40 protein-coding genes are annotated in these 41,371 nt (G+C 64.3%); 18 read left to right on the top strand and 22 right to left on the bottom strand.

All coding sequences use genetic code 11. From position 1 onward, the window contains the following. Positions 1-54 precede the first annotated feature (54 nt). Genes DNX69_RS04825 through cysG form a run of 4 tightly spaced genes read right to left on the bottom strand, consistent with a single transcriptional unit; the run spans position 55 to position 3,964 of the window. Positions 55-564, bottom strand: a complete 510-nt coding sequence (locus tag DNX69_RS04825) for a DUF934 domain-containing protein (RefSeq protein ID WP_110784892.1) — start codon at positions 562-564, stop codon at positions 55-57. Further along, positions 551-2,206, bottom strand: coding sequence for a nitrite/sulfite reductase (locus DNX69_RS04820; RefSeq protein ID WP_110784891.1), 1,656 nt, complete (start codon positions 2,204-2,206; stop codon positions 551-553). Before DNX69_RS04820 ends, DNX69_RS04825 begins: the two co-directional genes overlap by 14 nt. Positions 2,207-2,216: 10 nt before the next feature. Then, entirely contained in the window at positions 2,217-2,531 is a 315-nt protein-coding gene (locus DNX69_RS04815; RefSeq protein WP_110784890.1) for a DUF2849 domain-containing protein, read from the bottom strand. Then, on the bottom strand, positions 2,528-3,964 hold the full coding sequence (gene cysG / locus DNX69_RS04810; protein ID WP_110784889.1) for a siroheme synthase CysG: 1,437 nt from the start codon (positions 3,962-3,964) through the stop codon (positions 2,528-2,530). Before cysG ends, DNX69_RS04815 begins: the two co-directional genes overlap by 4 nt. Positions 3,965-4,364: 400 nt before the next feature. Here cysG and DNX69_RS04805 point away from each other — a divergent pair, with 400 nt between their 5' ends. Both DNX69_RS04805 and DNX69_RS04800 read left to right on the top strand, forming a co-directional pair. Continuing rightward, entirely contained in the window at positions 4,365-6,539 is a 2,175-nt protein-coding gene (locus DNX69_RS04805) for a malate synthase G (protein WP_110784888.1), read from the top strand. Between the two features lie 191 nt (positions 6,540-6,730). Further along, positions 6,731-6,931, top strand: a complete 201-nt coding sequence (locus DNX69_RS04800) for a CsbD family protein (protein WP_013504091.1) — start codon at positions 6,731-6,733, stop codon at positions 6,929-6,931. Between the two features lie 139 nt (positions 6,932-7,070). Here DNX69_RS04800 and DNX69_RS04795 read toward each other — a convergent pair whose 3' ends face one another. The 3 genes from DNX69_RS04795 to DNX69_RS04785 form a co-directional block, all read right to left on the bottom strand. Continuing rightward, positions 7,071-7,232 (bottom strand): Thivi_2564 family membrane protein, encoded by a 162-nt coding sequence (locus DNX69_RS04795; protein WP_110784887.1) that lies wholly within the window; start codon positions 7,230-7,232, stop codon positions 7,071-7,073. 159 nt (positions 7,233-7,391) lie between these two features. After that, complete coding sequence (locus tag DNX69_RS04790) at positions 7,392-8,054, bottom strand: DUF2865 domain-containing protein (RefSeq protein ID WP_110784886.1); 663 nt, start codon at positions 8,052-8,054, stop codon at positions 7,392-7,394. 24 nt (positions 8,055-8,078) lie between these two features. Beyond that, the gene (locus DNX69_RS04785; protein WP_110784885.1) at positions 8,079-8,852 is read right to left on the bottom strand and encodes a L,D-transpeptidase; all 774 of its coding nucleotides are present in this window, start codon (positions 8,850-8,852) and stop codon (positions 8,079-8,081) included. Between the two features lie 208 nt (positions 8,853-9,060). Between DNX69_RS04785 and DNX69_RS04780 the strand changes: the two genes are divergently transcribed. After that, on the top strand, positions 9,061-10,164 hold the full coding sequence (locus DNX69_RS04780; protein WP_110784884.1) for an AI-2E family transporter: 1,104 nt from the start codon (positions 9,061-9,063) through the stop codon (positions 10,162-10,164). 342 nt (positions 10,165-10,506) lie between these two features. Here the strand turns inward: DNX69_RS04780 and DNX69_RS04775 are convergent, their stop codons facing one another. Both DNX69_RS04775 and DNX69_RS04770 read right to left on the bottom strand, forming a co-directional pair. Then, the gene (locus DNX69_RS04775; RefSeq protein WP_425327292.1) at positions 10,507-10,980 is read right to left on the bottom strand and encodes a hypothetical protein; all 474 of its coding nucleotides are present in this window, start codon (positions 10,978-10,980) and stop codon (positions 10,507-10,509) included. A gap of 301 nt (positions 10,981-11,281) precedes the next feature. Further along, positions 11,282-12,088, bottom strand: a complete 807-nt coding sequence (locus DNX69_RS04770; protein WP_110784882.1) for a response regulator — start codon at positions 12,086-12,088, stop codon at positions 11,282-11,284. A gap of 203 nt (positions 12,089-12,291) precedes the next feature. Here DNX69_RS04770 and DNX69_RS04765 point away from each other — a divergent pair, with 203 nt between their 5' ends. After that, on the top strand, positions 12,292-12,519 hold the full coding sequence (locus tag DNX69_RS04765; protein WP_165825187.1) for a NepR family anti-sigma factor: 228 nt from the start codon (positions 12,292-12,294) through the stop codon (positions 12,517-12,519). Further along, complete coding sequence (locus tag DNX69_RS04760; RefSeq protein ID WP_013504099.1) at positions 12,519-13,064, top strand: sigma-70 family RNA polymerase sigma factor; 546 nt, start codon at positions 12,519-12,521, stop codon at positions 13,062-13,064. Before DNX69_RS04765 ends, DNX69_RS04760 begins: the two co-directional genes overlap by 1 nt. A gap of 204 nt (positions 13,065-13,268) precedes the next feature. On the opposite strand, the gene DNX69_RS04755 is transcribed toward DNX69_RS04760, so the two are convergent. Together DNX69_RS04755 and ureG are read right to left on the bottom strand one after the other, a co-directional pair. Continuing rightward, positions 13,269-14,939, bottom strand: a complete 1,671-nt coding sequence (locus DNX69_RS04755; RefSeq protein ID WP_110784975.1) for a CHASE domain-containing protein — start codon at positions 14,937-14,939, stop codon at positions 13,269-13,271. Between the two features lie 284 nt (positions 14,940-15,223). Continuing rightward, on the bottom strand, positions 15,224-15,850 hold the full coding sequence (ureG, locus tag DNX69_RS04750; protein ID WP_110784880.1) for an urease accessory protein UreG: 627 nt from the start codon (positions 15,848-15,850) through the stop codon (positions 15,224-15,226). A gap of 348 nt (positions 15,851-16,198) precedes the next feature. Here ureG and DNX69_RS04745 point away from each other — a divergent pair, with 348 nt between their 5' ends. Beyond that, positions 16,199-16,549, top strand: a complete 351-nt coding sequence (locus DNX69_RS04745) for a hypothetical protein (RefSeq protein ID WP_110784879.1) — start codon at positions 16,199-16,201, stop codon at positions 16,547-16,549. 474 nt (positions 16,550-17,023) lie between these two features. Beyond that, entirely contained in the window at positions 17,024-17,308 is a 285-nt protein-coding gene (locus DNX69_RS04740) for a hypothetical protein (protein ID WP_011159765.1), read from the top strand. Between the two features lie 69 nt (positions 17,309-17,377). Here DNX69_RS04740 and DNX69_RS04735 read toward each other — a convergent pair whose 3' ends face one another. Continuing rightward, positions 17,378-19,489 carry a molybdopterin-containing oxidoreductase family protein gene (locus DNX69_RS04735; protein WP_110784878.1) on the bottom strand — a complete coding sequence of 704 codons (2,112 nt, stop codon included), beginning with the start codon at positions 19,487-19,489 and terminating at the stop codon, positions 17,378-17,380. Positions 19,490-19,537: 48 nt separating this feature from the next. Here DNX69_RS04735 and DNX69_RS04730 point away from each other — a divergent pair, with 48 nt between their 5' ends. Next, on the top strand, positions 19,538-19,951 hold the full coding sequence (locus tag DNX69_RS04730; RefSeq protein ID WP_234826854.1) for a hypothetical protein: 414 nt from the start codon (positions 19,538-19,540) through the stop codon (positions 19,949-19,951). 13 nt (positions 19,952-19,964) lie between these two features. On the opposite strand, the gene DNX69_RS04725 is transcribed toward DNX69_RS04730, so the two are convergent. Together DNX69_RS04725 and aadR are read right to left on the bottom strand one after the other, a co-directional pair. Further along, a complete protein-coding gene (locus DNX69_RS04725; protein ID WP_110784876.1) occupies positions 19,965-21,203 on the bottom strand; it encodes a cyclic nucleotide-gated ion channel in 1,239 nt (412 codons plus the stop codon). Between the two features lie 54 nt (positions 21,204-21,257). Then, positions 21,258-21,977: a transcriptional activatory protein AadR gene (gene aadR, locus DNX69_RS04720; RefSeq protein ID WP_110784875.1), complete on the bottom strand. Its 720-nt coding sequence runs from the start codon at positions 21,975-21,977 to the stop codon at positions 21,258-21,260. Positions 21,978-22,206: 229 nt separating this feature from the next. Here aadR and DNX69_RS04715 point away from each other — a divergent pair, with 229 nt between their 5' ends. Further along, positions 22,207-22,506, top strand: coding sequence for a c-type cytochrome (locus tag DNX69_RS04715; RefSeq protein ID WP_234826853.1), 300 nt, complete (start codon positions 22,207-22,209; stop codon positions 22,504-22,506). Here DNX69_RS04715 and DNX69_RS04710 read toward each other — a convergent pair. From DNX69_RS04710 to DNX69_RS26240, 4 genes are read right to left on the bottom strand one after another with little or no spacing between them, the layout of a single operon-like run. Continuing rightward, positions 22,466-23,662 (bottom strand): ABC-type transport auxiliary lipoprotein family protein, encoded by a 1,197-nt coding sequence (locus tag DNX69_RS04710; RefSeq protein WP_110784873.1) that lies wholly within the window; start codon positions 23,660-23,662, stop codon positions 22,466-22,468. The two genes, DNX69_RS04715 and DNX69_RS04710, sit on opposite strands and share 41 nt — an antisense overlap. 12 nt (positions 23,663-23,674) lie before the next feature. Beyond that, positions 23,675-24,454: an ABC transporter ATP-binding protein gene (locus DNX69_RS04705; protein ID WP_110784872.1), complete on the bottom strand. Its 780-nt coding sequence runs from the start codon at positions 24,452-24,454 to the stop codon at positions 23,675-23,677. A 2-nt stretch (positions 24,455-24,456) separates the two neighbouring features. Next, positions 24,457-25,593 (bottom strand): ABC transporter permease, encoded by a 1,137-nt coding sequence (locus tag DNX69_RS04700; protein ID WP_165825186.1) that lies wholly within the window; start codon positions 25,591-25,593, stop codon positions 24,457-24,459. Continuing rightward, positions 25,590-25,760 (bottom strand): hypothetical protein, encoded by a 171-nt coding sequence (locus DNX69_RS26240; RefSeq protein ID WP_165825185.1) that lies wholly within the window; start codon positions 25,758-25,760, stop codon positions 25,590-25,592. The genes DNX69_RS04700 and DNX69_RS26240 overlap by 4 nt, the downstream gene beginning before the upstream one ends. Here DNX69_RS26240 and DNX69_RS04695 point away from each other — a divergent pair. Further along, entirely contained in the window at positions 25,753-26,163 is a 411-nt protein-coding gene (locus DNX69_RS04695) for a hypothetical protein (protein WP_110784974.1), read from the top strand. The two genes, DNX69_RS26240 and DNX69_RS04695, sit on opposite strands and share 8 nt — an antisense overlap. A gap of 42 nt (positions 26,164-26,205) precedes the next feature. On the opposite strand, the gene DNX69_RS04690 is transcribed toward DNX69_RS04695, so the two are convergent. Together DNX69_RS04690 and DNX69_RS04685 are read right to left on the bottom strand one after the other, a co-directional pair. Then, positions 26,206-28,929, bottom strand: a complete 2,724-nt coding sequence (locus DNX69_RS04690; protein WP_110784870.1) for a bifunctional acetate--CoA ligase family protein/GNAT family N-acetyltransferase — start codon at positions 28,927-28,929, stop codon at positions 26,206-26,208. A gap of 139 nt (positions 28,930-29,068) precedes the next feature. Beyond that, entirely contained in the window at positions 29,069-29,497 is a 429-nt protein-coding gene (locus DNX69_RS04685; RefSeq protein WP_207803115.1) for a CBS domain-containing protein, read from the bottom strand. Positions 29,498-29,750: 253 nt separating this feature from the next. On the opposite strand from DNX69_RS04685, the gene DNX69_RS04680 reads away from it, so the two are divergent. After that, entirely contained in the window at positions 29,751-31,313 is a 1,563-nt protein-coding gene (locus DNX69_RS04680; RefSeq protein ID WP_110784868.1) for an AAA family ATPase, read from the top strand. Here the strand turns inward: DNX69_RS04680 and DNX69_RS04675 are convergent. Together DNX69_RS04675 and DNX69_RS04670 are read right to left on the bottom strand one after the other, a co-directional pair. Then, positions 31,295-33,058 carry a PHA/PHB synthase family protein gene (locus DNX69_RS04675; protein WP_110784867.1) on the bottom strand — a complete coding sequence of 588 codons (1,764 nt, stop codon included), beginning with the start codon at positions 33,056-33,058 and terminating at the stop codon, positions 31,295-31,297. The genes DNX69_RS04680 and DNX69_RS04675 overlap by 19 nt on opposite strands. A 268-nt stretch (positions 33,059-33,326) precedes the next feature. Further along, a complete protein-coding gene (locus tag DNX69_RS04670) occupies positions 33,327-34,163 on the bottom strand; it encodes a universal stress protein (RefSeq protein WP_110784866.1) in 837 nt (278 codons plus the stop codon). Positions 34,164-34,357: 194 nt separating this feature from the next. Between DNX69_RS04670 and DNX69_RS04665 the strand changes: the two genes are divergently transcribed. From DNX69_RS04665 to DNX69_RS04635, 7 genes are all read left to right on the top strand, one after another. After that, entirely contained in the window at positions 34,358-35,191 is an 834-nt protein-coding gene (locus tag DNX69_RS04665) for a universal stress protein (protein WP_110784865.1), read from the top strand. An 85-nt stretch (positions 35,192-35,276) separates the two neighbouring features. Then, positions 35,277-36,008, top strand: a complete 732-nt coding sequence (locus DNX69_RS04660) for a CBS domain-containing protein (protein WP_110784864.1) — start codon at positions 35,277-35,279, stop codon at positions 36,006-36,008. 131 nt (positions 36,009-36,139) lie between these two features. Continuing rightward, positions 36,140-37,681, top strand: a complete 1,542-nt coding sequence (gene fixL / locus DNX69_RS04655; RefSeq protein WP_425327293.1) for a sensor protein FixL — start codon at positions 36,140-36,142, stop codon at positions 37,679-37,681. Continuing rightward, positions 37,674-38,285 (top strand): response regulator FixJ, encoded by a 612-nt coding sequence (gene fixJ / locus DNX69_RS04650; RefSeq protein ID WP_110784862.1) that lies wholly within the window; start codon positions 37,674-37,676, stop codon positions 38,283-38,285. Before fixL ends, fixJ begins: the two co-directional genes overlap by 8 nt. Positions 38,286-38,367: 82 nt before the next feature. Further along, positions 38,368-38,760, top strand: coding sequence for a response regulator (locus DNX69_RS04645; RefSeq protein ID WP_110784861.1), 393 nt, complete (start codon positions 38,368-38,370; stop codon positions 38,758-38,760). A gap of 188 nt (positions 38,761-38,948) precedes the next feature. Next, the gene (locus DNX69_RS04640; protein WP_110784860.1) at positions 38,949-39,635 is read left to right on the top strand and encodes a helix-turn-helix domain-containing protein; all 687 of its coding nucleotides are present in this window, start codon (positions 38,949-38,951) and stop codon (positions 39,633-39,635) included. Positions 39,636-39,961: 326 nt separating this feature from the next. Continuing rightward, on the top strand, positions 39,962-41,269 hold the full coding sequence (locus tag DNX69_RS04635; protein ID WP_110784973.1) for an O-acetylhomoserine aminocarboxypropyltransferase/cysteine synthase family protein: 1,308 nt from the start codon (positions 39,962-39,964) through the stop codon (positions 41,267-41,269). The last annotated feature ends 102 nt before the right edge of the window (positions 41,270-41,371 follow it).

The following is a 41,371-nucleotide window of genomic DNA, read 5'->3' as shown; positions in this document are numbered from 1 at the left end:
TCGACCTCTCCCCGCACGCGGGGAGAGGTTAGGCCACACCCGTTTCAAGGGGTACTAACTCGCCGACGTCAGATGCCGCCGCCGGCGGAGCTGCAGCGCGCTGCGGTGGCCGTCGCCGGTCGGCTGATAGAATTCGGTGTAGCGATGCGTCGCTTCGCCGAAGGCGTGCGCGTCCGCATCTTTCTTGACGTCGAGCGCGTCGAAGCCGTTGCGGACCAGGAAGGTGAACTGATCGCGCAGCACTTGCCCGGTGGCGCGCAGCTCGCCGCGATAGCCATAGACCTCGCGCAGCCGCCGCGCCTGGCTGTGGGCACGGCCGTCCTTGTAAGTCGGGAACACCAGCGCGATCAGCGCCAGCCGGTCGAGCCACGGCTTCAGCTCGGCGACGTCGCGGCTGTTCGGCCAGATCACGCCGAGCGGGCTGTTGCGCGCCACCAGCCGCTCAGGATCTACCAGAAAGCGAGCAGCCGAGATCAGCACCGCGCCCTCGGCCGGCAGCTCGGCATCGTCGACGACGGCGACGAATGCGTCGGACGCAATCTGTCCGTTCTTAACGAGTGGCATAGACCCGCTCCTTGAAGGGCTCGACGCCGAGTCGCTTGACGGTGTCGACGAACAATTCGTCCGGCCGCTGCCGCAGGCTGAGATAGGCCTCGACGATATCCTCGATCACGTCGGCGACTTCGCCGTAGGGCACCGCGGGGCCGATCAGCACGCCGAGCTCGGCGCCCTCGTCGGCGCGGCCGCCGATGGTGATCTGATAGAACTCCTCGCCGTTCTTCTCGACGCCGAGAATCCCGATGTGGCCGACATGGTGATGGCCGCAGGCATTGATGCAGCCGGAGATGTTGATGTGCAGCCGGCCGATCAGCGCCGCGGTGTCGGGATTGGCAAAGCGGCGCGACAGTTCCTGGGCGATCGGGATCGAGCGCGCATTCGCCAGCGAGCAGTAATCGAGCCCCGGGCAGGCGATGATGTCGCTGACGAGACCAACGTTCGGGGTGGCGAGGCCGAGCTTGTCGAGCGCCGCCCACAGCGCCGGCAGGTCGCGCCGGGCGACATGCGGCAGCACCAGATTCTGTTCGTGGCCGACGCGGATCTCACCGAACGAGTATGTGTCGGCAAGGTCGGCAACAGCATCCATCTGTTCGGCGGTGGCGTCGCCGGGCGGTCCGCCCGCGGGCTTCAGCGACAGCGTAACGATGGCGTAGCCGTCCTGGCGATGCGGGGCGACCGAGTTGGCGCGCCACGCTTCGAACCGCGCATCGCCGGCGGCGGCGCGCAACTCGTCGGGTTCGGCCGGCAGCTTCTCGTAGGCCGGATAGACGAAGCGCGAGCGGATGTCCTCGATCATCTCATCGTCGAGCGTCAGCGGCCCGTCGCCGATCTCACGCCACGCCTGCTCAACCTCGGCGGCGAATTTGTCGATGCCGAGCTCGTGCACCAGGATCTTGATGCGGGCCTTGTAGATATTGTCGCGGCGTCCGTACTGATTGTAGACGCGCAGGATCGCCTCGATATAGCTGAGGATGTCGCGGCCTGCGACGAACGGCTTGATGGTCCGGCCGATGAACGGGCTGCGGCCGAGCCCGCCGCCGACCAGCACTTCGAAGCCGGTCTCGCCGGCGTCGTTCCTGACCAGCTTCAGACCGATGTCGTGGATCTTGATCGCGGCGCGGTCGTGATCGGATGCGGTGATGGCGAATTTGAACTTGCGCGGCAGGAACGAGAATTCCGGATGCAGCGCGGTGTGCTGGCGCAGAATCTCGGCCCAGACCCGCGGGTCCTCGATCTCGCCCGGCGCGACGCCAGCCCACTGATCAGCGGTGACGTTGCGGGTGCAGTTGCCCGAGGTCTGCATCGCATGAATACCGACTTCGGCGAGGTCGGCGAGCGCGTCGGGCAAATCCTTCAGCGCGATCCAGTTGAACTGGATGTTCTGCCGAGTGGTGAAATGGCCGTAGCCGCGATCGTAGGTGCGCGCCACATGCGCGAGCTTGCGGAGCTGCGCCGACGACAGCGTGCCGTAGGGAATCGCCACACGAAACATGTAGGCGTGAAGCTGCAGATACACGCCGTTCATCAAGCGTAACGGCTTGAACTCGTCCTCGGTCAGTTCGCCCGAGAGGCGTCGGCGCACCTGATCGCGGAATTCGTCGACGCGTTCGTGGACGATGGCGTGGTCGATCTCGTCGTAAGCATACATAGAGCAGTCCTCAAGCCCGAACGGGCAGCGCGATGGTGACGCCGTTGCGCCGGATTTTTTCGCGCAGGTTTCCGGGGCGGATCGCGCCATCCGCGGCGATCTCGACCGGCGCGATGTAGGCGCCGACCGCGCCGACATCGTCGGCCGTCGCGGCGGCGAGCAGCGCGCGCGCCGGCTCGGCCTCGCGCACGATCGCGGCGTCGGCCAGATCGGTCGACCAGCCGCCCTGCGCGGTCCGGTAGATCACCACGCCATCAATGGTGCGGTTCGCAGTGATCACCGAAGGACCGGTGATCTTGATCTTCTGTTGCAGCGGCGAGGTCATTCGGCAGCCATCTGATAGGTCGAGACGAGTTGCAGGAGGTGTTGCTGGCGCCACGGCGCCGAATGCGCGACGACGTCGCCGATCACCAGCAGCGCCGGACCGCCGTCGACCTGATCGACCAGCGCCGGCAGATCGTCGAGCGTGCCGACTGCGGAGGCGGCGTCCGGCCGCGTTACCCGCGCGAACACGCCGACCGGCGTATCGGCGGCGCGGCCGGCGGCGAGCAGCCCTGCGCGGATCGTCGGCGCGGCGCTCATGCCCATATAGACCACGACGGTCATGTTCCGATCGGTCAGCGCCGACCAGTCCACGGTCTCGGCATCCTTGGCCTTGTGCGCGGTGAGGAAGGTGATGCGTAGCGCCTCGTGGCGATAGGTCAGCGGCACCTCGAACTGCGCCGCCGCGCCGAGCGCGGCGCTGATGCCGGGCACCACCGAATAAGAGACCCCGGCTTCGCGCAGCGCTTCGACCTCTTCACCGCCGCGGCCGAACACGAACGGATCGCCGCCCTTCAGCCGCACCGCGCGCTGACCGGAACGCGCCGCTTCGATCAGCAGCTGGTTGATCGCGTCCTGGCCGATGCCCGGCTGGCCGGCGCGGCGGCCGACCGGTACGCGCTTGGCGTCGCGGCGGATGCGGTCGAGAATGTCGGGCGACACCAGTTCGTCGTAGAACACCACGTCGGCGTCCGACAGCGCCCGCAGCGCCTTCAGCGTCAGCAGATCGGGATCCCCCGGACCAGCACCGACGATGCTGACATGACCGTCCGCACGGCGGCCGAGCGAATGCCGCGCGTAGTCGGTGGCGTCGTCGATCTTTTTCAGCTCGGTCTCGGCGTCCGCCAGACGCCCGTCGAGCACGGCACGGCCGATCGGGCCGTCGACCACGCGCTCCCAGAACCGGCGGCGCAACGGGAATTCAGGAATTCGCGCCTTGATCGGCGTGCGCCAGCGGCCGATCAAAGCCGCCAACTCGCCGATCCGCGCCGGCACCACGGTCTCGATCAATTCGCGAAGGCGGCGCGCCACCACCGGCGAAGACCCGCCGGTACCGATCGCCACCACCACGTCGCCGCGATCGACGATCGCCGGAAAGATGAAGGTCGAATGTGACAGCTCGTCCATGACGTTGACCGGCACGCCAAGCGCCCGAGCCTTCGCGGCCAGCGGAGCCGCGATCTCGCCGGCCCCGGCGCACAGCAGCGCAATCGTGCCGGTGAGATCGGCGTTCCGCGGATCGCCGTCCGGGAAACTCACCTGCGCCCGCTCCGCCTCGGACAAGCCGGCCAGATCGCGATCGCCATCGGTGACGTACCAGCGGACCGACGCACCGGCGCCGAGCAACAGCCGCAGCTTGGCGCGCGCCATTTCACCGGCACCGACCAGCACCACGGGTCCCGTCGCCAGATCCAGAAATACCGGAAGAAATCGCATGTCCGCTCCATCGCCACTCGGGCTGTTTAGAATTATTTTCTCCCAGGCCTCGACGCAAGCTGGGCAGGAAGAAAATCATTCCATTCCACCTCGGACGATCCGTAGAGAAGTTTCGTCCCTCGCCTCCGCTTCCCGGAGACGGTCTTTCTCGGCCGCGCCGGGAGCTGATCGGAGCAAGCACCGTGCCGCTATTCCGGCCCCCTACGATTCCCGTCGGCCGCGGCGATCGCAGCGGTAATCGGGAGGTTCCCGAGCTAACCCGCCGTTGTGAAACAGGGCGGGCCTTCTCTTTTGGCGACCTTTGACGCTAAAAGGAGCACCCGGCGCCGCCACGCGGCGATCGGTCATTTTGACCCCTGAAAAGGCGCCAGCGCGCCGTTTTCTCGCGAGACATCCAAAAATGAATCGTATTGACGCCCACGGACTGAAAATCGCGCCTGTGCTGTTCGACTTCATCGCCAAGGAGGCCGCACCGAAAACCGGCATCGCTCCGGACGTATTCTGGGCCGGGCTCGCTGCGATCGTTCGTGATCTGGCGCCGAAAACCCGCGCGCTGCTGAAGACCCGCGACGATCTGCAGGCCAAGATCGACGCTTGGCATCTGGCCAACAAGGGCAAGAAGCAGGACATGGCGGCCTACACCGCATTCCTGAAGGAGATCGGCTACCTCCTGCCGGAGCCCGCCACCGCGCCGGTGGAGACCGCCAATGTCGACGAAGAAATCGGAAAGCTGTGCGGCCCGCAGCTGGTGGTGCCGCTGTCGAATGCGCGCTACGCCCTGAACGCCGCCAATGCACGCTGGGGCTCGCTGTATGATGCGTTCTACGGCACCGACGCGATCCCGCAGGAAGCCACCCAGGCCAAGGGCTACGACAAGGCGCGCGGCGACAAGGTGATCGCCAAGGCCAAGGCGTTCCTCGACCAGTCCGCGCCGCTCGCCACCGGTAGCCACAGCGATGTCACCGGCTACAGCGTGATCTCCGGCCAGCTCTCGGCCAAGCTGAAAAGCGGCAATGCCACCGGCCTGAAGCAGCCTGAACAGTTCGCCGGCTTCCGCGGCGATGCCGCCAATCCGAGCGCGGTGCTGCTGGTCAACAACGGCCTGCACATCGAGATCAAGATCGACCGCGCCAACACCATCGGCAAGGACGATCCGGCCGGCGTCGCCGACCTGATCATCGAGTCCGCGGTCTCGACCATTCTCGACATGGAAGACTCGGTCGCCGCCGTCGACGCCGACGACAAGGTGCTGATCTATCGCAACACCCTCGGCCTGATGGACGGCACGCTGTCGGAGAGCTTCGAGAAGGGCGGCAAGACCGTTACCCGCGCGCTGAACGGCGACCGCACTTACACCGCACCGGACGGCAAGGAGATCTCGCTGCACGGACGCAGTCTTCTTCTGATGCGCAATGTCGGTCATCACATGTGGACCGACGCGGTGCTCGACAGCGAAGGCCAGGAAATTCCGGAAGGCTTCCTCGACGCCGCGGTGTCGGGACTGATCGCGATCCACGACCTCAAGCAACTCGGCAAGACGCGCAACAGCCGCACCGGCTCGGTCTACATCGTCAAGCCGAAGATGCACGGCCCGGATGAAGTCGCCCTCACCGTCGAGCTGTTCGGCCGCGTCGAGAAGATGCTCGGCCTGACGGAGAACACCCTGAAGGTCGGCATCATGGACGAGGAGCGCCGCACCACGGTGAACCTCAAGGCCTGCATCCAGAATGCGTCGAAGCGGATCTGCTTCATCAACACCGGCTTCCTCGACCGCACCGGCGACGAGATCCACACCTCGATGGAAGCGGGTCCGATGATCCGCAAGAACGAGATGAAGGCGCAGCCCTGGATCAAGGCCTATGAGGACTGGAACGTCGACACCGGTCTGGTCGACGGCCTGCCCGGCCATGCCCAGATCGGCAAGGGCATGTGGGCGGCCCCCGACAAGATGGCCGACATGCTGACGCAGAAGATCGGCCACCCGCAGGCCGGCGCCACCACCGCCTGGGTGCCGTCGCCGACCGCCGCGACGCTGCACGCCCTGCACTATCACCAGGTCGACGTGATCGCGCGCCAGCATGAGCTGGCCAAGGGCGGCCCGCGCGCCAAGCTCGAAGACATCCTCACCATCCCGGTATCGAATTCGAACTGGGCGCCGGACGACGTCCGCCAGGAGATCGACAACAACTGCCAGGGCATCCTCGGCTACGTGGTGCGCTGGATCGACCAGGGCGTCGGCTGTTCCAAGGTGCCGGACATCCACGATGTCGGCCTGATGGAAGACCGCGCGACGCTGCGCATCTCCAGCCAGCACCTCGCCAACTGGCTGCATCACGGCGTCGTCACCAAGGAGCAGGTGCTCGACTCCCTGAAGCGGATGGCGGTGGTGGTCGACAAGCAGAACGAAGGCGATGCGCTGTACCGGCCGATGGCGCCGGATTTCGACGGCGTCGCGTTCGAAGCGGCCTGCGACCTGATCTTCAAGGGCCGCAGCCAGCCGAACGGCTACACCGAGTACATCCTGCACGAACGCCGCCGCGAGGCAAAGGCAGCGCATCTGGAAACGGTGCGCTAACCGCCGACTTACTACGTCGCCGTCACGAGGCCTCCCCCGCAAGGGGGAGGCCTTTTGCTTTTGGTAGCTCATCACCGGCCACTGATTTCAAGCGCTTCGAGAACCTATTCCAGGTGACGGCTTGCCGCAGCAGAGCGCGGAACCAAGCCTCGCGCCGTCCGTTGACGGGCTACAAAACACTGGAGGACGAGATGGATTGGAATCGCGTTGAAGGTAACTGGAAGCAGTTCAAGGGTAACGTCAAAGAGAAGTGGGGCAAGCTCACCGACGACGATCTCGACGTGATCGAAGGCCGCCGCGACCAGCTCGAAGGCAAGCTGCAGGAGCGTTATGGCTACGCCAAGGATCAGGTCCGCAAGGACGTCGACGACTGGTTCTCGACCTTGAAGTAATCAATTTCGCTGATCGACGTACAAAGCCCCGGCGCGAGCCGGGGCTTTTGTTTTGAGCGGCCTACCCAGCCGCCGAAAATACTGCCGAAGGATGCGGTAAAAAGAACGGCCGGGCAATCTGCCCGGCCGGATTGCTGGCTTAGAACACCGCCAGATATTTCAGCAGCGAAACGACGCCGATGATAATGACGACAATCCGCGCGATCTGTTTGGCGCGACCATCCAATGGCAGCATGTTGATCAGATACAGCACCAAAATGATGACGAGAAACGTAATTAGAATTCCGATTAGAAGGCTCATCTCTTAGCTCCAACCCACAATGATTCCGCGTGGTTCAATCGCTGAGAAGCCGATCGGTTCCAACTCCGGAACTGGAGGTTTCGGCTCTGAGCTTTCCGGAACGGCCGACCGCGAGCGCAGCACGCGCTGCGCTCGCGGTCCACGCCAAGGATTGGTGGATCAGTCCTGGGCCAGCACCGGCACCTTGGAATAGCCGGCGCGGACATGATCGGCACCGGCCGCCGGCGCGAGCGCGAGCTTGCCGTCGCTGGCGGACGCATTGCGGGCCGCAACCATCAGGCCGTCCTTGCCGGCGATGAGATCGCCCTTGCGGACGGTGGGATCGTCCTCGATCGGGATCTTGGCCAGCCCGAACTGATCCTTGCCGTTGCAAGTGCAGCCGGCGACAATCTCCGTGCGATACTTGAAGGCGTTAGGCAGCTCGGAATACGCCTTGCCACCGGAGGTGCGGGCATTGTCGATCGACGAGCCGTACACGACTTTAGTGTCGCTCGACGGACAGAAGCTGTTGCAGGTTTCTGCCTTCGATTCGCCGCCGGTCGCCGAAATCGGGAAGTAGCGGCCGTCGCAGGTGCGGACGCAGTAAGCCTGACCGCCGCTCGAATAGGTCCGCGCCGTGGGGCGCGACATGCGCTGCTGCGCCCGCTGATCGTAGCCGTCATCGGCGAACGGCAGCGCCGGCAGACGCGGCTGATAGCGCGGCGCGTGGAAGCCGCCGAACAGCGCCTGGAAGAAGTCCTGCGCATGGGCCGGCGTCGCGGCGGCCGCGGCCAATACGACGACGGCACCGAGTCCGATCCGGCCCGAATTGATCTTGCGCATGACCTGTCTCCGGTCTGTCTAGCGTTAGTCGATCGACGAGATCGAAATGTTCATCGCCTGCCGGCTCGGCCGCGCGGTCGATCGTGCCTCGATCGGATGCGCGGCGGACTTCGGCAGCACCACCACGCGGGTACCGACCCCCACCCGGCTGAACAGGTCTTCAACGTCTTCGTTGGTCAGACGGATGCAGCCCGACGAAACGAACTTGCCGATCGTCGACGGGTCGTTGGTGCCGTGAATGCGGTAAGCGGTCGCGCCGAGATACATCGCCCTCGCGCCGAGCGGGTTGCCCGGGCCGCCGGCCATGAAGCGCGGCAGATAAGGCTGGCGCGCGATCATTTCCGCCGGAGGCCGCCAGTCCGGCCACTCCGCCTTGCGGGTGACGGTCTGCACGCCGGACCAGGTGAATCCTTCTCGGCCGACGCCGACGCCGTAACGGATCGCGCGGCCGCCGCCGAGCACGTAGTACAAATAGGTGTTGCCGGTATCGATCACGACAGTGCCGGCCGGCTCCCTGGTGGGAAAGCTGACGACGGTGCGGCGCAGCCGGTCGGGAAGCTGAGCGTCCTCATCACCGACGTTGGCATCGTAGGCCTGGTCGGTCGGCGTGACCATCGTCTCGTCGCCGGCGGTGAACGGGCCGGCCTGCGGCGTCGCCGCATAGCCAAGCGTCTGCGCCGACGCGGCCCCGGCCGGCATCAAGCCCGCAAGCGCGATGGCCGCGATGCCGAGCAGCCACGGCCGCGCCCTGCGCGACGGGGACGGGCCGAATATCGATGTCTTGAAAAGATCAGTCATGATCGCATCCCCGCCAGTTAGTTGCGTCGTCTCGACACGAGCAGCTAACAAACGTCGCCCTGTCCCAAACCGTTCCCGTGCGCTGCGCCGAAGTCATCCCCGATGACTCCGGAACTTTGTGCGACAGCGCGTGTTTAAGGCGATCGGCTGTCGTGAACGGCAGCCAGAACTCTGTTCGATTTTGTCGATTTTGCCGCTGGGGGGTCTCTTGCGCGTTCTTCCAGCCGAGCTTCCAGGCGCACCACTACCCGACAGTCCCGACGATCGGCCGCCGCTGATCAGACGCACCGAGGTCGTGGCGTTCGCGCTGGTATCGCTGCTGCTGATCTTTCTGATCGGCCTGCTCTATGTCGGCAAGCCATTCTTCCTTCCGATCGTCACCGCCTTCGTGGTCGGCACCATGCTTTCGCCGGTAGCCAGCCTGCTGGAGCGCTGGCACGTGCCGCGCGGCGTCAGCGCGGTGCTGATCGTGTTGGCCGGCCTGACCGGCGTCTCGTTCATGATCGGACTGATTTCAGTGCCGCTGATCGAATGGAGCAACCGGCTTCCCGAGCTCGGCTTGCTGCTGCGGGAGAAGCTGCACTTGCTGGACAAGCCTGTGGCGATGTGGCGGCAGTTGCAGTCTGCGCTCGGCGGAGCCGAAACGCTGCCCGCCGCTGCAATCCAGATGCCGAAGATCGGTTGGATGCAGCCGACATTCGAATTTCTGTCGCCGACGCTCACCGAGATCATGCTGTTTCTGGTGACTTTGGTGCTGTTCGTGGCGAGCTGGCGCGGACTTCGAAGGGCGCTGGTGATGCTGTTCGCCGACCGCGTCTCCCGGCTGCGGACCCTGCGGATCCTGAACGAGCTCGAAGAGAGCCTCGGCGCCTATCTGCTGACCGTCACGGTGATCAATCTGTGCTATGGCGCCGCGACCGGCCTGATCTGTGCCGTAGCCGGTATGCCGAACCCCGCCGGCCTGGGCGCCCTCGCGGCGATCCTCAATTTCATTCCAATCCTCGGCCCGTTCGTGATGTTCGTGATCCTGTGCGTGGTCGGGATCGTCAGCATGCCCACACTTGGTGCCGGCCTCCTCGGCGCATTGGGGTTCGCCTGCCTGACTTTCATCGAAGGTCACTTCATCACGCCGACCATCATCGGACGCCGGCTCGCGCTCAATGCGTTGGCGGTGTTCATCGCGATCGCGTTTTGGACCTGGCTGTGGGGCCCAATGGGCGCCTTCCTGGCATCGCCGCTGCTGATCGTCGGACTTGTGCTGAAGGAGCACCTAATGCCCGACGATTCGCCGCAGCTCCCTGGCAGCAATTAAAGCGGTTCATCGTTTGATTGAAACGATCCGACCTTTCCGAAGGTACTGAGTCCTCATCCTGAGGAGCCCGGCGAAGCCGGGCGTCTCGAAGGATGGCGCAACGCATTCCCTGCGTCACATGGTTCGACACGGCGCTACGCGCCTGCTCACCATGAGGTTGTGCTTGTGGCAGGCAGTGCGCTCAGCCCCGATTCTATGGAGAACAGTACTGCTCTAGGCTGGCCGTCAGCCCCTCTCTCTACAATCTTGGCTCGCTCGCAAACGCAAACATCCGCCCAATGCAGGGCGGATGTGATCGAACGACAGACAGGCAGTGAGACGGATGAAGTCAGCCAGATCGTATCAGGCGACGCACCGGCCGGGCTGAAGCTGCTTGGCGACTTCGGTGAGCACGCTCACCACCGGCTCGCAAGCAACAATCCGCTTCGGAGCCATCGCTGGCTTTTTCACGGCAGACCCGCGAAGCGCGCCGCTGACCTGCTCCTGCGGAATTCGAACGAGTACCGACTGCCCGATCAGCGTCACCGCAAAGGTATGACCCGGCTGCGACGCGAGCGGCATCACCGCCCGGTCGGCTTTGCCGGACCGGTTGACGTCCTGCACTGCCGTCGTAATCGATGCCTGTCGGATCAGGTTCGCGCGGCCGAGATCCTCGCCGACCGCCAGTTGCGCCGCGCCGAGCGTCCCGGTGATAGCAAGGGCGCCCAGAATTCCCCGCACGATCTGTGACATGGTTTCTTGCCGCTTTGTTGTAGCAGGCGTTGTGCCGCTTTCCCTATTGCGGCCGCCGCCAGATGTGTTCGACGACGCCCGCAATGATTAATCGCGTGAGTGTCAAGGCGGTTCGATAACCATCGATCAACTGAGCGTGTTAACGATTTTAGCGATCGACCGGAACGGTCCGGGCCGACAGGCGTTCATCGCAAGCCGGCGCAGTCCCCCCTGCCCCAATTCCAAAGCCGGCAAGACAGAGCGCGGTTGTGTGATGCCAACCGCGCTCTGTTCTTTTTTTGAGCCTATTCGATCTTGAGCCGGTTCGATTCAATCGGCCGGGCGCGCACATGCAAACGCCGCCCGGGACAGCCGGGCGGCGTGCTGATTGTGCAGCTGCGAAACGTCAGGAAACGGCGGCGCTCGGCTTTCGATTGCGCGAATTGCGCTGGAAGAACAGCGCCTGGCTCGCGACCGCGGACACCATCGCGGGCTGGAACGGCTTGGAGATCAGGAACGCCGGCTCCGGCCGCTCGCCGGTGAGGAAGCGTTCGGGGTACGCGGTAATGAAAACCACGGGCACTTCGAAGGTGCGCAGCAACTCGTTGACCGCATCGAGGCCGGAGCTGCCGTCGGCAAGCTGAATATCGGCCAGAATCAGACCCGGCTTCTTGGTCTTTGCCAGCGCGATGGCATCTGAATGGGTGCGGGCGACGCCGATGACGTTGTGGCCCAGCCCCTTGACCAGGCTTTCGAGGTCCATCGCGATGAACGTCTCGTCTTCAATGATCAGGACGTCGGTGGCGATGTCTTCGGCCATCTCGCGCCCCGCGGCGTCGACCAACTGCCGGATCTCACCGACCTCGGACTGAAGCACGAAGGCGACTTCTTCCTCAGAGAAGCCTTCCAGCGACAGCAATAAGAATGCTTGTCGCGGCAACGGGGTGATGGCCGACAGCCGACGCTCAGACGGCATCGGCAGGGTCGTCACATCCGCATCGTCGTTGAGCGCGACCGAATTCCAAATCTGGGTAAACAAACGGAAAAGACCGGCCCGCGGGCCGTGCCGTTCGTCGAGCAAGGCTGGATCCTGGAGCAATGCTTCCAGCATCGCGCCCACATAGGCGTCGCCGGAGGTCTGGCTTCCGGTCAGGGCGCGCGCATAGCGGCGCAGCAAGGGCAAATGCTCGGCAACAACCTGTGATCTCGACATCCCCACTCCATCAGTCATCTGGGCCGACGCCTGCGGCGTCCGGGCACCTTTGCGAGGGCAACTACGCCTGAGTCGAGCGAAAGTTCCATTCCCGCGGGGAACTTTCGTGCTGGGACCGCATTAGGCTCCGGTAAAAGGCGGCAGATCAAGGAAAACCCTCGAAGTTCAGGGGACTTGACCATGGGGAAAACATTGGATCAGTCATGCAAGAATTCAAGGCTCAAACCATGAAGAAGTCGGCTCCAGGCACCAAGGGAGGTCTCAACGCCGAGATTCAGGCTCGGATTGGACATCAATTGCGTGCGATGTACGACGACGTCGTACGCCAGGGCGTTCCTGATCGGTTCGCGGAGCTGATCAAGAAGCTGGATGATCCCGAGCAGGCGGCGGAAGCTGCGAAAGCCACGGACACGACCGAGGGGAGGGACTAATGCCTCTCACCGATTCCCTCAGAGACGACATTCTCGCCGCCGTGCCGAGCTTGCGCGCGTTCGCGATCTCGTTGAGCGGCAATGCCGATCGTGCCGATGACTTGGTTCAAGAGACGTTGTTGCGCGCTCTCGCCAACATCGACTCGTTCCAGCCGGGCTCCAACCTGCCCGCTTGGTTGTTCACCATTCTGCGCAACCTGTTTCGCTCGGACTATCGTAAGCGGCGCCGGGAGGTGGAGGATGCTGACGGCAGCTACGCGAAAACGCTGAAGTCACAGCCGGGACAAACCGCGCATTTGGAGTTCGAGGAATTCCGCACCGCGCTGGACAAGCTGCCGCAGGACCAACGTGAAGCACTAATCCTGGTCGGCGCCTCGGGGTTCTCCTACGAAGATGCCGCGGCGATCTGCGGCTGCGCAGTGGGCACGATCAAGAGCCGCGTCAACCGCGCGCGGTCGAAGCTCAGCGCGCTCCTCTACGTCGACGGGGCCGAGGATTTCGGACCGGACGACACGGTGCGCGCGGTGATCGGCGGCAACGGCTAGTCGTTGCTACCCGCCCGGTTGCGCGATCCAAGCTAGCCAATCGAGCGAAAGCCCCACGACCAACCTGCCAGACCTGGGTGCGAGGAGGCCTTTACAAAGAAAGGGCTCCTCGCACCCACGAGTCGGTTTCGCGATCTTGTGGTGCGAATCGCGTGAAACGGCTGGGGCGTCTTGATTCCTACGAACTTTGTTCGACGTGGGATCTTACTTGCGATGACGCGGCCTGGAAGCTGGGCGCACCGGCGCGACGATCTGCCCGGTGCGATCGCGCTCATTGACATCCACCACTGTTTCCAGCGGTGCGTTCAGCTCGTAGACGTAGCTGACCTCGGTGAAGTAACGCTTCGACGTGCCGCCGAGCGCTTCCGGCGCGACGCGATCGAGCAGGATGATCCCGAACTCGCTGTCCGGACGCCGGGTCGCCGCGCTGGTGTTGAACTCCTCCCAGCGGAAATGGAAGGTCGCGTCATTGCCCTCGCCGGCCACCGACCAGCTTGCCACCACGCTCGGATGCTTGCCGACGACGGCCAGGCCTTCGTCGGAATGCGATGCCAATTCGAAGAACAGCAGCGACAGGCTCTGCGCGGCGCGGGCGCTGACCGCGATGTCGGGCCCCTCGACCTTGATCCGGTCGGCATGCGGGATCGCGCGGCCCTCGAATAGTCCCCTCAGCATCACGCCCTGCCATTGGCTGTCGCTGAGCAGCGAAACCACGTTGGACATCGCATGAATCCGGCCGATCAGCAGCTCACGGGCGACATCGAGGTCCGAGCCGTGGCGCAGCGTCCGGGTCACGATCGACTGAATCACCGCCAGGATGTTCTTCACCCGGTGATTGAGCTCGTCGATCACCGCGGTCAAACGCCGCTCGAAGCCGATCCGCATTTGGATTTCGCGCCGCAGCCGGATGTTGCTGTAGCTGACGTAGCCGAACAGGCCGCAGACGATCAGGGTCAGCGCCAGACCGGCAAGGCCGGTGAGCAACGCGATTCGCTGGGCGCGGTCGTAGGGATCGATCTTGGGGTAATAAGCAAGTGACCAGTCGCGGTTACCGAACGTCACGGTGCGCGTGATCATCGGCGCGGTGCCCTCCGGAGCCGCGCGCATCGTCACATCGCCGTTTTCGTCGGCGACCAGCTCGTAACCGTTCCGGCCGGGATCCTTCAGCACTACCGAGAACAACGACAGATCGTCGTTGGTCAGCATCAGCGTCGCAAGATTGTAGGAGAAGGTAACGAAGCCGACGGTGTCGGAGCTGTCCGGATTCCTCACGGGCGCCGCCAGCACGACCCCGACAGGGCCCTTCTGCGTCAATGGCAAGGGATCGGAAACGTGAGGCTGCCCCTCAGCTAGCGCCTGCGCGAAGGTGCGGCCGAGCACCGGATCGTGATCGAGCATTCGTCCAGTGAGGACCATCGTCTCCGGATTTCGCGGCTCGACGTCCATCACCACGTCGAGTGGAACTGCACCGTCGTTCAGCTGCAGCGGCCTGCCGTCGTACTCCCGGACGGTGGGATCGGGGAAACCGGCCTTGGCCAGCTCCGCTTCGGCTGCCCCGACCTCGTCGGGCTTCAACCGCGCCACCCAGGTCGCGAGCACGAAATCGGTCTTAAAAGTGTAGATCGAGGAGCGCAGCGGCTGCAGCATGTCGGCCTTAATCACCGACGGCTTGCGAAACAGACCGGAGGCGACACGGCCGAGCAGTTCCCGCTCGGTGAGGCGGTCCTGAACCTGGCTGGCATGGACGTCGATCGCGCGACCGAGCGCGATCCGCTGGATCGCCGTTTCCTGCTCGTAAACACGGGATGCGGAAAAGCCCGACAGCACCACCCCGACAACTGCGATCAAGCCGATGATGAAGCCAAGCCTAACCACGCTCTTACTCGTCATTCGGGGCGGAGCGCCCCGCCGCTCTTAATTCAAGGTATCGATGTCCGCCTCACCATGAAGAGGCAGGGGCGGCAACGCAACCGGATCATTCCTCAGAATTGGAAGTCAGGCTTTATTCCAAGAGCGGTTCAACACGCCGACCGGAGGGTTGGTTCCTCGCCGATCGATCACGAATACGGTACTCTTACGTACAAACACCGTACTCTGAGTTGCTTCAAAGTGAAATTGCCTCGGATCAGCCATGGTGGGCTCGACCGATTTGAACCCAACTACTGGCCGCGAGGTATCAATCCGCCCTTCTGCTCGATGAAGCCAATAATGCGATCCAGTCCGTCGCTCTTCTTCAGATTAGTCATGACGAACGGGCGGGCGCCGCGCATCCGCCGCGCGTCGGTATCCATCTTGTCGAGGGAAGCGCCGACATAGGGCGCCAGATCGATTTTATTGATCACCAGAAGGTCGGATCGAGTGATGCCGGGTCCTCCTTTCGACGGAATCTTGTCGCCGGCCGCAACATCGATCACGTAGATCGTGATGTCGGCGAGCTCCGGCGAAAATGTCGCAGCGAGATTGTCGCCGCCGGATTCGATCAGCACCAGATCGAGGCCCGGAAATCTGCCGCGCATCTCTGCGACGGCGGCGAGGTTCATCGACGCATCTTCGCGAATTGCGGTGTGCGGGCAGCCGCCGGTCTCGACCCCGGCGATCCGATCCGGAGTCAGTGAACCGGAGCGCACCAGGAACTCGGCGTCCCATTTGGTGTAGATGTCGTTGGTGATCGCCGCGATGTCGTAGCGCTCGCGCATGGACTTGCAGAGCAGGTCCATCAGCGCGGTCTTGCCGGAGCCAACCGGGCCGCCGATACCGACGCGAAGGGGGCCGTGATGATCAGTCATGGAGGATGTCCGCTGAAGCCTCGAGGCGAGGGAGCCAAAAGGCCCTTCGAGGGCTCGTCATTCGTCGTAATGAGACTAAGAACGATGCTGCTCGATATTGCAAGCCGGCAAAAGCCGAGATAAGCACCACGCTTCTCGGTCGTTTCAACCGTGGTGCGGCGAGTTGTTCGAGACGCGAGGAATGCCGATCACTCTCCGCCACGCCCTCCTAGCGTTTGTTGCCAGCTTCCGAGTACCGCCCGCTTCCCGCAACATGGCGCGCAATTTATCCACTGCCCCAGGCCAGACCGGGCGCATTTCGATTGACGCGCCTGATCAGCACTTCAATGATGCCCGCTAGGGACCGGAATGACGTCATCGCAACCAGACAACGGGATCTCGACGAGCGTCGATACCAGTTCGGAGCAAGCCACTGCAGCGGCTGCGGCCCCGGCCGACAGCAACGCGCAACGTGAGGCGCGTTCGGAGTCCACAGACGATCCGGGCCAGCGAATTGCTCGGACGCCGCCTCAGTCCGGCGATCCGGTAAAGCTCCAAGACGCGGCCAGAGCCCTCGACGAGCGCGATCAGATCGCAAAACGCATTGCAGCCTTCCGAAATCTGCAGATCAGCCTGAAGCAGGAGCGTGAGGACTATTACGAGCGCACCCTGGCCCGTACGCGCGCCGCACTCGCGTCTGACGCGAAAACGACCCGCTAAGCAATCCTGATTCGCACTTCCATCCGCTGACTACCGGGCCAGAGACTATCCGCTGCGCCTTTGGTCGCGCCGCCGCGTCGCCCACGCCGCACTAAGCGAACCCGTGCCCGGGCTCAATATTCGCGACAAATCGTCTCCATCAGCAGCGCGAAATTCCGGAAATACACAGCGAACAGCCCACAGTTTGCACTCTTCAGTGGCAAGTTTCCACTTTGCGAGAAAACACGGCAGCGACAGAGCGAACGCGATTTGCAGTCGTGGAGGCTGATCTTTGAGGCGGATCAAAGGCTGGCGAATTCCACCGAACGACGATTGTCACTACGCGGCGAGTACCTATTTCCGCTGGATTGGCAACTACACATCCTTAAACTAACGCTAACCGAAGCGGCTTCGATCAGTTCGAAATTCTCAAATTCCGAATTGTCGGCACGAATTGAGTGTAGTAGAAGGGCGCTTCACTAAAGGAGCCTACGCGTGGCAAAGAAAGCGAAAGCAAAGACTGCGAAGACCGCAGCGAAGTCGAAGAAGGCCAAGAAGGTGGTGACCAAGGCTGCGGCGAAGACCGCTACCAAGGCCAAGGCCGCCAAGAAGGGCAAGATCACTCGCCGCGAGTACACCAAGGAAGACATCAAGGAGCTGAAGGCGCATTCCAAGGCGCGCACTCCGGTGGCGGAAATCGCCCGTCTGACCAATCGGACCGTCGGCTCGCTGCGCCAGAAGGCGCTGAAGCTCGGTATCGGCCTCGGCCACCAGCGCTGAGCCTGCACGCGCGGCTCGCGAAGCAGATACGACGACCGCTCGCCGGTCAGGGCCGTCTATTCGGCCCTATCAGTCGTGCTTCGCGAGCGGCGCGGCCGCCTTTTTGATCCAAACTTTGTTGTCGTGGAACGCTGCACCGCCGTGCGGCGGGATTGCTTCTGCGCTCGTCAGGACGTTGATTCCGCGTCCGCCACGATGAGCCCGGTTCGCAAACACCGATTCGGCGATCAGAACGCCGCGCCGAAGCCCGCTGTTCAGCCGGACGGTGAGCACCGTCTCCCCCCGAGTATTCCCCAGCAGCACCCATTCGCCGTCACCGACACCGACCTCCGCAGCGTCGGCCGGATGCATCAGCACGTTCGGCTCGCCCTCGCGCGCTCGCGACGACGGCGTCTCGTTGAAGGTCGAGTTGAGGAAACTGCGGGCCGGACTGGTGGCGAGCCGGAATGGATGCTCGGCGTCGGCCTCTTCAGTCACCGCCCAGTGGTCCGGCAGGCTCGGCATCGCCTGCCACGGCCCGAGTGTCAGCTTGCGCGCAAGCTTGACGTTGCCCCAATCGACCCGGAAATGAAACTTGCCGTCCGGCTGCCCAAAGCCGTCGAGAAAGTGCGACGCGCGAAAATCCGGCTGCAGATCGCGCCAGAGATCGGCCTCAAGCTGCTCGATACCGCCATAGCCGCTGACTTTCAGCGTGCTATCGATCACCTCGCGCGGCGTCATGGCGAAGGCCGGATGGTCGATGCCGAGCCGCTGGGCCAGCCCTTGCAGCACCTCGTGATTGGAGCGGCACTCGCCCGGAGGCGCGACCAGCCGGGCACCGATCGAAATGTGCTGATGTCCGCCGCCGTAGTACAGATCGTCGTGCTCCAGGAACATTGTCGCCGGCAGCACGATATCGGCCATCAGCGCGGTCTCGGTCATGAACTGCTCGTGTACCGCAACGAACAAGTCTTCACGGGCGAAGCCGGCGCGAACCAGCCCCTGCTCCGGCGCCACCGTCATCGGATTGGTGTTCTGGATCAGCATCGCCTTGACCGGCGCGCCGCCGTCCAGCGCCTCGGTGTCTCCAGTGAGGATGCGGCCGATCTTGGACTGATCCAGCACCCGGGTCGCCGGATCGAGCTGATCCAGCCCCTCGATCAGTGATTTGTCGAAGCCGTAGATCGAGCCGTTGTTGAAGAACGCGCCGCCACCCTCGTGCTGCCACGCCCCAGTGACCGCCGGAATACACAACGCGGCGTGCATCTGTGCCGCGCCATTGCGGCTGCGGGTGAAACCATAGCCGAGCCGAAAGAAGCTGCGCTTGGTGCCGCCGACCGCATGCGCAAACGCTTTGATTTCCGCCTCCGGCACGCCGCAGATCGCCGACGCCCAGGCCGGCGTCCGCGTGGCCAGATGCGCTTCGAGCTCGTCCGGACAATCGGTGTAGCGCGCCAGATAGGCCCGGTCGGCAAGACCATCGCGAAACAGCACATGCATCACGCCGCAGGCGAAGGCGCCGTCGGTCCCCGGACGCAGGATGATCCGGATATCGGCCTGCTGCATGGTTTCGTTGTCGTAGATATCGACCGCAGCGATCTTGGCACCACGCTCTTTGCGGGCGCGGGCCGCGTGGGTCATCACGTTGACCTGGGTCGAGACCGGATTGGTACCCCAGATCACGATCAGATCCGACTTCGCCATTTCGCGCGGATCGACGCCGGCGACCTTGCCGACGCCCGCCGCATAGCCCGCCCAGGCGACGTTGGCGCATATTGTCGAGTAGAACCGCGAGTATTTCTTGACGTTGGCGAGCCGGTTGATGCCGTCGCGCATCACCAGCCCCATGGTGCCCGCATAGTAATAGGGCCACACCGACTCCACGCCGAACTCCGCCTCGGCGGCATCGAACCGCGCTGCGATTTCGTCCAAGGCCTCGTCCCAGCCGATCCGCGCAAACGCGCCGGAGCCCTTCGGCCCGATGCGACGCATCGGATAGGTCAGCCGGTCTGGATGGTGGATGCGCTCGGCGTAGCGGGCGACTTTGGCGCAGACCACGCCGGCCGTGTAGGTCTGGCGCTTCGAGCCGCGCAGCCGACCGATGGCCGAGCCATCGATCACTTCGACGTCGAGCGCACAGGCCGACGGGCAATCATGCGGACAGGTCGAGTGGCGAATGTCGATCGCGGCGCGCTGGTTCATATGAGAACCGTTATCACGAGTTTTTCCGGCTGAGAACGGTAGCTGACTATGGCGTCGCAGGAGTCCGTTCGTGCCGGTCGAACTGCAACCTTTTACGGTCCCGTTCGTTATGCCGGCGCAACAGGGACGACGCGCATCATGCAACCGGCACCAGAGATCGATTTCAACCGTTTGGCTCAGGAAATGGCTGCTTGGCGAGCAGTTCCGGCGGGTGATCGCGCTCCCGCTCCCGGGTGGTGGTGGGGGCCGGCGATGGCGCTGCGCCACGCCAGACAGACGCTGTCAGCCGAAGACTGCCGCAAGTTTGGCCTGCCCCTCGGCGCTTCGTTCGCCGATGCGAGCAACAAGGTGATGGCATTTCTCGCGGCGCAGCGGTCGCTGGCGCAGCCGAGCGAGTTTCCGAGAAAGCGGCTCCGCGACAGCGGACGGCGACATACCTCGCTCGCGATGGCGGCAGAGTGAGGCTCGCTTTCGATCAAGCGCTTTCTTCGACCGTAACGTCCGCCTGACCTTCCAGATCGGCGATCTCGAGGTTGAGGTTGCGACCGGTGCGGCCTTCGACGATCTCGTTGATCTTGCGCGCAATGCTCGGTTCGCGTGCGATCAGCGCGCGGAGGTCGGCGCCATCCAGCACCAATAGCCGGGTGCGCGACACCGCTTTGACGGTGGCAGAGCGCTCGACTCTGTTCAGCACCGCGATCTCACCGAAGAAATGCCCTGTCCCGAGCCGGATTCGGCGGCCTTTGTCCTCCGGACCGAGCTCGATTTCGATCTCACCCTCGGCAATGAAGTACATCGCTGTGGCGGGCTCGCCGCGACGGAAGACGACTTCGCCGCGGTCGATCTGGCGAGCCTGAAGCAGCTGCATGATGTGGGCGATATCGCCGGCGGTGAGGTGCGAGAACAGCGGCACCCGCGCCACCATGCTCCAATTGACGATGAAATCGCGGCGGTGGATCACTTCGGAAAACGCATTGGCGACGATACCGACCGGCAATGCGATCATGATCAGGCCGCAGATGATCGTCGCCGCCGCGATCAACCGGCCGACACCCGTCGCCGGCACGACGTCACCGTAACCGATCGTGCTCAGCGTCACGATCGCCCACCACATCGCATCCGGAATGGTGCCGAACTTTTCGGGCTGCACATGGCCCTCGACAATGTGCATCGCGGTCGCCGAAACCAGGGTGGCGCAGGCGAGGATCACCAAGCACGCCAACAGCGCGCGGCGCTCGCTTTCGAGCACTTCGAGCAGTGAGCGCATGCCCGACGAGTAGCGGGCGAATTTCAGCAGCCGCAGCATGCGCAGGATGATCAGGACCCGCAGGTCGTCCGGGCCGAACAGCGCGATCCAAAGCGGCATCACCGAGATGCAGTCGACCACGCCTTGCGGGCTGATCATGTAGGCCCACGCTGCCCGCAGCGGGCTCATATGACGGTAAGGCAGGTGCTCGGGCGCGATCCAGATCCGGATGTAGTATTCGATCGAGAACACGACCAGACAGAGCAGCTCCAGCGCCGCAAACAGGCGGCCATAGCCGTTACGCAGCTCCGGCACCGACTCCATCACCGTCACACCGACGCTGAGCACGATGAAGAAGACGATGAACCGATTGACGATCACGCCCGCGCGCGAGCTCTGCGCTTGGGATTCGAGGATTTCATAGAAATAATGCCGGGCTCGGAGATAGCCCGGCTGCTCGTCGCGCATTGGTGGGGCCTCGGGTGGGTCCGGGCAGAACGCGCGACCGCGGGGGGAAGCGCTTCAGGCCGCGGCGAGCGCGTCGAAGCGTTTCGGGTCCAGCACGCGCACACCGTCCGGAACGATCACGATCAGTTTTTCCCGTTCCAGCTTGGTGAAGGTGCGGCTTACCGTCTCGATGGTCAAGCCGAGGAAGTCGGCGATGTCCTGCCGGCCCATCGGCAGGCTGACGGTTTTGGTGACGCCCTCCAGGCGCGCGAGCCGCTCCCGCCAACCAACCAGGAAGGCCGCGACCTTCTCTTCAGCCGAGCGGCGGCCGAGCAACAGCATCTGATCCTGCGCCAGGCTGAGTTCACGGGTGGCGAAATCGTTCATGCGGAGCAGCATCTGAGGGCGATTTTCGATGAAGCGCAGGAACGGACCGCGGAAGAACTTGCACACGGTCACGCCGCCGATGGAATCGGCTGAGAACGAGTAGCGGTTACCCGGCGCCATGCCGAGAAAATCGCCCGGAAGCGCAAAACCGATGATCTGACGGCGGCCATCGGGAAGCAGCTTGTACAGCCGGGCAATGCCCTCGATCAGGCTGTAGACCGAATCAGCGACTTCGTCCTCGGAGAACAGCGCTTCCTTCGGCCCATAGCGGACATGCTGGGCGAGCCGCTCGAACTCCTCGTGTTCGGCGGGGCCGAGTTCGCCGCAAATGGCCAACCCACGCACCGCGCAATGCGTCTCACACCGAAATCCCTCACAGGTCGTCGTCGGGTAAGCGAGATGCGGCATCCATCACTCCATGCGGTCGCGAGACTGAACTCTCCTGGTGCGCGTCGTCGTTGACCGACCGCCTTACTGCGCCAGGGGGCCCAATATGTCGGCAAATCGTCAAGACAACTTGACACAGATCAAGGTAATGGCACGCCCTGCATGCATCGTGCAAGTTGTTGTGTTTGACCTGTTCTAGCGACCGGGCGACTTGATGCGACGTCTTTTCGCCGGTGCGGCGATCCTATTGATGCTGGCGGGCCTATTGGCGCTGACTGGCCAAGCGTCTGCGGCAACGCCGTCGGAAAGGCGCGGGCTGGGCTTTGCCAAATCGCATTGCGCGCGCTGTCATGCGATCGGGCGCACGGGCAAGAGCCGGCTGAAGCAGGCCCCGCCGTTCCGCACCCTGCACAAGCGGTATCGGGTTGAAACGCTGGCTGAGGCGTTTGCCGAGGGGATCTACACCGGCCATCCGCGGATGCCGGCGTTCGAACTCGACCCCGACGAGATCAACGACCTTTTGTCGTACCTGAAGACTTTGGAGCGGTAGCCGGCCGGGGTGCCGCCGCTTCCGGTTCGACCTCGGCATGACCGGACGCAAGCGCCTGCGCCAGCCACGGCACCAACTGCTTGGCAATGGTGTCGAACGATTTGTCGAACGCCGTCACCGCCGCAGCCGGCTCCGGCTTGTCGAGCGGCGTCGCCTGCTGAAACAGCCTGGCCCCGATCAGTTTGCCGTCCTTGTCGATCAGCTTGGCGCTGAACGCGATCTCGGCCCGGAGAGCATCGCCCTCACCGACCACCTGAAAACTGCGGATGTCGGTCAACAGTTGATAATCCGGCTGCACGGCGTCATTGGGGCGCATCGGGGCGTGGGCGATGTCGTAATTCTCGAAGCTCTGGATCAGCTTCTCCTGCAGCATCTTCGGAACGCTGTCGCTCCACTGCGCGCCGGCGAACGCCGGCACATCCAGCTCCGGTGCCAACAGCATCTTCTGGCTGTCGAACAGCACCACGGTATTGGATTCCGGAATGGTGAGCTGTCCCCGGAGCGGCGGCGACGGCGGCGGGAAGCCGCCGGCAGCCGACAGGTCGTACACCACCTTCTTCACCACCGGCTCGTTGGCACCTGTCATCCGCTCGACCCCGCCGAGAATGCCGTCGAGCTTGCCGGTCTTGCTCGACAGCCACTCCGAGAATGTCTTGAAATTCGCGATGGTGTCTTTCAGCGGGCCGGCATTGTCGCCGAGCACGGTGTCGACCTTGCGCAGCGCCTCGCGGGCGGCCTGGGTCATGCTCATGCCGGCGCCCGGCTCGGCCACCAACGTCGTCGCGATCGCCGAACCTGTGAGCTGCTTGCCGCCTTCGAGCGCCACCACCGGCACACCGGTGAGGCCCTGGAAGTCCAATCCCACCTTGGTGTCGGGACGGACCGGCGTCGACGGCGCCACCGCGATCGTGGCATCGACCCGGCGCGGATCGTCGGGCGCAAGCGCCAGCGCCGTCACCTCGCCGACCCGAATGCCGTTGAACAGCACCGCCGCACCGACCAGCAGCCCCGGCACCGGGTCGCGGAACTGGATGTGATAGCTGGTGCGCGCACCGACACCCGAGGTGTTGTGCAGCCAGAACACGAAGCCGAACACCGCGAAGATCGCCGCGAGCACGAACGCGCCGACGATCACAAAGGGAGCACGAGTTTCCATGGGCGTGGCGTCCTAGTTCTGTCTGGGCTGGAGCATCGCCGAGCGTTTGCCGTGGAAATAGGCCCGCACCCAGGGATGGTCGGATTGCAGCAAGTCTTGCATCGGCCCCACCGCGACGATCTTGCCGTCCGCCAATGCCGCGACGCGGTCGCAGACGACGTTGAGACTGGCGAGATCGTGGGTCACCATGAACACGGTGAGTCCGAGCGTGGTTTGCAGGGTCTTGATCAGCTGGTCGAAGTCGCCGGCCGCGATCGGATCGAGGCCGCTGGTCGGCTCGTCGAGAAACACGATCGAGGGATCGAGCGCCAGCGCGCGGGCCAGCGCGACGCGCTTGGTCATGCCGCCGGACAGCTGCGCCGGATACTTGTCCCAATCGTCCGGTGCAATCCCGACCATCTCGAGCTTGGCGGTGGCGATCTCGTCCTGCAGCTTCTCCGACATGTCGAGCATCTCGCGCAGCGGAAACTGCACGTTCTGCCGCGCGGTGAGCGAGGAGAACAGCGCACCCTGCTGGAACAGGATGCCCCAGATCGCCGCCACCGCGCCGCGCGCGCGGCCGAAGCCGCGCTCGGTGTCGTGGCCCATCACGTCGATGTGGCCGCTCTGTTTCGGGATCAGCCCGATGATGGTCCGCATCAGCACCGACTTCCCGCCGCCCGAGGCGCCGACCAGTCCGAGGATTTCACCGCGGCGGACATCGAGCGACAGATGATCGAGCACGGTCTGCCGGCCGAAGCCGACGACGAGGTCGGCGACGCGGATGGCATAGAGTTCGGCGAGCGCGTCCATCGCTACATCCCAATCGAAGCGAAGAACACGGCGAACAATCCGTCCAGCACGATCACCAGAAAGATCGACTTCACCACCGAGGTGGTGGTCTGCAGACCGAGCGACTCGGCGCTGCCCTTGACCCGAAGCCCCTCGCTGCAGGCGACGATGCCAATCACCAGCGCCATGAACGGCGCCTTCCACATCCCGACCTCGAACGAATTCAGCGACACCGCCTCGTGCAGCCGGGCGATGAACACCGACGGCTGCATCCCGCCGTAGAACCACGCCGTCAGCAGGCCGCCATACAGCGCCGCCATCGAGCCGATGAAGGCGAGGATCGGCAGGGCGATCACCAGCGCGATGATCCGCGGCAGGATCAAGACTTCGACCGGATCGAGCCCCATGGTCGACAGCGCATCGATCTCCTCGCGCATTTTCATCGAGCCGAGCTCGGCGGTGTACGCGCTGCCCGAGCGGCCGGCCACCATGATCGCCACGATCAGCACGCCGATTTCGCGTAGCACCAGGATGCCGACCATATCGACGACATAGGATTCGGCACCGAATTTCCGGAAATGGAAGATGCCCTGCTGGGCAATGATGGCGCCGATCAGGAAGGTGATCAGCACCATGATCGGGATCGCCTGCCAGCCGACCCGATACACCTGGTAAGTCAACGAGGTCAGCCGCAGCGAGCGCGGCCGGCGCAACACGCCGAGCAACGCGGCACCGAGCGCGCCGAGCATCTCCAGAAACACCGCAATGTCGGCTGTGGCGCTCCAGGCCGAACGTCCGATCTGGTCCAGCTTGGCAATGATCGGATTGGGCTTTGGATGCGGGGTCGGTCCGCGGCGATTGAGCTGCCGCACCTCGTCGATAAGTTCGGCATAGTTGCCGGAAATGCCCTTGAACTGCGCGGTGCGGCCGGCCTGCGCGGCGCTGCGCGACAATTTCTCCAGCACCCAGGCGCCGATGGTGTCGATCTCGCCGATCTCCGCCATGTCGATCGTGAGCGACTTCGCCGCCGCGATCTGCGGCGCGGCGTCCTGCGACAGCTGCTCCATGAACTTGCTGTTGGTCGCGATCCAAGCCCCGGTCGGCTTCAGCTCCAGCGTATCGCCATCGGTCTTGGCATCCAGGACAGGCGCAGAGCTCACGGCTGATATCCGATCTCGAAGGCCAGCATGGACTGCTCCGTTTCGATTCGCGCCGCGGTGTTGCGGCGCACAGTCTGCGTCTCGCGCCCCGATTGATGCAAATCAATTATGGAGCTGCTGCTCTGCGCCAGCATTGTGCGCAACGCCAGGAGCGAAACAATGACCAAGGCACCGCCCTCCGCTATCCTCAACACCTCGTTGCCGGCGTGCTTCCGACAGATCAGGCTCGAACTGGCACGCGAACCTGGACATCCTGAAGGCGAAGCCAACATCGCCTATGTGATCGTCGCTCCGCTCGACGCCGACGACCGGATCGACGCGGAGATCTGGAAAAAGCACCGCGACGCCTGCCGGGTGTCGCGGCAGCGGCCGCATCAGGCGGACAACCTCGGCCATCTGGTGCACCGGCCGGGTGGATCATGGGCATTTCAATATGACAGCGATGCGAAACTCCCGGACGAAGCCGGCTATCACTTCGCCGACGAACGCTTCGTGCAAGGCGAATACGTGTCGCTCCGCGAAGAAGGCGACATGCACACATTCCGTGTGGTCTCGGTCAGCAGGCTGTAGCGATCAGCAGGACAGCGACGCCCGTGCGCTGCGTCACTATCGTCATGCCGATCTGGCAGCGCGGGCGGCTTCTTCGGTCAGCGGCAGCCGGACATTGAGAATGTCCGGCTCGGACGGGTCGGTCTTGGTTTCGAAGCCGAGATCGCGGCACATCCGCAGCATCGCGGTGTTCTCGCGCAGCACTTGGCCGCAGACATAGTGCAGCCCTTCGGAGCGGGCGTATTCGATGATCAGCTTCATCAACGCCCAGCCCAGTCCTTTGCCTTTCAGGTCCGAGCGCAGCAGGATCGCGTATTCGCCGCTCTCGTAGATTGAATCCGAGTGAATCCGGACCACGCCGAGCAACTCGCCGGTGATCTCGTCGAACGCCACGAACGCCATCGCGCGGGCGTAGTCGATCTGCGACAGCCGGGCGATGAAGGCGTGGCTGAACTCCTTCATCGCGGCGAAGAACCGCAGCCGCAGATCCTCCGGCGTGACGTGCTTGAGCAATTCGTGGATCGCCGGCTCGTCGTCAGGGCGGATCGGTCGCGCCAGCACCCGCCAGCCGTCCTTGACGGACAGATGCCGTTCCCATTCGGTCGGGTACGGCTTCACCGCGAAATGCGTGTTGCCGCGGCCGGCAAATTTGCGCTCCGGCGGTCGCACCACGACACGGGCATCGATCGCCACCACACCGCTTTGATCGGCGAGCAAGGGATTGACGTCGAGCTCGCGGATCTCCGGCAGGTCGGCCGCCATCTGCGACAGCTTCACCAGCGTCAGCGCTACCGCACTGCGCTTGACCTCCGGTACGTCGCGATAGGCACCGAGCAGCTTGGAAACGCGGGTGCGCGCGATCAGCGACTCCGCGAGCGGCAGATCGAGCGGCGGCAGCGCCAATGACCGGTCGTCGATCAGTTCGACCCCGGTGCCGCCCTGACCGAACGCGATCACCGGCCCGAAGGTCGGATCGTCGGCGATGCCGATCGTCAGCTCCCGCGCCTTGGGCCGCAGGATCATCGGCTGCACCATCACGCCGTCGAGCCGAGCATCGGGGCGCAGCCTGGCGGCACGCGCCAAAATCTCGTCGACCGCGGCACGGACCGCTTCGACGCTGGTGAGGTTGAGCACCACCCCGCCGATGTCGGATTTGTGCGGGATGTCGCGCGACAGCACTTTCACCACCACGGTGACGCCCTGCGACAGGAAGGAGGACGCCCACGAAACCGCCTCTTCGGCATTGGTCGCCGCCAGCGTCGGGATCATCGGAATCTGGTAGGCCGCGAACAGGCCGCTGATTTCCAGCGGATCGAGCCAGGAGCGGCCTTCGCGCAGCGCTTTCTCGACGATCGCCCGGGCGGTCTCGGTGTCCGGGTCGAAATCCTTCGGAAGCGATGGCGGCACTTCGGTGAGAAGCTGTACCGCCTCGCGATAGCGCACCATGTTCATGATGCTGCGGACCGCATCGTCCTCTGTCAGGTAGTTCGGGATCGAGGCGGCATCGAAGCCATGGGTGACCGCTTCCTCGGCGCCGACCCAGACCGCGAACACCGGCTTGAACAGCGTGCGGCGGACGCGCTCCTCGCCGACCACACGGATCACTTCGCGGGCGATGTCACTGGGCGAGGCCACCGCGGTCTGCACGTTCATCACCAGGATGGCGTCGTTGTCCGGATCGGCGAGCAGCATCGACAGCGTCGCCGAATAGCGCTCGGCGTCAGCATCGCCGGTGATGTCGATCGGATTGAAGCCGGACCATGAGGTCGGCAGCACCGCGTCGAGCTTCTTGTGCAGATCCGCCGAGAGCGCCGCCGGTTCGCCGCCGAGTTCGACCAGCCGGTCGACCGCCAGAATGCCGATGCCGCCGCCATTGGTGAGAATAGCGACCCGCTTGCCGCGCGGCGGGCTGACTCGGCCGAGCGTTTCGGCACAGTCGAACAGCTCGCGCAGATCGTACACGCGCAACATGCCGGCGCGGCGAAACGCCGCCTCGTACACCGCGTCCGCACCGGCGAAGGCGCCGGTGTGGGTCGCGGCGGCCTTGGCGCCGTGCGCCATCCGCCCCGACTTCACCACCACCACCGGCTTGACCCTCGCCGCAGCGCGCGCCGCCGACATGAATTTGCGCGCGTCGGTGACGGCCTCGATGTAGAGCAGGATCGCGCGGGTATCGAGATCGGCGGCGTAGAAGTCGAGCATGTCGGCGATGTCGACGTCGAGCTGATCGCCGATCGACACGATGCCGGAGAAGCCGATCTCCTTGACGGCCGCCCAATCCACCATGCCGGCGGCGATCGCGCCGGACTGCGAGATCAGCGCCAGATTGCCCCGCCTCGGCATGTGGGCGGCGAAGCTGGCGTTGAGATTGACGCCCGGGATCATGATGCCGAGACAGTTCGGCCCGATCAGCCGGATACCCGACTTGCGGGCCGCGCGATTGGCGGCCTCCGCATAGGAGCCTTTGCCGCGTCCCATCTCCGAACTGATGATGATGGCACCGGCGACGCCGAGTTCGCCGGCTTCGGCCACGACCTTGGCGACCGAGCGCGGCGGCGCGGTGATGACGATCAGATCCGGAACGAACGCGAGGTCCGCCAGCGAGCCGACGGTCTTGATGCCGCCGATCTCGGCATAGCGCGGATTGACGACGCCGATCTGCCCTTTAAATCCCGCCTCGCGCAAATTGGTGAGCACCGCGCGACCAAGAGAGGCCGGCCGCGGGCTGGCGCCGACGACCGCCACGGCTCCGGGCGACAGCAGGGTGCTCAATCGATACGTCGACATCTCACCTCGACACCGGACGACCGGCCGCGAGCGGCCACCGTCGCACGATCCGGACTCTGCGCGGGAAAGGTGTACGACAGTTGCCGCAACAAGCCAATGTCGGGCCGGCGCGGCGGAGGGACGCGCACCGTTCCCACGATCAGCGTACCTTGGTGAAGCTCGCCAGCGCCTTGATGACGTCCTCGCGCGAGATGATGCCGTGCAGCTTGCGATCGGCATCCAACACCGGAATGCTGCGGGTCTGGTGTTCGACCATCAACTGCAACACCCGGGTAAGCTTGGTATCGGCGTGCACGTACAGGAAGTCCGCCGACATGACGTCGCCGACCGCCCGATTCATCAGGTCGTCGTAATGCGGCAGCATCTGGGTCGGGTGGAACGCGAAACAGCTCAAGAAATCGTATTTGGTCACCATGCCGATGACACGCTGATCCTCCACCACCGGATAGGCGTTGAAGTCGTCGTGCTCGAACTTGTCCTCCAATTCGCGCATGGTCAGTTCGCGCGAGACGGACTTCACCGCTCGCGTCATATGGTCGGCAACGGTTGCCTCGAGAAATTTATACAAGACCGGACCCAATCACTCGGAATTTTCACCAACGATTTCGGCGACCCAATGGCGGCCCTGCTAATCGTCGTTGCCGTGCAAATTGACCGCAGCTTTGACGAATTGAATTGATCAAGGTCAAACCGGCGGCAATTCGCAGCGCGGCTTGTTTTTCGTACAACAATGCTCATGATCGGCCGGTCCAGCTTGCATATTCGGAATGCAACATGGTCGATCCCCGGACAATTCCTCGGTCCCCTAAGTAGTAATCCCGATGCCAGAGACCGACCTCCCGCCCGATGGATCCTCGCAGCAGGACGTCTTCGATTTTCTGGGCCACGGCAGTGACGGTCTCTTCCCGGTGAAACAGATCGACACCCACGGCGCAGCGGTTTTTCTCGAGGGGAACCGCGCCCTGAAGATCAAGCGCGCCGTCAAGTTCCCGTTCTTGGACTATTCGACGCTCGCTAAACGCAAGACGGCCTGCGAGCAGGAGCTCGCGGTCGGCCAGCGGTTCGCGCCCACGATCTATCGCCGTGTCGTTCCGATCACACGCACCGACAACGGTGCTTTACAGATCGGCGGTGACGGGCCGGTGATGGAATGGGCCGTCGAGATGATGCGCTTCGACGACAGCGCCACGCTGGATCATCTCGCCCGCGCCGGCTCGCTCGGCCCTGAGCTGATCGACGCCGTCGCCGACGCGATCGCGGCGTCTCACCTTGCCGCTCCCCTGGCAGCCTCCGCGCCGTGGGTCGCATCGATCGAGCCGATCCTGGCCGACGATACAGCCGAGCTTGCGGCCGGCGGCTTTGCGGCGGACGACGTATCGGCGCTCGACCGCGGCAGCCGTGCTGCGCTCGGCCGACTGCGCCCGTTGTTGGAACGACGCGGCGCCGCCGGCTTCGTGCGCTGGTGTCACGGCGACCTGCACCTCGCCAATATCGTGATCCTCGACGGCAAGCCGACGCTGTTCGATGCCATCGAGTTCGATCCGATCATCGCGTCGGTCGACGTGCTGTACGATCTCGCCTTCCCGCTGATGGACCTGCTGCATTACGGCCGCGGCAGCGACTCCGCGCAACTTCTGAATCGCTATCTGGCGGAGACGGCGGACGACAATTTCGACGCGCTGTCGGCGCTGCCGCTGCTGCTGTCGATGCGCGCCGCGATCCGCGCCAAGGTGTTGCTGGCGCGACCGGCAGCCGACGACTCGATCAGAGATGCCAATCGAGCGATCGCCGAATCCTATTTCGCCCTGGCGCTGCGGCTGATCGCGCCGCCGCCGCCCCGGTTGATCGCTGTCGGCGGGCTGTCGGGCACCGGAAAATCCGTGCTGGCGAGGGCGCTGTCCGGCCACGTCCCGCCCCTGCCGGGCGCCGTGGTGCTGCGTTCCGATGTGGCCCGCAAACGTCTGTACGGCGTCGCCGATACCGAGCGGCTGCCGGCGACCGCCTACACCCCGGACGTCACCGAGAAGGTGTATCGCGGCCTCGCCGAACGCGCCGCGCGCATCTTGAACCAAGGGCATTCGGTGATCGTCGATGCGGTGTTCTCCAAGCCCGACGAGCGCCAGGCGATTGAAGCCATCGCGGCCGAGCTTGCTGTGCCGTTCCACGGCGTGTTTCTCACCGCAGATCTCGACATCAGGATCGCGCGGGTCTCAGGCCGCATTGGCGACGCATCCGATGCGACCCCGGAGATCGTCCGGCAGCAGCACAGCTACGCGCACGGCGTGATCGGCTGGACCACGATCGACGCCGGCGGCACCCCGGCCGAGACGCTGTCGCGAACGCTGGCGGCGTTGCCGCAGACCGCTCAGGTCTGCAGCACGTAGCTGCCCGGCGCGTTCGGCAGCGTCGCCGAATCGGCGTCCGGCAAGCCCATCCGCGGCGGCGCGACCGGCTCGCCGGAGCGGGTGCCGAGCCACTGCACCCATTCGGTCCACCACGAGCCCTCGGCATGCGGCGCCTGCTGCAGCCAATCGTCCGGGCCGACATAGGGACCGTCGGCCGGCTTGGTCATCACCTGATGGCCGTGCGCCTTCGGCGACGGCGGCGAGACGATGCCGGCATTGTGGCCGCCGCCGGTCAGACAGAAGGTCACGTCGGCATCAGCGAGCAGATGGATCTTGAAGGTCGACCGCCAAGGCGCGACGTGATCGCGCTGGGTGCCGACCACGAACATCGGCGTATGAATGTCGGACAGCGCGATCGGCCGGCCGTCGACGGCGTAGCGACCTTCGGCCAGATCATTGTCGAGGAACAGCTTGCGCAGATACTCGGAGTGCATCCGATACGGCATCCGGGTGGCGTCGGCATTCCACGCCATCAGATCGTTCGGTTCGGAACGCACACCCATCAGATATTCATGCACCAGCCGCGACCAGATCAGATCGTTGGAGCGCAGGATCTGGAACGCCCCGGACATCTGGGTGGTGTCGAGCACGCCGCGATTCCACATCATGTCTTCGAGAAACGCGACCTGACTCTCGTTGATGAACAGCGTCAGTTCGCCGGCCTCGGTGAAATCGGTCTGGGCGGCGAACAGCGTGATCGATTTCAGCCGGTCGTCACCGTCGCGGCCCATCGCGGCGGCAGCGATCGACAGCAGCGTGCCGCCGAGGCAATAGCCGACCGCATGGATCGGCCGTTCCGGCAGGATCGCGCCGATGCTGTCGAGCGCGGCCATCACGCCGAGCCGGCGATAATCTTCGAGCGAGACGTCGCGATCTGCGGCGGTCGGATTGCGCCACGAGATCATGAACACGGTGTAGCCCTGCCCGGTGAGATACTTCACCAGCGAATTGTGCGGCGACAGATCGAGAATGTAGTATTTCATGATCCAGGCCGGCACGATCAGGATCGGCTCCGGCCGCACCGTCTCGGTCGCGGGCTCGTATTGGATCAGTTCGATCAGCTTGTTGCTGTACACCACCTTGCCGGGCGTCACCGCGACGTCTTTGCCGACGACGAAATCGTGCTTCGGCTCGTGCGCCATCAGTTCGAGCAGATCTTCCCACCAGTTGCGGAAGCCATCGGCAAAATTCCGTCCCTCGGTCGACACGGTGCGGCGAAGCACTTCCGGATTGGTGAGAGCGAAGTTCGACGGCGCCCAGACGTCGAGCATCTGCCGGGTGGCGAACTCGACGATCTTTTCATGCTGCTCCGACACCCCGCGGATTCCGGTCGTGGCGTCGTGCCACCACTGCTCCGTCAGCAGAAACGCCTGGGCCATCAGGTTGAACGGCGGCTCGCGCCATTCCGGCGCGGTAAATCGGCGGTCCTGCGGCTGCGGCGCGATCAGCGACCACGGCGCACTCTGATCGAGCGCAGCCTCGGTGAGCTGCGTCGCCCGTCGCATCGCGTCGTTGACGAGATCCATCCGCCGGGTCGGTGCCCAGAACAGATGCGACAGCCAGTCGGCATAGGCCAGCGTCAACGCAGTCGGCGACAATCCGCCGGTCAGCGGCGCCAGCGTGGCGTGCAGCGTGCGGTCACTATCGCTGGCGCGGCTGAGCGGCGCCGGCAGTTGGGCCTGGTGGGGGACGGCGCTCTGCGCCTGCGGAGAAGTCTGCAACATCGTTACCTCGTCGCGGCCGTCGCGCGGAAATGCCGGCGCAGCCTATGGCTAGTTTCGCCCGCCCGATGGCAATTCGGTACGCCCCTGCCCTCCACATATAGGACAATCAAGATGTCATCTTGCAGTCATCCGCTGCTTCCGGAGTACGCCACCGTGAAGATGGTTAAATGGTGGTAGCGACGCCGCTCGGGAAGCTTCGCATCAGTCACGAGCCGCGGGCTTGACCTGGTTCGAATAACGGAAGGACGCCGCCGGGCTCGTTATTTCCCTAGCGGGCGAGGAAGGCGCAGCGCGACGTCTGCTCCAGCAGATGCTGAGTGACGCCGCCGAGAATCCACTCCCGGAAGCGCGAGCGTCCATAGGCTCCGGCGATCACGATACCGGCCCCGACCCGGCGGGCCACATCGGTGATCTGCCGCGACACGTCACCGGACGGCTCCGGGACCTCGCCGACCGCATGGATGTGATGCCGCGACAGCCAGTCGACGACGTCGTGAACACCCGCGAGCGCGGTGGCACGCCCCTCGTCCTCCTCGCTCTCGACGATCTCCACGACGGTCACATGGCTTGCCTGCCGAAGCAGCGGCAGTGCATCGACGATCGCGCGCCGCGCCTCGGGATTGTCCTTCCACGCCACCAGCACGCTCGACAGATCGATCCGGCAGACATTTGGCGGCACCACCAGCAGCGGGCGTCCGATCTCCATCACCAGATCGGCCGGGTCGGCCAATGCGAATGGATCGGTCAGCACGCTCGGCGTACCGGCCCCGCAGACCACGAGGTCCGCCGCACGCGCCTGCTGCACGATGTAGCGCGCCGGCTGCTCGATCGCGCTGCGCCATTCCAGCTCGCGCGCGTGACCGCCCATCGCCTTGCGGAACTCGGCTTCCAATTCGCCGAGCCGAAGCTTGATGGCAGCGAGCCCCTCCACCAATACCCGCTCGGCCTGAGCGCCGCTCATATAGTACAGGGGCGGGCTGAGCTCCGAGGCGGCAATGCCGATCAGTCGCGACTCGAATCGTTCGGCGAGCTCCGCAGCGATGCCGAGACGACACGCATTCGGCTGATCGAACGCAAGCGCGACCATCACCGTCGAGTATGTCATCGGCACCTCCCCGAAACTGTCGCGGCACTTCCTTCACGTTTCACGCAGCAACCGCTCGCCGCTTACGGCCACTATATGCGGATCATGATCCTGCAACAAACCGCTCCGATACGATGAGCTAGATCAAAGTGGCCGACCTGCGCGGCCATATATTCCGCATCCGTCTCCGACAGACGGAACGGGAGTCCCCTGCAATGCTGAGTGACATCGTCGTCCACATTCCGGCCGATCGCCCGGCCGATGGCGTCGTCGCCTGCGCCGTATCAGTGGCCAACGCGTTCGATGCGCATCTGGACGGCATCGTCTGCACGTATCAGCCGATCAATCCGGCCATCATGGTCGGCGCCTCGGCGGCCTACTACGCCGCTGCCGCACAATACAACACCGACGGCGACGAGGCCGCCGCCCGCCTCGATCAGTTCGAGCTCGCCGCCCGCGCCGCCGGCATCACCCACGGCGCGCGCTCGCTCTGCGACACCCCGGTACTGGCCAACCAGGCCCTGGCGGAGATCTCGCGGCTGTACGACCTCACCATCGTGGCTCAGCCCGACCGCGCCAAACCCGGCCACCAGGATCCGTTGCCCGAGGCCGTGCTGTTCAATTCCGGCAAGCCGATGCTGATGGTGCCGCATATCCACACCGGGCCGCTCGCTCTGGACCGGGTCCTGGTGTGCTGGGACGGCGGACGGCCGGCGGCGCGCGCCGTCAGCGACGCGATGCCGTTCCTCGGGCGAGCCAAGACTATCGACATCGTCGCTGTCAACGAAGACGAGGACGTGGTCGGACAGGCATCGTCCGGTGCGTTGCTGGCGCATCTGTTGCGGCACGATCTCGCGGCGACCAGCCACCACCTCACCGCGTCACCGGGCAATATTCACAACACCATTCTGTCGTTCGCGGCCGACACGGGCGCCAATCTGCTGGTGATGGGCGGCTACGGTCATTCGCGGCTGCGCGAGTTCATCCTCGGCGGCGTGACACGAGGCATCTTCAAATCGTTGACCCTGCCCGCCTTGATCTCGCATTGACGCAGCGCGGGGCGAGCGACACACCGAGCCACGGTCCGACCGGCATGGCGTTCGGTTAGCCGCCGCGGCTTAGAGGAGACTGGATATGCGTGCGCACCAAATCATGACCCGACAGGTGGTGACGATCGGCCCCGACGCCTCGATCGTCGATGCCGCCAACGCGATGATCGACAACCATCTTAGCGGTCTGCCGGTCGTCGACGCCGACGGCAAACTGATCGGTATCATTTCCGAGGGCGACTTCATCCGCCGCGCCGAGATCGGCACCGAGCGCAAGCGCGGCAGGTGGCTACGGATGCTACTCGGCCCCGGCACCTGCGCCGGCGACTTCGTCCACGAGCACGGCCGCAAGGTCGGCGAAGTGATGACTCATCATCCCTACACGATCGCCGAGGACACCACGATCGAGACCATCGTCAAGCTGATGGAAAAGCATCACGTCAAACGGTTTCCGGTGATGCGCGGCGACCTCCTGGTCGGCATCGTCACCCGCAAGAACCTGTTGCGCGCGGTCGCCGATCTCGCGCGCCAAGCGCCCGAGCCGAACGCTGCGGACGACAAGATCCGCGACAAGATCATCGCCGAGATCGAACGCAACGACTGGCGCCCGTTCGGTCTCAGCGTGCTGGTGCGCGACGGGGTCGTACATCTCAACGGCGTGATCACCGAAGAGCGGTCGCGCCAGGCGGCGGTCGTCGTGGCCGAGAACGTCTGTGGGGTCCGCGAAGTGCACGATCATCTGTGCTGGGTCGACACCATGTCGGGGTTCTACCTGAATTCGCCAGAGGACGATCGCGCCGCCAAGAAGGTGAGCTGAAATTCGGCGCACCGGCACTGTTACTGTATTCCTGATCGGTGGCGGGCGTCCTGCTCGCCGCCAAGTGTTGCTGCGCCGCCACGCTGTGTTGCGGATCGGAATGGCGTTGTGTTAAGACCGACGGAGACAGCATTTTCAGGCGTCGCGTGACCGATTCACCTCAACCGTCGACCGAACTCCTCGCGCGCGATCGTCGATTGCAGCAGGGCATCGACGGCTACGGCGTCGGCACTTGGGAACTTAATCTCGCCACCCAGGAATTGGCGTGTTCGGCGACCGCGCGGAAGCTGCTGGGCCTCGAGGCCGACGTTCCCATCACCTACGACACGTTCATAGCCCAGGTCGAGCCGGACGACCGTGAGTTGATCGCTCGTGCGCTGCAGCGATCGATCGAGTCCGGCGACCAGATCGACGTGATGTACCGGGTGGCGGAGAAAACCCAGCCGAGCCGCTGGCTGCGCTCCCGCGGCGGCATCGTCAAGGAGGACGGCGTCTCCTATCTGTGCGGCATCGTGCTCGACATCGATCAGCAGAAGCTGCTGGAGCAGGAGCTGCGGCTGCAACAGGGTCAGCTCCGCTCGATCCTGGACACTGCGCCGGACGCGATGATCCTGATCGACGGCCACGGCATCATCCGATTCTTCTCGAGAGCCGCGGAGCGGATGTTCGGCATGTCCGAACGCGAGGCGATCGGCCAGAATATCAGCGCGATGATGCCGCGCTCCGACGCGTCCCGTCACGACCAGTACATCGACCGCTACAACGCCACCGGCGAACGCCACATCATCGGCATCGGCCGGATCGTGACCGGCCGTCGCAAGGACGGCACCTCGTTCCCGATGCATTTGTCGATCGGCGAGATGGAGTCCGGCGGCGAGCGTTACTTCACCGGCTTCATCCGCGATCTCACCGAGTATCAGCAGATCCAGGCCCGGCTGCATGAACTACAGGCCGAGTTGGTCCATGTCTCCCGGCTTACCGCGATGGGCGAGATGGCCTCGGCGCTGGCGCACGAATTGAACCAGCCATTGTCGGCAATCAGCAATTACATGAAGGGCTCGCGCCGGCTGCTGGCCGGCAGCACCGATCCGAACACCGCAAAGATCGAAAGCGCCATGGAGCGCGCCGCCGAACAGGCATTGCGCGCCGGGCAGATCATCCGGCGGCTGCGCGATTTCGTCGCGCGCGGCGAATCCGAAAAGCGGGTCGAGAGCCTCGCCAAGCTGATCGAAGAGGCCGGCGCGCTCGGTCTGACCGGCGCGCGGGAACAAGGTGTCGTGTTGCGCTTCAATCTGGATCCGGCGCACGACCAGGTGCTGGTCGACCGGGTACAGATTCAACAGGTGCTGGTCAATTTGTTCCGCAATGCGCTGGAAGCGATGGCCAATTCCGATAAGAAGGAACTGTCCGCCGGCAATCTACGCGCCGCGGACGACATGGTAGAAGTGACCATCTCGGATACCGGCAGCGGTCTGCCCGAGCAGGTCAAAGCCAAGTTGTTTCAGACGTTCTTCACCACCAAGGAAACCGGAATGGGGGTCGGCCTTTCGATCAGCCGTTCGATCATCGAGGCCCACGGCGGCCGGATGTGGGCGGAAACGAACAGCGCCGGGGGCGCGACGTTCCGCTTCACGCTGCCGCTGGCGCCCGTCGGGGATTTGACTGATGCCTAAGGGAACCGTGCATGTGATCGACGACGACCTGGCGATGCGGGAATCGATCGAATTCCTGCTCAGCTCGGCCGGCTACGAGGTCAGACTGTACGAGTCGGCGCAGACGTTTCTCGATCTGCCGGACGTGGAATTCGGTTGTATCCTGTCCGACGTCCGGATGCCGGGCATCGACGGCCTCGACCTGCTCAAGCGGCAGAAGGCGGCCGGCAGCAAGTTGCCGATCCTGATCATGACCGGCCACGGCGACGTGCCGCTGGCGGTCGAAGCGATGAAACTCGGCGCTTCCGATTTCATCGAGAAACCGTTCGACGACGACCGTCTGATCGGATTGATCGAACTGGCGCTGAAGCAGGCACAGGAAGGCGCCAAGAGCGAAGCGGTGATGCAGGACCTCGCGGCGCGCATCCAGTCGCTCAGCCCGCGCGAACGCCAGGTGATGGATGGACTGATCGCGGGCATGTCGAACAAGGTGATCGCCCGCGAGTTCGACATCAGCCCTCGGACTATCGAAGTCTATCGCGCCAACGTTATGACCAAGATGCAGGCGTCGAGCCTGTCGGAACTGGTGCGGATGGCGATGCGCGGCGGCGTGATCAAGGATTGAGACAGATCAATCTGGCTGCGCGATCTACCCCTATGGTAGGATTATGAAATTTTCCGCAGCCCTCGAAACGTGAGGTTTGGTGATGCCAAGCCCGCCGACAAAGACCATCGTTTACGTCGTCGACGACGATCAGGGCGTGCTCGGATCGCTGCGGTTTCTGCTGGAAACCGACGGCTTCGCGGTGCGCACGTTCCGTAGCGGCCCCGCACTGCTCGATGCGATCGACCAGGGTCCGGTCGACTGCATCGTGATCGACTACAAGATGCCCGGCATGAACGGCATCGATCTCGCCCGCGGATTGCGCGAGCGCAACGTCGGCGTGCCGATCGTGATGATCACCGGCTATCCGGATTCGACGATTTCCAGCCGCGCCAACGCAGTCGGCGTGCAGCATGTGGTGGTCAAGCCGCATCTCGAAGAGAGTCTGGTGTGGCATATCCGGGCCGCCTTGCAGGACAGCGGCGCGCCTGCCTGAGCGCGTTGCTGCCGCCGATCTTAAGACATTGTTCACACATTGGTTTTTCTGCAGGAGCGGAGGAGGCCGCACGTCCTAGCCTCCGTAAACCTACTTAGGGGAACCCACTTAAGATATGGAGCGAAATACCTCGTCCTGGCAATCTTCCGTACAACCCTGGCCATCCGATCACCCCAGGAGATGGCCAGATGCTGAACCAGTCGCTCAGGACCCCCGCCACCGCCGCCCCGATTGATCCTTCCTGTTACTCGGCTGAGCAGTTCTTCGTGACCACCGGCCACGCCGGTCTGATCGCCTCCGAGTTCTCCTACAAGAAGGAAGAGGAAATCTACGGCGAGGACGAACCGTCCGAATACGTTTATCAGGTCGTGTCCGGCGCCGTGCGCAGCTACAAGTTGCTGTCCGATGGCCGCCGCCAGATCGGTGCCTTCTATCTTCCCGGCGACGTGTTCGGGCTGGAATCCGGTCCGACCCATCGCCTGACCGCCGAAGCGATCGTCGACACCACCGTCCGCCTGATCAAGCGCCGCAGCCTCGAACAGGCCGCCGCCACCGACATCAACATCGCCCGCGGCCTGTGGTCGATGACCGCCGGCGAGCTGCGCCACGCCGAAGACCACATGCTGCTGCTCGGCCGCAAGAACGCGATGGAGCGGGTCGCCAACTTCCTTCTGGAAATGGACCGCCGCCTCGCCGTCGCCGGCATGATGGCGCTGCCGATGTGCCGCCGCGACATCGGTGACTATCTCGGCCTGACCCTCGAAACCGTCTCCCGCGCGCTGTCGCAGCTGCAGAGCAAGGGCATCCTCGGCTTCTCCGGCGCCCGCCAGATCGAACTGCGTAACCGCGCCCAGCTTCGCAATCTCGACGCCTGAGGCCGGTTTCGGCGGCTTTTCCGCCGCAACATCGGCTTCCAGTCGGATCGGACAGACAGGCCGCCAGCGATGGTGGCCTTTTCTGTTTCAGGCGATGGCTGCTGAAGGTATCGCCCATCGTTGATCGGAAGATTTTTCTCTTCCATCCCTCGATCAGCAAAGAACGAACTCACCGCGATTGCCATATCGTCGAGACGGAGATTTTTATTTCCGTCCGTTGATTGACTTGGGGATCCTGGGCCGCCCTGATGAACGCCCGCGGACCGGCGTCGCCGATGGTGCGCACGCGGTCACAGCCCGGTTTTCATTGCCCGAAGGATGTCGCCATGACCCAGAAGCTCCACCCCGAAACTCTCCTGCTGCATGCCGGCTGGCGCGCCGACCCTTCGACCGGCTCGGTGGCGGTGCCGCTGTTCCAGACCACCTCGTATCAATTCCGCGACACCGAGCACGCCGCGAACCTGTTCGCGCTGAAGGAGCTCGGCAACATCTATACCCGGCTCGGCAACCCGACCACCGACGTGCTGGAGCAGCGTGTCGCGGCGCTGGAAGGCGGCGTCGCCGCACTCGCGGTCGCCTCCGGCCAGGCCGCTTCGGCCTACGCGATCCAGAACCTCGCCCGCGTCGGCGACAACATCGTGTCGTCCACCGATCTGTACGGCGGCACCTGGAATCTGTTCGCCAACACCCTGAGGGACCAGGGCATCGAAGTCCGCTTCGTCGATCCGTCCGACCCGCAGGCGTTCGAGCGCGCCACCGACGAGCGCACCCGCGCCTACTATGCGGAGACGCTGCCGAATCCGAAGCTGGCGGTGTTTCCGATCGAGGAAGTCGCCGCGATCGGCCGCCGGCACGGCATTCCGCTGATCGTTGACAACACCGCCGCTCCGCTACTGGTCAAGCCGCTCGAATACGGCGCCGCGATCGTGGTGTATTCGGCGACCAAATATCTCGGCGGCCACGGCACCTCGATCGGCGGCATCATCGTCGACGGCGGCAACTTCCCCTGGGAGCAGTTTCCGCAGCGCCAGCCGGCGCTGAACACGCCGGACCCGAGCTATCACGGCGCGGTGTGGGTCGAGGCGGTGAAGCCGATCGGCCCAGTCGCCTACATCATCAAGGCTCGCACCACGCTGCTGCGCGACCTCGGCGCGGCGCTGTCGCCGTTCAACGCCTTCCAGATCATTCAGGGCCTGGAAACGCTGCCGCTGCGGATCGAGCGCCATGTCCAGAACGCCCAGAAGGTCGCCGACTATCTGGAGAAGCGCCCGGAAGTCACCAAGGTGATCCATCCGTCGAAGCAGAGCGGCGTCGCCCGCGAGCGCGCCGAGAAGTATCTCCAGGGCAAATTCGGCGGCCTGGTCGGCTTCGAGCTCGCCGGCGGCCGCGAGGCCGGTCGCAAGTTCATCGACGCGCTGGAGCTGCTGTATCACGTCGCCAATATCGGCGACGCCCGCAGCCTGGCGATCCATCCGGCCTCGACTACCCACTCGCAGCTCTCCACCGAAGAGCAGCTCGCCACCGGCGTGTCCGACGGCTACGTCCGGCTGTCGATCGGCCTCGAGCACATCGACGACATCCTCGCCGACCTCGACCGCGGCCTCGCCGCGGGACGGCTGGCGAAAGTGGCGTAACGCACAAAGCTGTAGGGCGGATTAGTACTACTGCGTCATAAGTTTCCGCCGCCGGCTTGATGCTGCGGCGAGGCCACAACAGGGGCATCGCGGCAGGGTTTT

The sequence above is a fragment of the Rhodopseudomonas palustris genome, from assembly GCF_003226555.1.
In the GTDB taxonomy this organism is placed as follows: Bacteria; Pseudomonadota; Alphaproteobacteria; order Rhizobiales; family Xanthobacteraceae; genus Rhodopseudomonas; species Rhodopseudomonas palustris_I.
This window is presented reverse-complemented; position numbering and strand designations above follow the sequence as displayed.

Excerpts from the sequence above, each read along its gene's own strand:
- DNX69_RS04825 (WP_110784892.1), bottom strand. The coding sequence starts at position 564 with ATGCCACTCGTTAAGAACGGACAGATTGCGTCCGACGCATTCGTCGCC.
- DNX69_RS04820 (WP_110784891.1), bottom strand. The coding sequence starts at position 2,206 with ATGTATGCTTACGACGAGATCGACCACGCCATCGTCCACGAACGCGTC.
- DNX69_RS04815 (WP_110784890.1), bottom strand. The coding sequence starts at position 2,531 with ATGACCTCGCCGCTGCAACAGAAGATCAAGATCACCGGTCCTTCGGTG.
- cysG (WP_110784889.1), bottom strand. The coding sequence starts at position 3,964 with ATGCGATTTCTTCCGGTATTTCTGGATCTGGCGACGGGACCCGTGGTG.
- DNX69_RS04805 (WP_110784888.1), top strand. The coding sequence starts at position 4,365 with ATGAATCGTATTGACGCCCACGGACTGAAAATCGCGCCTGTGCTGTTC.
- DNX69_RS04800 (WP_013504091.1), top strand. The coding sequence starts at position 6,731 with ATGGATTGGAATCGCGTTGAAGGTAACTGGAAGCAGTTCAAGGGTAAC.
- DNX69_RS04795 (WP_110784887.1), bottom strand. The coding sequence starts at position 7,232 with ATGAGCCTTCTAATCGGAATTCTAATTACGTTTCTCGTCATCATTTTG.
- DNX69_RS04790 (WP_110784886.1), bottom strand. The coding sequence starts at position 8,054 with ATGCGCAAGATCAATTCGGGCCGGATCGGACTCGGTGCCGTCGTCGTA.
- DNX69_RS04785 (WP_110784885.1), bottom strand. The coding sequence starts at position 8,852 with ATGACTGATCTTTTCAAGACATCGATATTCGGCCCGTCCCCGTCGCGC.
- DNX69_RS04770 (WP_110784882.1), bottom strand. The coding sequence starts at position 12,088 with ATGTCGAGATCACAGGTTGTTGCCGAGCATTTGCCCTTGCTGCGCCGC.
- DNX69_RS04765 (WP_165825187.1), top strand. The coding sequence starts at position 12,292 with ATGCAAGAATTCAAGGCTCAAACCATGAAGAAGTCGGCTCCAGGCACC.
- DNX69_RS04760 (WP_013504099.1), top strand. The coding sequence starts at position 12,519 with ATGCCTCTCACCGATTCCCTCAGAGACGACATTCTCGCCGCCGTGCCG.
- ureG (WP_110784880.1), bottom strand. The coding sequence starts at position 15,850 with ATGACTGATCATCACGGCCCCCTTCGCGTCGGTATCGGCGGCCCGGTT.
- DNX69_RS04745 (WP_110784879.1), top strand. The coding sequence starts at position 16,199 with ATGACGTCATCGCAACCAGACAACGGGATCTCGACGAGCGTCGATACC.
- DNX69_RS04735 (WP_110784878.1), bottom strand. The coding sequence starts at position 19,489 with ATGAACCAGCGCGCCGCGATCGACATTCGCCACTCGACCTGTCCGCAT.
- DNX69_RS04730 (WP_234826854.1), top strand. The coding sequence starts at position 19,538 with ATGGCGTCGCAGGAGTCCGTTCGTGCCGGTCGAACTGCAACCTTTTAC.
- DNX69_RS04725 (WP_110784876.1), bottom strand. The coding sequence starts at position 21,203 with ATGCGCGACGAGCAGCCGGGCTATCTCCGAGCCCGGCATTATTTCTAT.
- aadR (WP_110784875.1), bottom strand. The coding sequence starts at position 21,977 with ATGCCGCATCTCGCTTACCCGACGACGACCTGTGAGGGATTTCGGTGT.
- DNX69_RS04715 (WP_234826853.1), top strand. The coding sequence starts at position 22,207 with ATGCTGGCGGGCCTATTGGCGCTGACTGGCCAAGCGTCTGCGGCAACG.
- DNX69_RS04710 (WP_110784873.1), bottom strand. The coding sequence starts at position 23,662 with ATGGAAACTCGTGCTCCCTTTGTGATCGTCGGCGCGTTCGTGCTCGCG.
- DNX69_RS04705 (WP_110784872.1), bottom strand. The coding sequence starts at position 24,454 with ATGGACGCGCTCGCCGAACTCTATGCCATCCGCGTCGCCGACCTCGTC.
- DNX69_RS04695 (WP_110784974.1), top strand. The coding sequence starts at position 25,753 with ATGACCAAGGCACCGCCCTCCGCTATCCTCAACACCTCGTTGCCGGCG.
- DNX69_RS04690 (WP_110784870.1), bottom strand. The coding sequence starts at position 28,929 with ATGTCGACGTATCGATTGAGCACCCTGCTGTCGCCCGGAGCCGTGGCG.
- DNX69_RS04680 (WP_110784868.1), top strand. The coding sequence starts at position 29,751 with ATGCCAGAGACCGACCTCCCGCCCGATGGATCCTCGCAGCAGGACGTC.
- DNX69_RS04675 (WP_110784867.1), bottom strand. The coding sequence starts at position 33,058 with ATGTTGCAGACTTCTCCGCAGGCGCAGAGCGCCGTCCCCCACCAGGCC.
- DNX69_RS04670 (WP_110784866.1), bottom strand. The coding sequence starts at position 34,163 with ATGACATACTCGACGGTGATGGTCGCGCTTGCGTTCGATCAGCCGAAT.
- DNX69_RS04665 (WP_110784865.1), top strand. The coding sequence starts at position 34,358 with ATGCTGAGTGACATCGTCGTCCACATTCCGGCCGATCGCCCGGCCGAT.
- DNX69_RS04660 (WP_110784864.1), top strand. The coding sequence starts at position 35,277 with ATGCGTGCGCACCAAATCATGACCCGACAGGTGGTGACGATCGGCCCC.
- fixJ (WP_110784862.1), top strand. The coding sequence starts at position 37,674 with ATGCCTAAGGGAACCGTGCATGTGATCGACGACGACCTGGCGATGCGG.
- DNX69_RS04645 (WP_110784861.1), top strand. The coding sequence starts at position 38,368 with ATGCCAAGCCCGCCGACAAAGACCATCGTTTACGTCGTCGACGACGAT.
- DNX69_RS04640 (WP_110784860.1), top strand. The coding sequence starts at position 38,949 with ATGCTGAACCAGTCGCTCAGGACCCCCGCCACCGCCGCCCCGATTGAT.
- DNX69_RS04635 (WP_110784973.1), top strand. The coding sequence starts at position 39,962 with ATGACCCAGAAGCTCCACCCCGAAACTCTCCTGCTGCATGCCGGCTGG.